Raw genomic sequence first — 49,096 nt, forward strand, 5'->3', positions numbered from 1 at the left:
GTGTATAAGGGCCAGGGGGGCGGGCGGCGGCGGGGAGCCGGCGGCGGATGCTGGCCAGCAGCGCCTGGCGTTCCGGCTCGGGCCAGCAGTCGCAGCGGTTGAGCACCAGCAGCAGCGGTTTGCCACTGGCCAGCAAGGGTTCAAGCGCCTCCAGCTCGACGCTGGTGAGATCACCATCCAGCACCAGCAGCACCAGATCAGCGCCGAGGGCCAGACGGGCCGCCAGCCGGGAACGCGCTTCGGCGGCGATCTCGTCGATCCCCGGCGTGTCGACCAGCTCAACGGCGCTCAGCCCCGCGATCGGCTGCTGCCAGGGCCGGCTCGCCTGGCGACGGGTGCAGCCATGGGCCACATCCGTGGCAAAGGCCTCCTCGCCAAGCAGGGCATTGAGCAGGCTCGATTTCCCGACCCCCACCCGGCCGAACACGGCCAGGCGCGGCTGCTTCTGCTCCAGACGCTGCAGTTGCCGGTCCAGCCCTGCCAGCTCCGGTCCAAGCAGGGTGGTTTCGCGGGGGCTGAGCTGCAGCTCTGCCCGCCAGCGGCGCAGCAGCAGCAGGCAGCGCTCAGCGGTGGGCGGGGGCGTCAGCCTCGGGCGATGGGCTGGTGGTGCGGAGCCCCGGCGGGACCCGTGGCTCAGCGAGGGGGAGGTCATGACGGCTGTTCCTGCTCCACGTTGAGGGCGAGGTTGTCCCCACCGGTCTGGGGGCGGCGCCACCAGCCGGCCAGCACCGCCAGCACCGCATCGGCGCCGATCACCCCCACGAAGCCACCGAATTCATCCACCACCACGCGGATGCCGCTGCTGTTCCGCCGGAAGCCGGTGAGCAGCCGATCGGCGCGAATCATCTCCGGCACGTATTCCACCGGCTCGCACAGCTCGGCGGCGGTCATCGCGCCTTCCTGCTGCAACAGGGCACTGAGCAGCCGTTCGCGGTTTGCCACCCCCAGCACCTCATCGACCTCCTCGCCCAGCACCACCCACCAGGAGGCCGGGTTGGACAGCAGGTTGGACCGCAGACTCTCGAGGCTGGCCTGGCCCTGCAGGGTGGGGGCCGCCACCCGCGGCACCATCAGATCCCTGGCGGTGAGGTCATTGAGCTGGAACACCTTGGCGATCATGGCGGCCTCGTCGGCCTCGATCTGCCCTTTCTGGGAGCCGAGCCTGGCCAGCAGTCGGATTTCCTCTTCGTCGGTGTTGAGCTCATTCTCATCGCTGATGCCAGGCAGCAGGCGTTCCAGCACCAGCACCAGGGGCAGCATCAGCTTCAGGAGCAGCGTCAGGCTCTGCGCGCTGGCCAGGGAGACCGGCAGCGCCAGCCGGCTGCCGAGGGCCTTGGGCAGGATCTCGCCCAGCAGGATGACCAGCAGGGTGAGCCCCACCGAGAACAGCGGCAGGGCGACGGGATCGATGTTGTGGCGGCTGAACACCCAGCTGGCGAAGCCGCCCACCATCAGGCTGCCGAAGATGTTGAAGGTGTTGTTGACGATCACCAGCACCGACAGGGTGCGGCCCAGGCGGTTGCGCAGCTGCTCAAGGCGGCGGGCGCTGCCGGATGGCCGAGGACGATGGGCCAGCTCATGCACCCGGATCGGGCTCACGGTGAGCAGGGCGGCCTCGACACCGGAGCACACCGCCGAGCCCAGCAGCATCACCACCACCAACACGCCGAGGACGAGGTAATCGTTCATCCGGCGATGGGCGCGTGGGGGGGGACGGAGGTGGTGGAGAGGTGAGCGATCGCAGGGGCGGCGTCAACAACCGGGAAGCGTGCTGGCCGTTCCGGGCCCAAGGCACGCAACTTGCGCGGTCTCTGTATTAAACCGGCTGTTCCAACTTCTGGCTGTCGAGCCGTTCCGCCGCCCATGGCCAGCCCGCCTCCGATTGACGCCGCGGCCTATGCGGAGCGGCGCGGACGCTTCCTGCACCGCCTCGGTGGCGTGGCGGCGGTGATCCCGGCCTCCTCCCTGGCGACGCACCACGCCGATGTGGAGCATGCCTTCCGCCAGAACAGTGATTTCTGGTATCTCACCGGCTTCGATGAGCCCGGGGCGGTGGCCCTGTTCCTGCCCCATTGCCCCGAGCATCCCTTCGTGCTCTTCGTGGAGCCGAAGGATCCCACCGCTGAAGTCTGGAACGGCTTCCGCTGGGGTTGTGAGGGGGCGGTGGAGCGCTTCGGTGCTGACCGGGCCCATCCGATCGCCGAGCTGCCCCAGCGGCTGGCCGACTACCTCAAGGGTGCCGAGGGCATCGCTTTCCGGGTGGGGCGGCATCCCACGGTGGAGCCGCTGGTGCTGCAGGCCTGGGCCCATCAGCTGGATCGGGCCCCCCGCACCGGCAGCGCCGCCCTGGGGCTGGTCGCCCCCTGTCCGATGCTGCATGAGTTGCGCCTGCGCAAGAGCCCCGAGGAACTGGAGCGGCTGCGGGAAGCGGCGCGGATCTCCGCCGAAGCCCACGAACTGGCTCGCCGGGTGACGCGGCCGGGCCTGCTGGAGCGGCAGGTTCAGGCGGTGATCGAGCAGCACTTCCTCGAACGGGGCGCGCGCGGAGCGGCCTACGGCTCGATCGTCGCCGGCGGCGACAACGCTTGCGTGTTGCACTACACCGCCAATGCCGCCGAGCTGCGGGATGGCGACCTGCTGCTGATCGATGCCGGCTGCAGCCTGGGCGACTACTACAACGGCGACATCACCCGTACCTTTCCGGTGGGCGGCCGCTTCAGCGCCGAGCAACGGGCCCTCTACGAGCTGGTGCTGGCGGCCCAGGAGGCGGCCGTGGCGGTGGTGCGGCCGGAGGCCACCGCCGAACAGGTCCACGACACGGCGGTGCGGGTGCTGGTGGAGGGCCTGCTGGAGCTGGGCCTGCTGCGGGGCTCGGCCGACAGCGTGATCGAGCAGGGCGCCTACCGCCATCTCTACATGCACCGCACCGGCCACTGGCTCGGTCTCGACGTGCACGATGTGGGCGCCTACCGGCTCGGCGAGCATCCAGTGGCGCTCGAGCCCGGCATGGTGCTCACCGTGGAGCCGGGGTTGTACGTGAGCGATCGGTTGCCGGTGCCGGAGGGCCAGCCGGCGATCGAGGAGCGTTGGAAGGGGATCGGCATCCGCATCGAGGATGACGTGGCGGTGACGGAGCAGGGCCACGAGGTCCTCACGGCTGCTGCTCTCAAGGCGCCGGCGGCGATGGAGCGCTGAGCCAGCGCAACAGGGCTTCGGGTTCGAGGGCCCTGGTGCAGGGCAGCACCACATCGGCTCCGGCTTCGATCAGCCGGGCCTCGTAGGCAGCTCGGAGGTCGATGGCTTCCGGGACCTGCAGGTGGGGTGGGGCGACGGCCAGGCTGAGGAAGCGGACAGCAGGGCAGTGCTGCCGAGCCCGCTGCACGGTGAGAACATCCGCCACGGTGTCGCCCAGGTAGGCGATCGGCGGACTCGCCTGATCCAGCGCTGCGCCCGTGAGCTGGCTGGCAAGCAGCAGCAGGCCCGTGGGGTCGGGCTTGTCGGGAGCCTGGCCCATGGCGATCAGCGGGGGCTCGCGCAGCCCCAGCCGTGTCTCCAGCACGTAGCGGCAGGACGGGGGCTCCGCACCGCTCACGAAGCCCCAGGCCACGTTGGCCCTGGTCAGCGCAGCAAAGAAATCAGATTCCACCAGCAGCGGTTCGCTGCCGATGAACCCCTGCCACAGACTGGAATCCCCCTCGGGGTCGCCACCGAAGTAGAAGCCGCCAAACACGTCCACCAGGGCTTCGAAGGCTGGGAGCGGGGTATGACCTGAGCGGCGCAGCAGCTCCAGCGAGGCTTCCCAGTCGTTGTTCCAGCAGCCTTCACTTTTGAGGGTGTCGATGGCACCGGGCTCAGGGCGCTGGCCGCTGAACTGGTGCACCGTTTCCACGATGGCGCGCCGATAACTGCCGCCGACATCCCGGATCACACCGTCGATGTCGAAGAGCAGAACGGCACGGGGGGACATCAGGCGGTGCCGATCAGGCGATCGCATCCTGCTCGAACTGGGCGACGGCGGCTTCGGTGGCTTCACTGGCGAACAGCCCTGCGGCGATGGCTGGGCCCATGGTGAAGGTGGTCATCCCTGCCTCCGCCAGGCGGGTCAGATCGCTGGCCTGGCGGAGGCTGGCCACCAGGAGCCTCACGCCAGAGCCCACGCCATCGAGGCAGCGCTGCATGGTGATCAGCTCGGCGTGACCATCGCGTCCCAGGTCACTGATGCGGCCGAGGTAGGGGGCGATGTAACGGGCTCCCAGGGCGGCGGCGATCAACACCTGGGCCGGCTCGTAACAGGCGGTGAACGTGACGGGGATGGCCTGGCTGATCAGCTGTTTCGCTGCCGCAGCACCGGTGGCGGTCACCGGTACTTTCACGACGATCTGGTCTGGTGCAATGGCATGCAGGGCAGTGCCACGGCGCACCAGGTCGGCGGTGCTGCTGCCCCAGGCCTGCAGATGCAGTTCCTGGGGCAGCAGCTCCAGGGCGCGGCGGCTGAGCTGGCGCAGATGGTCCAGATCGCAGGGCTGGCCGGCCTTTTTCAGCAGACTGGGATTGGTGGTGATCCCAAAGAACAGCCCGCTGGGCAGCCAAGCCTCCCAGTCGCTGGGGTCGGCGGAATCGAGGAACAGGCGCAGCGTCATGGGCGGGATCGAGCCGGTCGCGCCTTGGCGACTGGTAGGTTAATTGTTTGACCTTGTTCCTTGAGCGCCGAAACCATGACGGCCACTGAGACCGCCAGCGCCGAGAGCGCCAGCGCCGGTGCTGAAAGCTCCAGTGCCGCTGCCGTGACGGAGGCCCCCGCAGAAGTGGCCGCCGCTGCGGATGCCCCTGCCGCCGACACCGCCACCCAGGGCCGTCCGGTGATGCGCGGTGGCAGCGCCGCCCTGGCCACGGCCACCATCGATGAAGATGGCGTTCCTTCCGGCTATACCCCCAAGGCCGATGAGGGTCGCTTCCTGCTCAAGATCCTCTGGCTGTCGGACAACGTCGCCCTGGCGGTGGATCAGATCGTGGGTGGTGGCCCCAGCCCACTCACCGCCTATTTCTTCTGGCCCCGGGAAGATGCCTGGGAAACCCTGAAATCCGAGCTGGAAGCCAAGAGCTGGATCACGGATAACGAGCGGGTGGAGATCCTCAACAAGGCCACCGAAGTGATCAACTACTGGCAGGAGGAGGGCAAGGGCAAGAGCCTCGAGGAGGCCAAGCTCAAGTTCCCCGATGTCACCTTCTGCGGGACCGCCTGATCCTTCCGCTGGAGTTTCCTTGGGCATTGACGATGTCCCTCATCCCGCGATGGAAACCTGGCAGGGTTCCATCACGGGATTTTTTCGGGACCTTGCTACATCGGGCTGGCATCAGCTTTGGATACAGGGTTCTGAATTCAGAGATCTTGATTCAGAGCTTTGGAATCACCGGCGCGCCTGCAGCACCCGAACGAAGGCACTGTTCGTGATCAGGGCCGGCGAGGTGGCGATGTCCACCGTGAAGCTGCGTGTCTCGCTCTGGCTGGTGCCATCCGGGTAGACGAAGGTCACCACCCCATCGAGGGTGAGGCTGCTGCCATTGCTGCCGGTGGTCTGCAGATCCGACACGGTCACCTGTTGGAACTGCTCGAAGAAGGCGGCGTCGAACTGGTCGGCTGCCGCGCCGGCAAACCACTGACGGGCCTGCTCGAAATCTTTGCGGCTGAGGCTCTCGTAGAGGCTGCGGATGCTCTCCATGGCCTGCTCCGCCGTGGCGGCCTCAGGAGTGGGTTCAGGTTCGGGCAGCTCTGGCACCTGGGGGGGCTCAGGCTGGCTTACAGATGCGGGGGTAGGGGGTGCCACCGGTTGGCGCACCACCGGCGCGCTCGGTTGCAGGGCGCTCTGCTGCGCCGACTGGTGCATCCACAGCACCACGGCCACCAGTGCCACGCTGAGGCTGCCGGTGAGAAAGGCCAGGAAGGCCACGAGGCCCCGGCTGCCGCCTGATGCCCTCTGTGCCTCCACCGCATAGACATCCTCGGCGGCTGGTGCCGCACGCGGCATCTGTGGCACCACGGGCGGTTGAACGGCTGAGACCTCTACGGGCACCGCTGCTACCGCCACTGGCACAGCAGCGGTTTGCCGGGGCACGCCTGGATGGGGTGCCGCCTCTGAGCCTGAAGGGGTCATCGGCCCTGGCAGGGCCAGCAGGCCCAGGACCACCCCCTCCATGCGGGCACAGATCGTGACGGCGAACACCTCGCGCAGTTCCGCCATCAGCCGGGCCGCCAGGCGCGGATCCGCCAGGGGCCTGGCCTGGCTCGCACCGCTGTGGAAGGCGGCGGACAACACCAGATGGCGCAGTGCCGGCAGCAGGGCGGTCTGCTCACTGCCGCAGAGGTCACCCACCAGCCCCTGCAGACGACGGCCCTCGATCGGCAGGTTCTGGGAACGAAGCTGCAGCACCCGCTCCCGCAGGGCGGCCCCGAGCTGGTAGTCGTTCATGGCAGGCGGATCAGCGGGATGGGGATGGGGTGGGCATGGTCTGCTGCCATTGCTCCTGCAAGGCGGACTGCAACGCTGCACAGGCTCCCAGAGCCTGAAGGGCTGATCCGCGCACCATCGTGCGCTGCGCCGGATCGAAGCTGGCCGCGATCAGGGCTCCGAGGGGATCGCTGGTGCTGGTTGCGTTGAGCAGATCTGGAGCGATTGTGCCCCGCCCCAGCCCCTCGAACTGGGCGCGGCGGTTGCGCAGGGTGCCTCGGATCGATGCCGGTGAACCCTGGCAGAGTGTCTGGACCAACTGACGGACTGGCTCAGGTGGCAGGGACTCAGGGGAAGAAGGCTCCATTTTCAGGGGCGTGGCAGGCCTTGGTGGGGACCGCTGCCCCAGCAGCCCCAAGGAGCTCAACAGAGCCAGCGCTCCTGCCAGACCCAGACTGAGACCCAGCAGGAGGCGTGAAGTGGATGGTCGCCCCTTGCCGGCGACGGCAGAGGAACCAACATCAGGAGCATCGGCGGTTTCGTTGGCTGGCTGAGAAGCTTTTGGCTGAACCGTTGTTGGTTTCGCCGTTGCGGTTGCCGCGGGTGTTGGCTCAGCGGTTGCTTGCTCCGCCCTCCGTTGCACAGGCTTTGTTCGCTCAGGATTGACCGGTTCAGCCGCGAGCGACCCCTCAGGCTCGAACCAGGTCATGGCCACGCTCACATCGTCGCCGCTGCCCTCGCGGCTGATGCGATCCAGCAGGCTGGGAAGCTCAGTGGACTCCTGGCTTGCCTCTGGAGCGTCTGCCGGTGCGGCCGCTTGATCCAACGCATGGGCCGGAGCCGTCGATCCGGCTTGGACTGCGCTCACCAGGAACGCAGCAAGTGCCAGGAAGTCAGGATCCGTGGCGCAGGACTTGCGCAGTCCATCGGTGCTGAGCAGCAGGGCGAAGCGCGCCTGGGGGCTGTCGAGCCGGTGCAGCCCGGAGCGCGACGCAAACAGCGAGGCGGCGTCGGGCAGGCAGAGGCTGCCGGTGGCTTCCCCCGGTGCGGCTGGGTCGTTCGCTTCCTCATCCAGCAGCACGGCCACGCCCTCGGCCTCCACCCGCACCAGGTCCCAGTCGCCCAGTCCGGTGTGGCCCCACCAGTGCGGTGTCAGCACCACCAGCCCCAGGGTGGTGCCATAGGCCAGCCAGTCTTGCGCCGCTGCGCTTTCCAGTGCGGGGACGCCCTCCTGTCCCGCTGGGTTGTCTGGCTCCGGCCGCCTGGCCCGGTCGGCCTCCACCGCTTCTCGCCAGGTGGAGAGAATGGCCAGCGGCAACGCCTGTTGCAGCCACCGTCGCCACTGCTCCATCGGCTGGCCAGCGGCAGTGTCGGCCAGACGGCTGGTCTCCAGCGTGGCGGCCACGGCCGTCAGGGCGGCTGTGCAGGCGAGGCGGCTGCCGATGTCGCTGCGGTGGTACCGGGCGCCACCGTGGCCATCGGCCACGGCCATCACCTTCACGGGCAGGCCATCGAGGCTGCGCAGTTCGACGGCCGCGCTCCAGTCCTGGCAGACCTGGCCGCGGCGTTGGTGGGCTGCTCCGGGGCGGCTGCAGATCCTGGCCGGCTGCCAGGGGCTCACCACACCAGGGGACCGACATCGTCGGTGGGATCGAGCACGGTCGGAGGCAGATCCGGCAGGGGGATGGGGCCCGGGGCTGCGGTCTTTGCCGACGGCACCATGCGGCTGGCGGGCATGGAGGCGGCGTTCACCACGGCCGTGGAGGCCCACTGGATGTACTGGGCCAGGGAGGTGGCGTTGCCGGCCTGCAGCGGGCGTCGCGCTGATCGGCCGCTGCCGCCGGGATCCTGGCCGATGAACTGCTGCAGCACCTCCAGATCGGCGTCGTGGCCGAGGGCAATCGCCAGCCGCACCGCCTTCTGGGCCCAGGGCTGGCGGAACAACGCGCGCAGGCCGCGATCGAAATCATCGGTGGGTTGGCCGTCGGAAATCAGCACCAGCACCGGCGGCAGAGCCCGCTCCTCCATCGGCGGCGTCTGCAGGGCGGCCGCCACCAGTTCCAGGGCCTCGCCCATGGCGGTCACGCCGCCGGCCTCAAGGTCGATCCAGCTGAGCTGCTCCACCGGCGTGGGCTCGGCGATGTGCCAGTGGGCCTGGTCGGCGAAGCGCACCGCCCGCACCAGCAGCCGGGCTTCCGGGTTCTGCCGGGACACCTCGGCCATGCCCGGCAGCGACTGGCGGATCGCCTGGTTGAGCGCCTGCATCTTGCCCTGGGCTGCCATCGAACCGGAGCAGTCGCACAGGTAGAGGAAGTGGAGCGGTCGGTTGGCGAGGCGAACGTTGGGGAAGGGCATGGGGCACCACGGGCCAGGGGTCAGCGCAGCACCGTGATCGCCCCGGCCGGCGTGGTGAGCCGTCGCACGGGCGCGAGATTACAGGTTTTTTGGGGTTGCAACGGCACCACGGCGCCGTTGAGCAGCTCCACGCTCCAGGGTTCTGTCGAGAGGTTGCGCAGTCCCACGATTGAGGGATCGCCGGGGTGGGCCTCCACCCGTGCCAGGGGGGTGAGCAGGCTCTCGGGTACGAGGGCATCGAAGTGATGGGGATGCAGCTCGTTGTCCGGTGCGGCGATCACCTCCCCATGGGCCAGCTGCAGCCGCAGGACCGGCTGCAGCGGCGAGCCGCAGCTCCAGCAGGTTCTGGCACTCTGATCGTCGGGGAAGACCTCCTGGCCGCAGGCCCGGCACAGCTGCCGCTGGTCCAGGGTGATCGACAGGGCCCGGCGCCACTGGCCCGTCAGGGCCCGCTGGCTGGGCTGGCGCAGGCCGCGGCAGAAGGTCTGCTCGAACAGGTCCTTGAGCCGCTCCGGGTAGATCGGCCAGGTGATCAGGGCGGCGGTGTGCTCGATCGGATCGGGTCGGTTGGACGGATCGGCCGGATCAAAGATGAACAGGGGGTCTTCGCCGTAGAGGCGGCGGCGGGCGGGTTCATCGAGGCAGCGAATCGCGAGCTCCCGTTGTCCCCTCAGCGGATCGTGGCGGGTGAGCAGCCTGAAGATCAGCACCGCCAGCGAGAACAGATCGCTGTCGGCGCCGGGGCGGGCCTGGCCCAGCAGCACCTCGGGAGCCATGAACCCGGGCGTACCCAGCACGCTGCCAGGGTCACGCCCGTCCACATCGACGTTGTCGTTGTCGCAGATCAGGATGCGGCCGCTGCCGGGTTGGAGGAACAGGTTGCCCAGGGAGATGTCCTTGTAACAGAGGCCGCGCAGGTGCAGGGCATGGAAGGCGTCAGCCAGGAAGAAGCAGGCCCGCAGCACAGAGCGCAGGCTGATCTCGATGCGGCCCGCGACGTGCTCATGGGCGCCCACGTAGTCCGCCGGTCTCAGGTCCATCAGATACCCGAAACCGGTGTCGCGGCAGCGGATCTGAGCACGGCTGGCGGCGCTGGGGTGCAGCAGGGCGATCGGCCAGAGGAAATCCTGATTGGGGGCCGTGGCGCGAATGCTGTCGCTGAGGCGGCGGGCCAACTGGGGATCACGGGCCAGGCACGCCGGCAGATACCACTTCAGGGCCAGAGCTTCGCCATCCACCTCCACCGCGAACACCTGGCCCTGGGTGCCGCCCCCCAGGGCGCGCCGGATTTGGATCGGGCTGCTGAGTTCCTCCATCTGCAGGGTCTCGCCCAACGGCAGGATCCAGGTCATGGCTCCACCGTCTGGCCCAGGGCCCGGCGAATGCCATTGCGGTGTGAGAGGGCCGTGATCCGGTTGGAGAAGCTGCGCCGGTAGGCCAGCCCGTCGCGCAGCACCACCACCAGAACGTGCTGCTTGCGCGAGCCCAGCAGCACTGCGCCGGCCAGGGCTGCCACCTGCAGGGGCCAGAACACCAGGGGAAAGGGCAGCAGCAGCAGACCGCCGAGGCAGACGAGCACCCACCAGCTGAAGATGTGGGGGTGGAGGGCCAGGCTGCGCAGCTCGGCTGAGCGGATCCGATCGAGGCTGATCCGTTCCCCACCGATGTCGATCTCTGCAGGGGCGGATCCCGCAGCTTGCGCTGCCACGGCGGGCTGCGGCGCCGGCCTTGCTGCACGGGCCTTTCCGGAAGTGGATTTCGAAGCAGTGGTCTTCGAAGCAGTGGTCTTCGAAGCAGTGGTCGTCGCAGCAGTGGCCTGCGAACCCGTTGCGCTCGAAGCGCTGCTCTGCTGAGCAGTGGCGGACTCCCACTGAAACAAGAACACCGGTCCGTTGCGGCCCAGCTGGATCCGATCGCCGTCCTGCAGGGGGTGGGGGGCTGTGATCCGCTGGCGGCCCACGTAGGTGCCGTTGGCGCTGCCCAGATCCGCGATCACCCAGCCCGTGTTGTCGCTGGAGCTGCGGATCTCCGCATGCCGACGCGACAGCCCAGCCGCGTTCGGCAGGCAGAGCTGATTGGCCGGGTCACGGCCGATGCTCAGGGGCCGGCCGGAATCGAGTGGCACGCTGCTGCCCGGATCGTTCTGCTGCACCAGCCGAGCGTGGGGTGGTGCGGGGGCTGGGTTGGTCATGGGCCGCGGCGGCGCTGCCACCAGAGCTGCCAGTCTTCGCGCAGGTCTGCCCACCAGCCCCCGTCCCCCTCGCGGTAGGGCACGACGCGGCCCGGGAACAACAGGGCCTTGCTGGCCAGCGCCAGGGCCAGGAGCACCAGGGTCAGCAGCACCCAGCCGGGGATCGCCCCGAGCCAGGTCGCCGCAAAGCTGGCGCGCAGGGCATAGAGCCCGATCGTGAGGGCCAGCCACAGCCGGAAGGGCTCCCAGGGATCCCGCTGGCGCTCCACCCGTTTCCCGCCATCGCTGTCCGTAGCCTATGGGGCCGTCGCCGTGGACTGCCCTGCCCGTGCCGTCGTCCGACCCCGGCGCCCAAGTCGTTGGCCGCACCGCCGCAGCACACAGCCGCCGCCGTCGCTGGCGGGCCCTCTGGATTGCCTGCAGCCGCGGCCCATTGGCCCAGCGCCCCGGGGCCCTCGGCTCCGCCTGGCGACACCTGGTGGCCCGACAGGCCCGCGCCGAACTGTGGCAAGGCGATCGGTTGGTGCTGGCCCGTTCCCTCAAGCCAGGCCAGCGGCTGCGCATCGGTCGCGATCCGGCCTGCGAGCTGCCGGTCGCCGATCCCAGCCTCAGCCGGGTACACGCCATCCTCGAGCAGAAGCGGCTGGGCGATCGCGACTTCTGCCTCGAAGACTTCAACTCCGCCAACGGCCTGTTCCACCGCGACCGCCGCATCCGTGCCATCCGCCTGCGCCACGGTGATGTGGTGCAGCTGGGATCGCCGCTGAAGGGGGAAGCGCCGCGGCTGCTGTATCGCCATCCCCGCAGTGCCCTCGAGCAGGTGGTCCACCTGGCTGGCCTGGCGGCCTTGCTGGGCTCGGGGCTGCTGGTGGGCGGGCTGCTGGCTGCGGCCTCGGTGGGGGGCGGCTCCCGGATCCGCGCCATTGCCGGACCGGTGAAGATCTTTGCGGCCAGCGGTGAGCAGGTCGATGCCCGTGAGGGCTCGGCCACGGCCCTGCCCTCCCTGCAGGACTATCCCCTGCATCTGCGCCAGGCCCTTGTGGCCTCGGAGGAATCGCGGTTCGGCTGGAACAGTGGCCTCGACCTGTTCGGCACCCTGCGCTCCGTCCTGCTCGGCAGCGGTGGTGGCAGCGGCCTCACCCAGCAGGTGGCGCGTCTCTACTACCCCTCCGTGGGCACGGAGGTGAGCCTGGCCCGCAAGCTGCGGGAATTATGGGTGGCGCTGCAGCTGGAGGTGGGCTACAGCAAGAACCGGATCCTGAAGATGTATCTGGACCGGGCCCATCTCGGCCTGGGCACCGATGGGTTCGAGCAGGCTTCTCAGCTGTATTTCCGTCAGTCGGCCCGCGATCTGGATGTGGGCCAGGCCGCGTTTCTGGTGGGTCTGCTGCCTAGCCCCAATGGCTACAGCCCCTGCAACCGCGACGACCCCACCGCCGGTCGGGAGCGGCGCAACCTCGTGCTGAAACTGATGCACGAGCAGGGCTTTCTCTCCGATCAGGGGCTGATCGATGCCGAGCGCCGTCCACTCAACATTGATCCCTCCGCCTGCCGCGCGTCCACCTTCACCAGCTATCCATTCTTCAGCGATTACGTGCTAGGTGAGCTGGAGGGCACCCGCTTCGGTCTCAACCTCTCCGAACAGGAGAGTGGCGGCAACTACAGCGTGGTGAGCACGATTGATCCCAGGCTGCAGGCCCTGGCGCAGCAACAGTTGCAGCGCTTCCTGGAGGGTCCGGCGGCCCGGGCAGGCCTCACCCAGGGAGCACTGATTTCCCTGAATTTCGAGAGTGGTGACATCCTCGCCTACGTGGGCGGCGGCGATTACAGCCGCTCCAGCTTTGATCGGGTTCAGGCGTTGCGCCAGCCCGGCTCGGCCTTCAAGCTGTTCACCTTTCTGGCGGCCCTGGCCCGTGGGGTCAGCCCGGACGACCGCATCTCCTGCGCGCCGCTGTCCTATGTGGCCGGCTGCCGCCACGGGGCAGGCTCAGCCGATGGCACCACCAGCGTGGCCGATGGCTTCGCCGCTTCCGAGAATGTGGTGGCCCTGCGCCTGGCCCAGCGGGCCGGCCTGCGCCAGGTGGTGGACCAGGCCCGCCGGCTGGGGATCAGCACCCCCCTCGACCTCGACTTCAACACCATCCTGGGCGGACGTGAAACCCTGCTCTATGAGCTGGCCCGGGCCTATGCGGTGGTGGCGAATGGTGGCCAATCGGTGCCGATGCACGGCGTCAGCCGCATCTATGACCTGGGCATCTGCCAGTCGATCTACAGCCTTGCCACCTGCCCGGAGCGGGGGGTGACGGTGCCGGTGGGGGAGACATCCCGTCAGTTGATCCCGCCGGAGCATGCGCAACAGATGGATGCCCTGCTGGCCGCGGTGGTGCAGCGCGGCACCGGCAAGGCGGCCGCTCTGGTGGCCGATGCCCGCGGCAAGACCGGCACCACCAACAACGGCGTTGATGTGCTGTTTGTCGGCTATTCACCGTCGCTGAAAATTCTCACCGCCATCTGGATGGGCAACGACGACAACAAACCCGCCGAAGCCGCCAGTGGGGCCCTGGTGGCGGAGTTGTGGGGGCGCTACATGGCTGCTGCTGCTGACGTCAGCCGGCTGGGCGGGTCTGCTGCAGCACCTGCAGCCACTGGCCAAGCCGGCTGATCAGCGCCCAGGCGAGGCCGAGCTGCAGTCCCCACCACCACTGGCTGCTGAGCAGGCGGTCGATCGGACGGCTGCTGTCCTGGGGGCTGCGCCGGGGCAGCAGCCAGCTGAGTTGCAGGGTTCCGTACACCACCAGCAGCACCCAGGCGGGAATCGCCAGGGGGCCGAAGGGATAGCTCAGCGATCGCCAGTGCAACAGGCTGGCGCCACTGCCCAGGCCGATCAGAGCGCTGACGGCCCCCGAAGCTCCATCCCAGCGCCCTTCGCTGGTGCGGCGTTGCGCCAGCAGCAGGGCCAGGGCTGCGGTGGCCAGGCTGGTGAGGCAGTAGCGCAGCACCACCTCCGGCAGGGGCAAAGGGGATGGCCCCAGCAGGATCAGCAGCAGCACCAGGTTGAGCAGCGCCTCCCCATTGGCATGGTGAATCCAGGGGGCGCAGATCCAGCGCCACGCCTGGTGGGGATCGGTGGCATCGGCCTGTTCCAGGGGCCACTGACGCCGGACCACCTTGAGGGGACCGAGGGCCAGGGCCTGAAGCAGTGCCAGCAGCACCACCAGCACCACTCCGCCGCTCCAGCCCCAGGGTTCAAACACCCAGCGCTGTAACTCCCCGGCCGACCAGCGCCACACCAGGGCGGCGGTGGCCGCCAGGGCGACTCCAGGACCCAGGAGATGAAGCTGGTGAGCGAGACCTGCCGCTCCTGCTGCAATCTCCACAGCAGCAGGAGCGGGGCCGGAAGCATTGACAAGGCACGGTCCATCACTGGACGGTCCAGTGATCAAGGCCCGATCGGGGATGGACTCAGCGAGCGCTGACAGGCTGATGGATTGACCGGTGGCAGCCTGAAGGAGCGCCAGCAGCTCAACGAGAACCTTGGGGGCGTAGGTCGATTCGAGCTGATGGACCAGGCTCTGCAGGGCCGAGTGCCGGGTGCCCCCATCCCGTTGGCGAAGCACCTGGCGGAGCAGCGGCTGGGAGGCCAGATCGCGGATCGGCCCTTTGAGCCATTCCTCCGCGCCCAGTCCATCGATCAGGCGGTTGGCCAGAGCTGTGGGGTGCTCGAGGTCGAGCAGTCCAGCCTCATTCCATGCCCTCAGCTGCTGGCCCAGCTCTTCACCCTTCCCCATGCCCTCGAACCCTGCGGGGCGAGCTTAGGAGGGTGATGGGGAGGGCCAAACCAGCCTTGGGTTTTCAGCTGGCTTTGCTGGCCTGCAGCCGCGCCCTGGCCCGGGCCAGGCTCTGTTGAGCCTTCAGCTTTTCGGGGCTGGGCTGCTGGCCTTCGAACACCGCGGCAGCCTGCTGAGCGGCCTCGAAGGCCGTTTCGGCGGCGGCGGTGTTGATGCTGCTGCCGAGTTCGGCGGCGTTGACCAGCACCGTGACTTCATCGGCTTCCACCTCGGCGAAGCCACCCATCAGGGCGATGGTGCTCCAGCCATTGGCGTCACGCAGACGCATCACGCCGGTATCCAGGGCCGCCAGCATGGTGACATGCCCGGGAAGGATACCCACCTGACCGGTGGTGCTGGGCAGGATCACCTCGTCGGCGCTGCCGTCGAAAACGCTCTGGTCTGGTGCCAGAACGCGGAGAGTGAGACTCATGGATCGGGGACCTCAGGGAAACGAGCGGTGGATGGACGCGCTCAGCCCTTGGCTTCGGCGGAGATCTTGGCGGCCTTGGCTTTGACCTCGTCGATGTTGCCCACCAGATAGAAGGCGGCTTCGGGGAGATCGTCGAGTTCGCCAGCCAGGATCATGTTGAAGCCCTTGATGGTTTCTTCGAGCTTCACGTATTTGCCGGGCATGCCGGTGAACACTTCCGCCACGAAGAAGGGCTGGGAGAGGAACTTCTCGATCTTGCGGGCCCGGTCCACCGTGCGGCGATCGTCTTCCGAAAGTTCATCGAGACCCAGGATCGCGATGATGTCCTGCAGTTCCTTGTAGCGCTGCAGGGTGCTCTGCACGGCGCGGGCGGTGCGGTAGTGCTCGTCTCCCACCACGGCAGGCTGGAGCATGGTGCTGGTGGAATCGAGCGGATCCACGGCGGGGTAGATGCCCTTCGAGGCCAGGCCGCGGCTCAGCACGGTGGTGGCATCCAGGTGGGCAAAGGTGGTGGCAGGGGCGGGATCGGTGAGGTCATCCGCCGGCACGTAGACGGCCTGGATCGAGGTGATCGATCCTTCCAGCGTGGAGGTGATGCGCTCCTGCAGCTCACCCACGTCGGTGCCGAGGGTGGGCTGGTAACCCACAGCCGAAGGCATCCGGCCCAGCAGGGCGCTCACCTCGGAGCCGGCCTGCACGAAGCGGAAGATGTTGTCGACGAACAGCAGCACGTCCTGCTTGTTCACATCGCGGAAGTGCTCGGCCATGGTGAGAGCCGACAGGCCCACCCGCATACGGGCGCCCGGGGGCTCGTTCATCTGGCCGTAGCAGAGGGCCACCTTCGACTTGGAGAGGTCGTCGGCGTTGATCACGCCCGACTCCTTGAATTCCTCGTAGAGGTCGTTGCCTTCGCGGGTGCGCTCACCCACGCCGCCGAACACGGACACACCACCGTGCTCCTTGGCGATGTTGTTGATCAGCTCCTGGATCAGCACGGTCTTGCCCACGCCGGCGCCGCCGAACAGGCCCACCTTGCCGCCTTGGCGATAGGGCGCCAGGAGGTCAATCACCTTGATGCCGGTTTCGAACACCTTGGGCTTGGTCTCCAGCTCGGTGAGCTTGGGAGCTTCCCGGTGGATCGGCGCAGTCATGGTGGTGCTGACCGGGCCCTGCTCGTCGACGGGCTCACCCAGCACGTTGAAGATGCGGCCCAGGGTGGCTTCGCCCACGGGGACGGAGATCGGGGCACCGGTGTCGAGCGCTTCCATGCCGCGCACCAGGCCATCGGTGCTGCTCATGGCCACGGCACGCACGCGGTGGTCACCCAGCAGCTGCTGCACTTCGGCGGTGAGGGCGACCTGCTGACCAGCGGAGTTGGTTGCCTCAATGCGCAGAGCATTGAAGATCCTGGGCAGCTTGCCGGCCGGGAACTCCACATCAAGCACGGGACCGATCACCTGCCGGACAATGCCTTTGGTGCCGGAGGCGGCGGGAGCAGCAGCAGCCATAAGTAAGGAAAAATCGCGGTTTCGCGCAGCGGGGCATCAGCCCGTCTTGAGCGGCGCAACCTTACCACCGCAGCTCACCCGACCCTGGGAGTTCGGTCAACCGCACAGGCCTGGGGCTGGCTTGTTGCCCACTGGCTCGCATACGTTGGCAGTCAACGGGGCCGAGTGCCAACTCTCCCGTTGTTCAGTGGCGTCTCAGGCGCCATGCCGTTGCTATCGCATCAATTCATGGCTGCTGTTTCCCTCAGCGTCTCCACGGTCAAACCGCTCGGAGATCGCATCTTCATCAAGGTCTCCGAGTCGGAGGAAAAGACTGCCGGAGGCATCCTGCTTCCCGATACCGCCAAGGAAAAGCCCCAGGTGGGTGAGGTGGTCCAGGTCGGCCCCGGCAAGCGCAACGATGACGGCACCCGCCAGACTCCCGAGGTGAGCGTGGGTGACCAGGTCCTCTACAGCAAGTACGCCGGCACCGATATCAAGCTGGGCAGCGACGAGTTCGTGCTGCTCTCCGAGAAGGACATTCTGGCCATCGTCAACTGAACGGTACCAGTTCCCGCATTTTCCACACCCGCAAGGACAACGCCTTCCATGGCCAAGCGCATCATCTATAACGAGAACGCCCGCAGGGCCCTCGAAAAAGGCATCGATATCCTGGCTGAGGCCGTCGCCGTCACCCTGGGTCCCAAGGGCCGCAATGTGGTGCTCGAGAAGAAATTCGGCGCTCCTCAGATCATCAACGATGGCGTCACCATCGCCAAGGAGATCGAGCTCGAAGACCACATCGAGAACACCGGTGTCGCCCTGATCCGTCAGGCCGCCTCCAAGACCAACGACGCTGCCGGTGACGGCACCACCACCGCCACCGTCCTGGCCCACGCCATGGTCAAGGCGGGTCTGCGCAATGTGGCCGCCGGCGCCAACGCCATCACCCTGAAGAAGGGCATCGACAAGGCTTCTGACTTCCTCGTCAAGAAGATCGAGGAGCACGCCAAGCCGATCTCCGATTCCAACGCCATCGCCCAGGTGGGCACCATCTCCGCCGGCAACGACGAAGAGGTGGGCCAGATGATCGCTGACGCGATGGACAAGGTCGGCAAGGAAGGCGTGATCTCCCTCGAAGAAGGGAAATCGATGACCACCGAGCTGGAGGTCACCGAGGGCATGCGCTTCGACAAGGGCTACATCTCGCCCTACTTCGCCACCGACACCGAGCGGATGGAAGCGGTGCTCGAGGAGCCCTACATCCTGCTCACCGACAAGAAGATCGGCCTGGTGCAGGACCTGGTGCCCGTGCTCGAGCAGATCGCCCGCACCGGCAAGCCCCTGCTGATCATCGCCGAGGACATCGAGAAGGAAGCCCTCGCCACTCTGGTGGTGAACCGTCTCCGTGGCGTGCTGAACGTGGCCGCTGTGAAGGCTCCTGGCTTCGGTGATCGCCGTAAGGCCATGCTCGAGGACATCGCCGTCCTCACCAACGGTCAGCTGATCACCGAGGACGCCGGCCTCAAGCTGGAGAACACCAAGCTGGAGATGCTGGGCACCGCCCGCCGCATCACCATCAACAAGGACACCACCACCATCGTGGCCGAAGGCAACGAGGTGGCCGTGAAGGCCCGCTGCGAGCAGATCCGCAAGCAGATGGACGAAACCGACTCCTCCTACGACAAGGAGAAGCTGCAGGAGCGTCTGGCCAAGCTGAGCGGCGGTGTGGCCGTGGTCAAGGTGGGTGCCGCCACCGAGACCGAGATGAAGGACAAGAAGCTGCGCCTCGAAGACGCCATCAACGCCACCAAGGCGGCTGTTGAGGAAGGCATCGTTCCTGGTGGTGGCACCACCCTGGCCCACCTGGCCCCGGCCCTCGAGGAGTGGGCGGCCGCCAACCTCTCCGGCGAGGAGCTGATCGGGGCCACGATCGTGGCTTCCGCCCTCACCGCGCCTCTCAAGCGCATCGCTGAAAACGCCGGCGTCAACGGCGCTGTCGTGGCTGAGCATGTCAAGGGCATGCCCTTCAACGAGGGCTACAACGCAGCCAGTGGCGAATATGTCGACATGCTGGCTGCCGGCATCGTCGATCCCGCCAAGGTGACCCGCTCCGGTCTGCAGAATGCCGCTTCGATCGCCGGCATGGTGCTCACCACCGAGTGCATCGTGGCTGATCTGCCCGAGAAGAAGGAAGCAGCTCCCGCTGGTGGCGGTGGCATGGGCGGCGACTTCGATTATTGATCGCCTTCTGGTTTCCGGCCCGCCTGGTTGGCTGGCCGGTTTCTGCCCCCGCTTCGGCGGGGGCTTTTTTGTGGCAGGTCGCTGTCTGCTCTGTGGAGTGGTTGCTCTATTCAGAGGCTGTGTTCTCAGCGGGTGAGCAGATAGCGCAGCGCACTGAGACCAAGAATCAGGCCGATGCCGCTGTTCCAGATCAGCGACTGCCGTCGTCTGAGCCAGCCCAGCGGACGGGGCAGATTGCCGGGGTGGGATTCCAGCAGGAGCGTGGCGGTGACCAGCAGCACCACCGGCAACACCAGTGCGATCAGCAGTTCGATGGCCATCGATCACGCTTCAGCATGGGACCCCTCTCACGCTTCAGGGTTGCTCCCCTACTGCCGCATCGCTTCGGTGGTGGTGTCGGAACTGCCCTGATGACCACGGGGGTGCTTCTCACAGGCCATGGCGGAGCCGGCTCCCACCAGGGTGGCCAGCAGCGCAGCTGTGAACAGGCGGATCATGGGCCCAGGACGGTCAACCCGATCACGCTAGATCGATTCAGCGGTTCAGGCTGGCTGAAAGACCAAGGCGACGCCGTTATTGCAATACCGCTTGCCCGTGGGCCGGGGGCCATCATCAAACACATGACCCTGATGCCCACCGCAGCGCCTGCAGTGGTACTCGGTGCGGGGGATGATCAGCTTGAAATCGATCTTGGTGGCGATTCCGTTCGGCAGCGGTTCCCAGAAGCTGGGCCAACCTGTGCCACTGTCGTACTTGGTGGAGGAGCTGAACAGGGGTAGCCGGCAGCCGGCACAGAGGAACGTGCCCTTGCGCTTTTCATTGTTGAGTGGACTGCTGAAGGGGCGCTCGGTTCCTTCCCGCCGCAACACCTCGTAGGCCGCGGGACTGAGCCGCTTTTTCCATGCGGCTTCGCTCAGTTGCCAGGCAGGATCACCGGCTTTCGAGGCCGCCAAGGCTGGACGCGCCCCCACAAGGGCGGTGAGGCTGACGCCGAAGGAGGCCAGCAGCCCGCGGCGGCTCATCAGCCCAGCCATCCGGCGCTCAGGAGGACGGCCAGGCCGAGAAAAAGGGCGAGAAGAGTCCAGGTGATGCGGTTCAGCGTGGCTTCGGCGCTGCGGGCGCTGGTGAACATGGACCCGCCGCTGGAGGCCAGTCCGCCCATGCCATCGCCCTTGGGGCTGTGCAACAACACGCTGATGATCAGCAGCACACCACTGCCGATCCAGATCCAGGAAATCGTTGAAGTGATCATCAACCCAGATTAGGACCTGCTCAGACGCCGATCGCCTGGGGAATGCGCTGGGACGTGGCAGCAGTCTCAACGGGCATGATCAGGGATGTGCCCGTCATGCTGGCGGGTTTGGACAGCTCAAGAATGTCCAGCAGGGTGGGGGCGATGTCCGCCAGCCCACCGCCTTCACGCAGGTGGATATCAGTACCGTGGCCAGGCAGTTTGCGCTCTTCACCTTCCACGAGGATCACGGGCACGGGATTGGTGGTGTGGGCTGTCCAGGGACGACCATCCGGACCTTCCATCAGTTCAGCGTTGCCGTGATCGGCGGTGACCAGCAGGGTCCCACCCATGCGGTTGGTGGCTTCCATCAGGCGCCCCACGCAGGTGTCGACCATGGAGATGGCCTCGGTGGTGGCTTCCATTCGGCCTGTATGCCCGACCATGTCGGGGTTGGCGTAGTTGATCACGACAAAGGAATAGATGCCCTTGTTGATTGCCGCGATGCAGCTGTCAGTCAGTTGCTCTGCTGACATGGTGGGTGCTTGGTCGTAGGTGGGGACCCGTGGCGAAGGCACAAGGTGACGGTCTTCTCCCGGGAAGGCCTTCTCGATGCCACCATTCATGAAGTAGGTGACATGGGGATATTTTTCCGTTTCTGCGGTGCGGAACTGCCGTAGGCCAGCCTCTGAAATCACTTGACCCAGAAGGCCTTCGAGTGATTCAGGCGGAAAGGCCACGGCCACAGGAAGGCCCTGTTCGTATTGGGTGAAGGTGACCACATCCAGCGGTTCAATCCGCTGGCGCGGGAAGTTGTCGAATTCGGGCAGCACCAGGGCGCGGATCAGCTGGCGGGCGCGGTCGGGGCGGAAGTTGAAACAGACCAGACCGTCGCCGGCCTTGACCAGTCCTGAACTGATTCGGGTGGGTTCGATGAACTCGTCGGTGATGTCTTCGGCGTAGCAAGCCTCCACCACCTCTTCAGGCGTCAGTCCGCAAGAAGACTCTGTTTCGGTGAGCAGCCGGTAGGCCTTTTCGGTGCGCTCCCAGCGGTTGTCGCGATCCATGGCCCAGTAACGGCCGCAGATGGTGGCGATCCGGCCGACTCCGGCTTCGGCGATCTGAGCCTCAATGCGCTGCAGGAAGGTGATGGCGCTGGTCGGGGCCGTGTCGCGACCGTCGGTGATCACGTGCAGGCAGATGTCCTGGAGTCCGCGTTGCGACGCCCAGCGCAGCAGGCCGGCAATGTGGTCGACATGGCTATGGACTCCGCCGTCTGAACAGAGGCCGATCAGATGGAGGGTGCCGCCGCTGGCCAGGAGGCGGTCGCCCAGGGCATTGAGGGAGGCATTGGTGGCAATCGATCCGTCTCGCACGGCCTGGCCGATCCGCACCAGTTCCTGGCGGATGATCCGACCGCAACCAATGGTGAGGTGGCCCACCTCGGAATTCCCCATCTGCCCGTCGGGCAGACCGACGGCGCCGCCGCTGGCTTCAATCAACGTGTGGGGATAGGCATGCCAAAGGGCATCCATCACCGGGGTGGAGGCGGCTCGGATCGCGTTGTGATCGGTCTCGTGCCGATAGCCCCATCCATCCAGAATGGCTAAGACAACGGGAGCGATAGAACCTCGACCAGGCAGGGTGGCGATGGCGTCGTGTCCTCCGGAACGCTGAGAAGCGGGAGGTGAGGAGTTCTTAGGGGAATCAACTGTTTTCACCCGAACATCCGCAATCGTCGACACATCTCTGACCAACCCCAACCTACTCCGCTTCTGCGAGCACGCATCAACTGGCGATCGGCTTCGTCAGGCTTTGGCGACACCCCCTGCCTTAGCGTGAGCCATCAGACGTCTGAGCATGGAACCCCTGCCTGCAGAGGCCATTGCCGCGACCCAGGCTGATCAGGCCGGCGGCCGCCGGGAACTGCTCTCCTCCCAGGACCTGGGCCGCACGATCGATCGTCTCGCCTCCCAGGTGCTGGAGCGCACCGATGACAGCCGGGCCCTGCTTCTGCTCGGCATTCCCACCCGTGGCGTGGCCCTGGCCCGTGTCCTGGCGGAACGGCTTGAGCAGCGCTGCGGCCATCCGATCGATCAGGGCAGCCTCGATCCCACGTTTCACCGCGATGATCTCGATCGGGTCGGCACGCGACTGGTGGAAGCCACCCAGCTGCCCGCCGGTGGCCTGGAGGATCGAGATGTGGTGCTGGTGGACGATGTGATCTTCACCGGCCGCACCGTGCGCGCGGCCCTGGAAGCCCTGCAGGCCTGGGGCCGACCGCGGCGGGTGAGCCTGCTGGTCATGGTGGATCGGGGCCACCGGGAACTGCCGATTCAACCGGATTTCTGCGGCCGGCTGGTGCCGACCCGCCGATTGGAAAGCATCCAGCTCTGCCTCCGTGCGATCGATGGTCACGAGGGGGTTTACCTGCTGGCGCCTGACGCCTGAAGGCAGAGACCTCAGGCCGGCGAGAGTTCGTCGCTGCGGAAGTGGGCGCGGAACTTGCCGAAGGCCACGATCACCGGCAGGGTCGGGCTGATCGGCCGGCCTTTCCAGTCGTTCAGCACGCTGACCACTTCCCCCTGCTGTCCCTTCAGATCGAAGGCTTGCCCCCGGTGCTGGGGATGGTGGAACACCACCACGCTGCTGCTGACGCTGACCGGATCGCCTGGCTGCATGGGCTCTGGACCTTACGGCCCATCGGGAGAACAACTTCGGCCGCCCATCCTGTCATGCAGCCCTGGTGGGATTCCCTGCAGATGCGGCAGTGATTCAGCGCTGACAGGCGGATTCCGGACCCGCTTCGACAATCTGGCCCCCCAGTTCCTGGCAGGCCTGCTCGAAGGCATTCCACTCATCCACCCCGGCGGCGATCCGCTTCTGCACCAGGGCATCGAGCTTGTCGGTGGGCACCGTGTGGGGGAGATCTCCGTGGCTGTCGTGCTCCTTGTCGGCACCAGCCAGGTTTTTCACACCCGCGTCGACCTCCTCGCGAACGGCTTTGCTTTCCTGCTTCCACCAGGGATGGTCGATGCGGTTGAGGGCATCGAGGGCCTCCCACCAGCGCTGCCGTTCGGCCAGCTGGCGTGCCCGTTCCAGCTGCAGACGGTTGCGGTTCCATTGCTCGCGCAGGCTGTCCCCCAGGGCGGTGCCGTTCTCGCGACGTTCTTCGCCCATGGCGGCCAGTACCGTCAGGGCTCCTTCCAGATCGCCATCCCGGAACAGGGTGAGGGCGCGGCGGCGGAGCTCCTCCTGCCAGGTCTGCAGCTCCTTGCGATCGGCGGGGCCGCCAGCGGCGGAGTTGACGAGCTGCAGCTGCAGGGCCAGGGCCTCGGACCAGTTGTCCTGCTCCCAGAGCTGGCGAGCCTTGAGCCGACGGCACTGGCCCTGCTCCAGGGGGGCCCGGCCGGCCATCCACTGCAGGGCTGAGAGCTGCTCGCTGTACCGCAGGCAGGCATCGAGGTCGCCGCGCTGAGAGGCATCTGCCAGCCGTTTTGGCAGCTCGCCTTCCCACCAACGGGCCACCCCCACGGCGGTGGCCACCAGCCCGAGGGTGATCGCCAGCCAGACACGCGGCAGCCGGTGGCGGCGGATGGCCAAGTACAGACCAAGAACTGGAACCTTTCTATGGACCTGAGGGCCGCCTCAACGCCTGGAGGGGGCAGCCCCGATGTCGTCCACCTGGGTTGGGCCTCCCTCAGCGCACGATTCCGAGGCTGCGCGGCTCCACTGGCGCCTGGCTGCGAAGATCCGTTCCTTCGAGCTGCAGTTGACCCGCCGCATCGATCCACAGGCGCAGCCGCAGACGGTCTTCGCCCCGCTCGCCGGGGGGATCAAGCGACAGGGGGCTGGGTTGCTGGGGCCAGGGGCGAACGGTCGCGGCCCCGGCCTGCCGGGGCCGCAGCACCGGCAGGCCGTCTCGGAAGACCACCTCGGAACGTTGCTGCGGCTGGGGTTCCCCCAGCACCAGCTCCAGGCAGGACTGCCCGTCACGGCTGCAGGCCAGCACCAGCTCCAGGGGCTCGCTGGTGGGCCAGGCCTGGCCCGGCACGAACAGTGGATGCCAGTGATGTCGATTGCTGCGCCGGTCCCAGCAGCGCAGGCTCACACCCTGGGCGAGAACATCGCGGATCTGCACCCCCGGCGTGAGGGCGAGGGCCCCCAGCACCACCGCTTCCACGGGGCGTTCATCGCGCAGGGGAATGGCGCCGCAATGCTCGTGCAGCCAGCGGCGTATTCGGGGTATGCGGCTGCTGCCGCCCACCGGCAGCACGGCGGCAATGCCGTTCCCAAGGCCCCCCTGGAGGCTGTCGCCGCCGCCGCCCTCCCGCCGGGCCGCCGCCAGCACCTGCTCGAGCAGGTCGTCCAGTTGCAGCAGCAGGCCCCGCTCCTCGAGCAGCTGATCAAGCTGTTGCCGGCTCAGGCGCAGGGGCTGGGGGGGGGCCTGCGGAGGACACCAGATCTCGAGGGCCTCCTCGGCTTCGCTGAGCCGGCATTTGAGGCGCTCGGCCACTGCCAGCAGGCTGCTGTCGCTGGCGCCGCCGGGATGGAGCAGATCGGCGATCCAGCGATCGATGTCCCGGCCCCCCAGGGCCAGTCCCGCCTTGCCGATCACCCGGGCGCAGCGCAGGGCCTGACGCCCATCCTCGAGGCTGCGGCCCGCAAAGCGCAGCAGCTGGGCGATCGGTGCGGCTCGCCCTTCCCCCCCCTCCAGCGCCACCAGCGAGAGATCGATGGTGCCGCCGCCGAGGTCCACCACCAGCACGCGGCTGCCGGGGCTCAGGCCACAGCCGATCGCCGCAGCCGTGGGCTCGTCCACCAGGGCCACCTCCTCCACCGCCAGGTTGGTGCTGATCTCCTGCAGCCAGCGCCGGTAGCCGCGGTAGCTCTCGATCGGGGCGGTGAGCACCAGCCGGCGTGGCTCGATCCCGGCCGGCAGGGCTGCCCAGAGGGCCTGCAGCAGGCGCTCACCCGCCTGCTCCGGGCTGAGCAGCATTGCTGCGTTCTCCTGGGATGGCACAGTGTCGCCGGAGCCGATCAGGCGCTTGAAGTCGTGGCAGAGGCTGGGGCTGGAATCGGCGGCCAGGCCCGCCTCCAGCACCTGGCGGCCGATCAGGGGACGGGGACTGTCGGCGGCCGCGAGCCAGAGCAGGCTCGGCACCACGACGGGATCACCGCAGGCGTAGGGAGCGAGCTCGAGAAGCGTTGGCGGGCCGTGATCGGGCTGCCAGGCCACCACGGTGGTGCTGCTGCCCAGGTCGATCGCAAGGGTGCCGGTCATGCGGCCAGGATGGCGCGGCGAGACGCTCGCTTAGATTCGGCTGATCAGGAGTGGAATTGACATGCAGCTCGGTGTGGAACTCAACGCCAAGGAACTGGCCCAGAGGGGGGAAAGTCTGATCCGCCACTCCAGTAACCGCTACCTCACCACCGTCCGAATCGCCTTCCGGGCCAAGCAGCGTCGCTTCGACGATTTTGACGGCCTCCTCGATGAGTCGATGGTGAAGCCCGTGCAACGCGCCATCATTGAGCTGAGCGACGAACAGGACCAGCCCGATCTGTTGCCTGGCTGATTGCGGCCATGCGGGTCGAGGATGCGCAGGGGTGGCGGCTGGTCCTGGATCCAGCCCGCCACCCCTTTGTGCTGCTGGTGGGTTCCACCGATTGGGCTGCCGAGCTGAGGGCTCCAGAGGCCCTGGCCCTGCTGCAGGGCATCGCCACCCTCACGGCCCAGCACGGCGCCCTCACGGATCAGTTGCTGGATGAGGAGGCGATTGAGCTGGAGTGGGAGCGCGGCCCGCTGTGGATGGCCCTGGAGGGAGACCGGACCGCGTGGAGTCTGCGCTTCGTGCTGAGCCCTGACGATGGCCAGCGTGGTCTGGAAGGAGCCTGGTCCGCTGCCGCCGCCGCCGCTTTCGCCGCTGCCCTGGTTCCGCTGGAGGCCCCCCTGCAGGGGCTGGTCTGAAGGGCGCGGCTGCCGTCATCGCCTCCCCCAGCAGCGCGGCTCAGCACTTAAGACCGGTGGCGGTTTCCCTGCTGATCAGCACTGCTGATGCGTCCGGTTCAGCCGGTTGATTCCGCAGACTGACCACCCCTTTCCCGGGGTTTTCCACAAGCCTGGATCCCGAAGCGATGCTGGCCGCCCCGCCCTGGGGAAAAAACCCGCCCGCCTCCGTTTGTCCCTTGACGCTTTGGCCGGCGGGGCTCGGTCCAGCGGTGCTTCCGCGCAACGGATGCGACATCCCTTGCCCCGCAACCTGTCTCAGGTTGGGATTCCTGCCTGGCCATCCCGCTGCAGCCATTTGACGGGGACCCTGGGATGTGGGGAACTGGTGTCCGTGTCAGGGGGAGCAATCGCATGCGGTATGCCGTGGAGTCAGGGGCAGGGGTGGGGCTGCAGATGGAGCAGGAGGCCAGTGGCACGGTGAGCCTGCGGGCCGAGGTGCCCGAGGCCCTGCTCTCGGCCATGCGTGGCTTCATTGAGTGCCATCCCAACTGGGACCAGTACCGGCTGTTTCAGGCCGCCCTGGCCGGTTTTCTGGTGCAGAACGGCGTGCAGAGCCGGGAAGTGACCCGCTGCTACCTGGCCAACCTGTTTCCGGGGCAGAACAGCTTCAGCAAGCCCCTGCTGGCGAACGAGCCGGTGCGCCGCGCAGCTCCGATTCGACGCCTCTGAATTCGCTGCCTCTGATCACTGACTGCCTGCAGCGTCGTTGCTCACTGCAAGCAGTCAGCGCCGGTCAGGCTCCAGCCCTCAGCCTTCCAGCAGCGCCAGCAGGCGAGTGGCTGAGGCCTCCGGCACCGGCAGGATCGAGAGCCGGTTGCCTCGCTTCACCACCCCCAGCTCTTCCGCGCTGAACTCGTCGCGCAACGCCTCCAGGCTCAGCAGGCGGGGATAGGTGCAGAGGTACCCGAGCCGGACGCAGTCCCAGCGAGGAGCCTCGCGCCTGCTGTTCGGATCGAAGTATTTGGAGGCTGGATCAAACTGACTCGGATCGGTGAGGCCGGTTTCGATCACCTCCATCAGGCCCACGATGCCCGGCGGTCTGGCATTGGAGTGATAGAAGAAGGCTCGATCGCCCACCTCCATGCTGCGCATGAAGTTGCGGGCCTGGTAGTTGCGGATCCCGTCCCAGAGGGTGCTCCCCTCCCGTGCCAGATGGTCGATCCCGTAAACGTCGGGTTCGCTCTTCATCAACCAGTGGGCCATGGCGGGCGGCTGCCGCGATTCAGGGCGCGGACGGAGATGGCGAAGGGATCATGGCGTGCAGACCGCCCATGGCGTGCAGCGGGCCTGACGGTGCTGAGCCGGTAGTGTCAGAGCGCTTCGACGCAGCGGCGGAAGTGATCACCGCGGGCTTCGAAATCGCTGTACTGATCGAAGCTGGCGCAGGCCGGCGACAGCAGAACGGCCCGGCAGCCTCCGCGTCGGGCCAGCTCCGCCGCCAGGGGCACGGCCTGCTCCAGGCCCTCCTGCTCGTGCAGTTCACCGCCGTATCCGGCCGCTTCCAGGAGTTGCCGGAACTCAGGCCGCGCTGCTCCGTAGAGCACCACCGCGAAGGCCTGACGCCGTAGTTCCGCGATCCAGCCGCTGGCCTCGCCGATCTTGGACTGGCCTCCGGCGAGCACCACCAGCGGCCCCTCCAGGGCCCGCAGGCCGACTTCGGCGGCGTCGTAGTTGGTCGCCTTGCTGTCGTTGTAGTAGGCCACCCCGGCCCGCTCCCGCACCCGCTCCAGCCGGTGTGGCACCCCGGGGAAACAGCGGAAGGCGGCCTCCATCACGGCCCCGCTCAGCCCGACCTCCAGGCCCACGGCGGTGGCCAGCACCAAATTCTGGCGGTTGTGGGCACCGGGCATGGCCAGGCTGTCGGCCGCCAGCAGGGGCCCGCTGGCATTGCAGACCATTCCGCCTTCAATCCAGAGGCTGGCCGCGAGGTCGGCGGGCAGCTCGTGGCGGGGGCCCGCCGTGACCCAGTGGCCCCGATCCCAGCTCGGAGCGTGAGCCCGCAGATCCGGGTCGTCGGCGTTGAGGATGGGAAGCTGGCTGCGCTCCAGCAGGCTGCGCTTGATGGCGCGGTAGTTGTCCAGCGTGCCGTGGCGCTCGAGGTGATCGGGCGTCAGGGTGGTCCAGAGGCCGATGCGGGGGGCCAGCTGCGGTGCCGCTTCGATCTGGTAGCTGCTCAGTTCCACCACCAGCCAGTCCGGCGGTGTCGAGGCGCCGCCGGCGCAGCGCTCCAGGGCCACTTCCGCTGCGGAGAACCCCACGTTGCCGCACTGGGGGGCATCCAGGCCCGCCTGGGTGAGCAGATGGTGCACCAGCTGGGTGACGGTGGTCTTGCCGTTGGTGCCCGTGATGCCGATCCAGGGCACTGCGGCCGTGGCCATCCAGGCCGGAACCATCTCGCCCTGAATGCTCACCCCGTCCTGGCGCAGTTGTTGAAGGACGGGATGGTCCCATCGGATGCCCGGGCTCACGATCACCTTGCCCAGAGGTGCCTGAATGTCGTCGAAGGTGGCGCTGGTGAGCGGGCACCCCAGCCGCACGGCGATGCCTTCGGCCCTCAACAGGCTGGCGTGCTCCTCAAGGTCAGGGCTCTGGCCGCTGTCCAGAACCAGTACGGGCTCGCCGAGGCGATGCAGCAGCATGGCTGCGCCCCTGCCGGATCGACCCAGACCGACCACCACGGTGAGGGGACAAGCCGCGGCAGTCATTGGAAGGGTAAAGGAAAGAAATGGGCGATACTGGAATCGAACCAGTGACTCCTACCGTGTCAAGGTAGTGCTCTACCTCTGAGCTAATCGCCCCTTGGTGTTGGAAGATGCAGCCGCCCGGAAGGTGAGGTCCCGGGGGAGCGGTTTGTCTCCAGCGGCAGCAACTTAGCAGCCGGCAGTACTGGGCCCTGACGCGCAACACCCTTGATGCGCATCGCCCGTGCAGCTGTCTTCACGCAGAGCTGCTCTTCACCTGGAACGATCGCCGTGGTGAGCCACCAATGGGCTCAGCGGCGCAGCAGCCCGATCCGGATCCGACCCCTCTGGGTGGGGCTGGCCGCCTGGATCTCCAGCTCACCGCGGCTGTGCCACTGCACCCGATCCCCTGGCGCCAGCTCCTTGCTGGGGCTGCTCACCGGTTGCCAGTTGAGCCGCACCAGTCCCTGGCGGATCGCGTCGGCCATGCGGTTGCGGGAGACCCCGAACCCGGCCGAACCCACGGCATCAAGCCGCATCGACGCCTCCACCACGCTGATCTGGCGCGGCTGGCGTCGGGTCGGCAATTGCAGGGTGTTGAGGGGCCGGGCCTCGAAACGCACCGCCACCGTGCGCACCAGCCCCTGCTGCTCATGCAGCCGTTCGGCTGCGGCCGCAGTGACCACCGCTTGCCCCCCCCGGTCGCCGCGCAACCAGAGATCGCCGCGCTCCTGGTCCTCCAGGCCGGCGGCCTGCAGGCCGGCCTGGAGGTCGTCGATCGAGGCGGGATCGAACAGAAAGTTGCCGCTGATCTCCAGGCCGGCCAGGCCCGCCGGCAGATTGTCGATCGGCTGCACCGCCTCGCGGCGCTGCAGCAGCAACCGCCGCCGCTCTGCCCCCGCGAAGCCGCCCCAGCTCTGGAGATCCAGGTCGGCCAGTTCGCCGAGGCGCTGCTCGGCCTCTTCCCGGACCGGTGCGGCCACGATGGCGCTCCAGACCGGCTCCCAGGTGCGCAGGGCCTGCTCGGCGGCATCGATCAGGGGGTTCAGCGCCTCGGGATAACGGCTGCCCTCGAGCAGGGCCTTGCGGGGCAACACCATGGCGGTTCGATGGATCAGTTGTGAGAGCGCGCTGTCGAGGGGTTCAGGAGTTGTCCTCCAGCTGAATCACGGCCATCGGCTTGGCCTGTTGCACCACGCTCCAGGGGAGTTCCTGGGCTCCGCGGGTTTCGGCCAGCAGCAGCCAGTGGCCCTCGCCCACCCGGTTGCGCAGGGTGCGGATCCGGTCGTCGTCGTCGGAGGCCACGCTGGCAGCGGCGGCGAAGCTGCCCATCCAGCCCGAAATCAGACCCAGCAGGCCGCCGATCAGGTGATTGCCCCAGCTACCGGCGAAGGCGAAGGTGTCGAGATCCGCCACGAAGGTGAAGGTGAAGCCCGCGAAGAAGCCGAACGGCAGCAGCCAGCGGACCATCGACCGCTGACGCCGCCGCCGGGTGGTTGCCGGATCCAGCCGTTCCACCCCCGCCAGATCCGCTTCCCCCTCACCGATCGCCAGCAGCAGCACCGGAGGCGCTGACAGGGCCGCCAGCCGATCCCGCAGCTGATGCAGCCGCTTGCGGTCGTTGAGCACCACCACACATGTCGCCATGCCGTCTCTCCCCGCCACTGGCGGCGACGCGTTACCGGTCTGATTCTCCCTGCTCACTACACTGCACCGCCGGCCACGGCATCGCGCTTCTCGCCACCGCGGGCCTCCCTTTCGCACGCCGGGTGATGACAAAGGTTCTGGTTTCCGATCCCATCGATCAGGCGGGGATCGACATCCTCTCCCAGGTGGCTCAGGTGGATGTGCGCACGGGCCTGTCGCCGGAGGAGCTGCAGCAGGTCATCGGCGACTACGACGCCCTGATGATCCGTTCGGGCACCACGGTCACCGCGGAGGTGATCGCGGCAGCCGACAAGCTGCGGATCATCGGTCGGGCCGGCGTGGGCGTCGACAACGTCGATGTGCCGGCCGCCACCAAGCGCGGCGTGCTGGTGGTGAACTCACCGGAGGGGAACACGATCGCGGCGGCCGAACAGGCCCTGGCCCTGCTGCTGTCGCTCTCGCGTCATGTGCCCCATGCCCACGCCAGCACCATGGCCGGCGGCTGGGACCGCAAGAAGTACGTGGGCAACGAGCTCTACAAGAAGACGCTCGGCGTGGTGGGACTCGGCAAGATCGGTTCCCATGTGGCCCGGGTGGCGCGGGCGATGGGCATGGAGGTGGTGGCCTACGACCCATTTGTGTCGGCCGAACGGGCCCAGCAGATGCAGGTGAAGCTGCTGCCCCTGCCCCAGCTGTTTGCGGAGGCCGACTACATCACCCTCCACCTGCCCCGCACGCCGGATACCGAAAACCTGGTGAATGCGGAGCTGCTGCGCACGATGAAACCCACGGCCCGACTGGTCAACTGCGCCCGCGGCGGCATCGTCGATGAGGCCGCCCTGGCGGAGGCGGTGGAGCAGGGGGTGATCGCCGGCGCCGCTCTGGATGTGTACGCCAAGGAGCCCCTCGTGGCCGATTCCCCGTTGCGGGGGGTGAAGGAACGGCTGATCCTCACGCCCCACCTGGGGGCGTCCACCGAGGAGGCGCAGGAAAACGTGGCCATCGACGTGGCCGAGCAGATCCGTGATGTGTTGCTGGGCCTGCCGGCCCGCAGCGCCGTCAACATCCCGGGCCTCAATGCTGAGGTGATGGAGCAGCTCAAGCCCCACCTGCAGCTGGCCGAAACCCTGGGTCAGCTGATCAGCCAGCTGGCCGGCGGCCAGATCAGCGAGCTGGAAGTGCGGCTGCAGGGCGACTTTGCGGCCCATCCGGCCCAGCCCCTGGTGGTGGCGGCGCTCAAGGGGGTGCTGTCCACCGCCCTGGGCGACAGCATCAACTACGTCAATGCCAGCCTCGAGGCCAAGGCCCGTGGCATCCACGTGCTGGAGGTGAAGGACGATGGCAGCCGCGACTTCGCCGGGGGGTCCCTGCAGCTGGTGTCGCGCAGTTCCAGTGGCAATCACTGTGTGACCGGTGCCGTGTTCGCCGATGGCGAACTGCGGGTGGTCACCATCGACGAATTCCCGGTGAACGTGGCTCCCAGCCACCACATGCTGTTCACCCGCCACCGGGACATGCCGGGCATCATTGGCCAGCTGGGATCGCTGCTGGGAGAGCACAACGTCAACATCGCCTCGATGCAGGTGGGCCGCCGCATCGTGCGTGGCGATGCCGTGATGGTGCTCAGCCTCGACGATCCGATCCCTCCCAGCCTGCTGGCGACGATTCACACGATCAACGGCGTCCAGGAGGCCTATCCGGTCACCCTCTGAGGGCCTGGGGGCGCCGCTGAAGGAGGCTGGCGGGTGCAAGGCGGTTCCGTGACCCGATGACTCTCACCTGGTGGCGCCTGGAGATGGATGCTCCAGCCGAACTGGAGGAATCGCTCCTCTGGAAGCTCCAGACCCTCGGGGTGGGACGGGTGGCGATCCAGTCCCATCCCGACACGCCTGAGCAGCATCGGCTTGTGGCCTGGTTGCCAGAGATCGACTGGCCGGCGCCGCAGCGCGCTGAGCTGGAGCGGGCCCTGGCCGCCCTGGGTGAACCGTTTGATCTGGCCCTTCCTCCGCTCGATTGGCACCGCCAGGATGAGGAGGACTGGAGCCTGAGCTGGAAGCAGCACTGGCAGGCCGATCCGATCGGGGAGCGGCTGCTGATCCTGCCGGCCTGGCTGGAGGTGCCGCCGGAGTTTGGGCAGCGTCTGGTGATCAGGATTGATCCGGGCAGTGCCTTCGGCACCGGCAGTCACCCCACCACCCGCCTCTGCCTTGAGGCGATGGAACGCCTGGCGATGCAGGATCCAGGGGCTGGATCTCTGGCGGGCTGGCGGGTCGCCGACCTCGGCTGCGGCAGCGGCATCCTCGGTTTCGGTGCCCTGCGGCTCGGAGCTGCCGCTCTGGCTGCCAGCGACACCGATCCGCTGGCGGTGCGGGCCACAGCGGAGAACGCGGCGCTCAACGGCCTCCCCCTGGCTCCAGGCGGCGTGGTGCGGGTGGCGGAGGGCTCCGTGGAAGCCCTTGAGGCGTTGCTGGAGGGTGTGCCGGCCAATCTGCTGCTCTGCAACATCCTGGCGCCGGTGATCGAGGCGCTCTGTCCTGCGTTCGATCGCCTGCTGGCGGCCGATGGGGTGGGCCTGCTCAGCGGCCTGCTGGTGGAGCAGGTGCCGGCTCTGGAGGACGCTCTGGCCGGGGCCGGCTGGCAGGCCGAGCTCACGGCCAGCCAGAGCCAGTGGGGGCTGCTCACCATCCGCCGGCGACCGGATGTTGCATAAGGCACGCTGATCTGTGACCTGCCTTTGATTGGCCTTCCCACGCCGCCCAATCCAAATCACCGGGAATCAGCGGCGGCGGATGTATGAATGGGCTGTCCTACAGGCCGGGTCGTTCCGTTGCGGATGACCATGTCTCCTGTCAGCTCCAACCCCATTCATGGCTTCCTACAAGGTCACCCTCATCAACGAGAGCGAGGGCCTCAACAAGACCATCGAGGTTCCTGACGACCAGTACATCCTCGATGCAGCCGAAGAGCAGGGTGTTGATCTCCCCTACTCCTGCCGCGCCGGCGCCTGCTCCACCTGCGCAGGCAAGCTGACCTCCGGCACCGTGGACCAGTCTGATCAGAGCTTCCTCGACGACGACCAGATCGAAGCTGGCTTCGTGCTGACCTGTGTGGCTTACCCCACCAGCGACTGCACCATCAAGACCCACTCCGAAGAAGAGCTCTACTGAGCTTTCTCTGCGGGGCCTCCGTCAGGTTCCCGCTCCATGTCGGACAAGCAGCCCTCCAACGGCACTGCTGCCGCCAAAGGGCTGTTCACATCTAGCTAGTGGCTCGAGATCAGTTGTGATCTGTCTGGTTTCCAGGCCTCTTGCTTCTGAGTTCTCGGGTTCCCGTTCCGTTCTCTCCTGCCACCTTTCGGGGTGGCTTTTTGATGTCCCAGCAGGTTCATGTCCTTCTGGATCCCGGCACTGAGCACGGCAGTCCAGGCGGACAGTACAGCTTCCGGGTCCTCGGCCCCTGCTGCCGTCTGTTCGATCGCGAAGAGCTGCCATGGCCCTGCTGCCGCCTGGCCTGGCGTAGCAAGGAGCCCAGTTGGCGGCGGATCGGCCGCCGTTTCGTGGCCGATCTGGCGGCGAGGCGCTGCCCGTCCTATGTGGTGGAATTGCTGCAGCCGGGATCCCGTCCCACCCGCACCGTGATCACGCTGTTTCCCCAGCGGCTGGCCCCTGCCCTCCAGGAGTGGTGGTACAGCAAACTTTCAACCTCCTGGGATGCGGCCAATCATCAACCGCCAGTCCCACCGCCAACGCCTCCTCCACTGCAACAGCAACAGCAACAACCAGCGGGGGCATAGTTGCTCCTCCTGGGGAATGGTTCGGGCGATGGCATGGTTCAAAAAAATTGCCCCGATCGCAGTTGCGGTCGGGGCAGATGATGATGTTGCTCTGAAGTCCGGAGACTCTTCTCGCAATCTTCAGAAGTAGATCTTGCCGCCGCCCCACTGAATGCCCTGAACTTTCGGGGCCACCAGGATGTAACCGGCGATCAGGCGAAGGTCTTCATCATCCAGGTCACGCATCTTCACGAAAACGTCACTGCTGCGCAGGCTGGGGTGCACGTCGGAAATGCTGTATTCGCCGTCATAGGAGGTGGGATCCTTCATGTAGTCGACCAGTGCATCGACCGAGTCGCGGGGAGGTGTGGCCAAGGCCAGCGTTTCGGGATCCAGGCCCACATTCTGGTTGGTCTTGGTGATGCCGCCGGCATGGCAGGTGCCGCAGGAATCGTTGAACAGTTTGCGGCCGGTCTTGATGTCCCGTTCGCTGAAGGTCACGGTGCTGCCATCTGCCGATACCGGTACGGTGAGCGTGTCGGCATCCCACTGGGCGGCAAGCGCGGGGCCACCGAAGCAGACCAGCAGCGCCAGGGGCAGGACCAGCGCGGTCCGGACAAGGGCGCGTAGGGCTGAGGAGAGGAGAGGGGCCATGGAGAAAGCCGGCGAAATGGCGGGTGTCACCGCACCTGAGACCTTGTATCACGGGGGAAGGGTTCCCCGGCAGGGAATCAAGAACTGTTGCAGGTTTTACCCCTGCAGCGGTGCTGTTGAACGGCTGCTTTTGTGGGTTTTGGCCTGCTTCGCGGCCCCTGTCTGCTGGGGTTGGTCGTTGCTGTCTGCGGCAGGTTCGGGTGCGGCGACGTCGAGGGTGAGGAAGTCTCTGGCGATCACCGTCTCCGGGAAGATCGCCCGTGCTTCGGCCAGCAGGTCATCGGGCGTCATCGGGTTGCCGGGCATGTAGCGCGGGCTCAGGTGGGTGAGCGCCAGACGCTTCACGCCGGCTGCCAGGGCCGTCTGGGCCGCCATGGTGCTGGTGGAATGCTGCCTGGCGAAGGCGAGATCGGCCTCCCCGTGCGAAAAGGTGGACTCATGAATCAGCAGGTCGGCGCCCTTGGCCAGCTCCACGGCCGCTTCGCTGAACACGGTGTCGGTGCAATAGACCACGCTGCAGCCCGGCCGCTCCGGTCCACACAGGCTGGCGCCGTCGATATGTTCACCGTTCTCGAGCCGGATGCTCCGGCCGGCCTTCAGTTCGGCATAGATCGGACCCGGTGGGATGCCGAGGGCCCGGGCCTTCTCCACGTCGAAGCGCCCCGGCCGCGGCTTCTGATCGACGCGATAGGCGTAGGCCGGTACCCGGTGGGTCAGGGGCGTGCAGCGCACGCAGAGGTCGTCGTCGTCCAGCAGCACAGCGCCGCTCTGGGCCGCTTCGCGCACCCGGTGGGTGCGGAGCGGGTAGCCGATCCGGGTGGAGGAGGTGCGCAGCACCCCTTCGAGGTAGTCGCGCAGGGGATCGGGACCGTAGAGGTCCACCCCGCTGCAGCTGCCGGCCAGACCCAGGCTGGCCAGCAGGCCCGGCAATCCGAAGACGTGGTCGCCGTGCATGTGGGTGATGAAGATCCGGCTCAGCTGCGACACCCGCAGCTCACTGCGCAGGAACTGATGCTGCGTCGCTTCGCCGCAGTCGAACAGCCACAGCTCGCTGCGCTGCGGCAGCCGCAGGGCCACGGCCGACACATTGCGCGCGCGCGTGGGCACACCGGAACTGGTTCCCAGAAACGTGACCTGCACGGCACCCAGCCTTTGATCTGGATGCTGCCACGTCGCCGCTGGGTCGGCCGGTTCCACAGCCGCCGCCTGGCCCCTTCCCTGCGGACTCCGCACAATGGGCCCGTCTTCCTAGCGCTGCCCACGCCGATGTGGTCGAAACCGCCCCTGAGGATCCTGGCGCCGCTGTCCCTGTTGACCGCCGCCTGTCCTGTGGTTGCTCTCCCCCTGGTGGCACTGGTGCCCCCGGTGGCTGTTCAGGCCCGAACGGCTGAGCCGCAGCTGCGGATCCTGTTGAAGGAGGGATCCAGTCTTGAGATCGCTGCCTCTGTCGCTCCTTTGCGTATCGCCGATGTCCGTGGCCGCGAGCTGCTGCAACTGAAGCCCGGCACTGGCCTGCGTCTCAGCGCCACCGCCACGGCGCTGCGGACGGAATCCCTCACAGCGAGCTCTCCCCAGCCCCCCCGCACGCTGCCTCTGTCTGAGCTCTGGATTGAGCCGCTCCCCACGGCCGGCGGGGCAGGCGGTCCGTCCGGATCGGACGTTGATGGCGCATTCCTGCTGCAGAGCAAGCCCTACCGGGGTCGTCTGCGCCTGCTCAGTCGCGGCTCGCGGCTGCAGGCGATCAATGTGATTGGCATCGAGAGTTATCTGCCCAGCGTGGTGGGGAGTGAGATGCCGGCCAGCTGGCCGTTGGAGGCCCTGCGTGCCCAGGCGGTGGCGGCTCGCACCTATGCCTTGCAGCAACGCCGCCCCAAGGACCCCTTCGACCTCAAGGCCACCGTCGCCAGTCAGGTGTACAAGGGCGTGGAGGCGGAAACCTCGTCCACCCGCGAGGCTGTGGCCAGCACCCGGTCTCAGGTTCTGCTGCATGGCAATAACCTGATCACCGCCGTGTTCCACAGCAGCAGCGGCGGAGCCACCGAGAACAGCGGTGATCTCTGGCGCCAGCAGCTCCCCTACCTGGTGAGCGTGCCGGACTTCGACGACAGCAGCCCGGTGAGCCACTGGCAGCTCCGTCTCGAACCGGAGCAGTTGCGCAAGGCCTTTCCCGAGACCCGTGGCGTCAACCGCATTGAAGTGGTCTCCACCACCAGCTCCGGCCGGGTCCGCCAGGCGCGGATCACGGGGCCGAGTGGCAGCTTGCTCGTGAGCGGTGCCGATCTGCGCAGCCGGCTCGGATTGCGCAGCACCATGGTGCGGTTTGAGCTGCTGCAGCCGGAGATCGCGGCCCTGCCGGTGGCCCCACCACCCTCTCCGGTGGCCTTCTCCTCCCCACAGGGGTCCGATGGAAACGGTTCTCCGGTGGACTCAGCCAGTGGCAATCCAGCTGGTCCGCGCATGATTCCGGTGATGCCGGCCCTGCCGTTGCAGGTTCCCCAGCCCGCCATCCTGGCGATCGGACGTGGCTTCGGCCACGGTGTGGGGATGAGTCAGTGGGGGGCCTTGGGCATGGCCCGTCAGGGCAGCAGTTATGACCAGATCCTGCGGCATTACTACCGGGGTGCTGAGCTTCGGCCCTTCCCCCAGTGAGCGGGTGACGACGTTCCAGCTTGTGGCCCAGCGCGATGCCGCAGCGGTGGCTGATTGGGTGAGCAAGGCCGTTCTGGACGATCGTCTTCAGTCGCAAGTCGGCGGGTCAAGGCCCCTCGGTCTGGCCACCGGTCGCACGATGGAGCCGATCTATGCCCGCCTGGTCGAGCGCGTGGCTGGCCAGCCACCAGTCGATCAGGCGCGGCTTCGCAGGGGCTGGCTCAGCTTCAACCTCGATGAGTATGTGGGCCTGGCCGCGGCCGATCCCCGTTCCTTCATGGCGGAGATGGCCCGCCATCTGGTCGGCCCTCTCGGTCTGGAGGTCGGTGCGGTGCGGCTTCCTGATGGCACGGCGCCCGATCCCCAGGCGGAAGCCCAGCGCTATGCCGCCGCGGTTGCAGCTGCCGGGGGGATCGGTCTGCAGCTTCTGGGGCTGGGCCTCAATGGCCATGTGGGCTTCAACGAACCTCCCTGCAGCCCGGAGTCCCGCTGCCGATGTCTGCACCTGAGCGCGGCGACACGCCTTCAGAATGCCGCCGCGTTCGGTGGTGATGCGACCGCGGTGCCGACCCGGGCGATCACCCTCGGGCTGGTGGAGATCCTGGCCGCCCGTCGCCTCGTGCTGGTGGTCACCGGCGCGGCCAAAGCCGCCGTGCTCCGTCGGCTGCTCCAGGAGCCCGCCTCGGCCCAGCTGCCGGCCAGTTGGTTGCGTCGTCATCCCGATTGCACCCTGGTGGTCGACCAGGCGGCCCTCGATGGTTGAACTCAGGCTGCGATGGCCTCCAGGAGGTCGGCGTCGGCCTCAAGGTTCGCGGTGACACTGCGCACGTCGTCGAGCTCCTCAAGCGCGTCGAGCATGCGCAGACAGGCGCGCAGCTGTTCCGGGTCGTCGAGGTGGCAGCTGGTCTGGGGAATCCAGCGGTGTTCCCAGCTGAGCACCGGCAGGCCGAGCTGCCCCAGACCGTCCTGCAGGGCCTCGAGATCCGCAAAGTCTCCGAACACCTCGGCAGCACCAGCCTCGATCTCGTAGCCGCTCACTGCCGGTCCGCCGCTCTCTTCCAGCATCAGCAACCGATCGAGCAGGCTCTCCTCATCCAGGCTGGCGGGGCTGCTGGCCGCTTGGCCCGCCCCCGCGGTGGCCGCTCGCTTCGACTCCCGGCTGCTGCTGCTCACGGTCGACTCGAGGCGCACGACAGCCCGCTGCTCGAACAGGTAGCCCACACAGCCTGTCTCCCCCAGGTTGCCACCATGTTTGCCGAAGGCCAGCCGCACGTCGGCGGCGGTGCGGTTGCGGTTGTCGGTGAAGGCCTCGATCAGAACGGCAACGCCGCCGGGGCCGTAGCCCTCGTAGCGCACCGTTTCGAACTGGTCGCCCTCGCCACTCAGCTGACCGGAGCCCTTGAGGATGGCCCGATCGATGTTGTTGTTAGGCACTCCCGCCGCCTTGGCCTTCTCGATGGCGGTGCGCAGCTGGAAATTTCCGGCCGGATCGGCGCCGCCCCGGGCCGCCACCATGATCTCGCGGCCCAGGCGGGTGAACACCGCCCCGCGCTTGGCATCCACCACAGCCTTGCTGCGCTTGATCTGGGCCCATTTGCTGTGGCCGGCCATCGATCAGAAGGGGAAACGGAAGGGGGAAACGGCCAAGACTGGGCGGGGCTCAACCAGCGGCATCGAACACCAGCTTCGGTTGCAGCAGACCCTGCCCATCGGCCCTGGCCATGCCGGCCAGATTGCCATCCGGGCTGAGCACCGCCACGGCCCGCCCGCCTGGATGGTCTTCGGCGGCGGCAAAGGCCCGGCCGCAGCGCCAGCCTGGCCAGGCTGCCGGATCGAGCCGCTGCTGCGGCAGGTGCGTCAGGGCCGCCAGCGGATCGAGCAGTTTGGGCAATGCCTCTGCTTCCAGCTGCTCCAGGTTCACCGCCTGCCGGAGGTCGAACCCAAGAGCAGCGGTGCGGCGTAACTGGGCCAGGCAGCCCCCACAGCCCAGGGCCTCGCCCAGATCGCGGGCCAGGGCGCGGATGTAGGTGCCGGCGCCACAGGTCACCGCCAGCTCCAGACGGCTGCTGCCGGGGTCCCAGCCGAGCAGGTCCAGCTGCTCGATCCGCACCTGTCGGGCCGCCAGATCAAGCGTCTCGCCGCCGCGCACCCGCGCATAGGCCCGCTGTCCCTCCACGTGCACCGCCGAGACCTGGGGAGGCCGCTGCTGAATCGCTCCCCGGAAGGGCGCCAGGGCCGCCTCCAGATCGGCTGTTTCGAGGGGCGGAACCGACGCTTGGCTGATCACCGCGCCGTCCAGGTCATCGCTGCTGGTGCGCAGGCCCAGCTGCACAATGCCGCGGTAGGTCTTGTCGCCCTCCAGATAGGGGAGCAGCCGGGTGGCCGCCCCCAGGGCGAGCGGCAGCACCCCTGTCACGGCCGGATCCAGGGTGCCGCCATGGCCCACCCGCCGCAGGCCGTAGGCGCGCCGCACCCTGGCGACGCAGCCGTGGGAGGTGAGCCCGGCGGGCTTGTCAAGCACCAGGAAGCCGCAGGGGTCGCAGGGCGGGGCAGCTGACATGGGCGGACGACGGGAGCATGGGTGCCGCCAGGGACTGTGACAGTCCCGTTGTCAGCGCCGGCGCGGCGGCTGGTCCTCCCTTCAACCTGGGACGGTTGTCGCCTCGCCCTCCGTGACCCTGCAGCAGCGCCGCGATCTCGTGTTTCTGGTGCTGGCGGGCCTCTTCCTGGGCACCATGGGGATGCTCAACATCCTGGGGCTGACCCGCTTCCTCACCCTGGGATCGATCGGCTCCTGGCCGATCGTGGTGGCGGTGGGGGCCCTGCCCTACCCGGTCACCTTTCTCTGCACCGATCTGATCAGCGAGATCTGGGGGGAGCAGAAGGCCAGCCAGCTGGTCTGGGTGGGGTTGCTGCTGAACGGCTGGATCGTGCTGATCCTCTGGCTGGGGGGCGTGCTGCCTGGGCTCGATGGCTGGGGTGGTGCCGCCGGCGTGCCCGGTGCCGGCAGCGGTCTTGCGGTCGGGGCTGGCAGCACGGAGCTGCCGGTGTTCTATGAGATGCGCCGGCTCGCCTTCGGGGCGGTGGGGGCCTCGATGGTGGCCTACCTGGCCGCCCAGTTCACCGACGTGCGCCTGTTCCATTTCTGGAAGCGCTTCAGCGGTGGCCGTGCCCTGTGGCTGCGCAACAACGGCTCCACCCTGGTGAGCCAGCTGGTGGACACCACGGCGGTGGTGCTGATCAGCCACTACGCCAACCATGTGCTGCCGGTGCAGGAGGCGGAGCCAGTGCTGCCGCAGCTGGCCAGTTTCATCGCCAGCGGTTACCTGTTCAAAGTGGTGGCTGCCCTGGCCGACACCCTGCCCTTCTACGGGCTGGTGGCCGTGCTGCGCCGTTGGCTGGAGGTGCCCGGTCCCGGGGCTGAGTTGGGGCAGGAGCAGTTTCCGGCCTGAGCCCTGCGGCTTCCCTCACCCCTAAGTTGGCGGCCGCTGTCCGTTCCCCTGCCGATGCCTGCCGCCGATCCGGTCGCTGATCCTGCCCTCCGAAGCGCGACGGAACCGCTCCTGTCGGGTCTGGGGCTGGAGGTGTTCCTGGCCAGCGGTTTCGATCTGCGCAGCCAGCTGGCTGCCTTCCTGGCGATCCAGCCTGAGGAGCTGGAGGCGCGGATGCCGCGCAGCACCGATGCGCTGGCGGCACTGCATCCGGGTGGGTTCAGCCCGGAGCGGGCCAGTGCCTTCTACGAAGACACGGTGGGAGATGGGCATCTCCTGGAGCTGGCCGCCTGGCACCTGGGCAGCGCCGATTACATCGCCGACACCCTGCGCCTGCAGCAGCGTTTTGCCCGCGGCCAGGTGCTGGATTTCGGCGGCGGCATCGGCACGCACGCTCTGGCGGCGGCGGCCCTGCCGGCGGTGGATCGGGTGTGTGTCGTGGACCTCAATCCCCGCAACCGGGCTTTCGTGCAGTGGCGGGCCGAGCGCATGGGGCTGGCGGATCGCCTGCTCTGCTGCCGCGATCTGGAGGATTCACGCCTGCCGCCACAGTTCGACACCATCGTCTGTCTGGACGTGCTGGAGCACCTGCCTGACCCGGCGGGCCAGCTGGACTGCTTTGCCGCCAGGATGAGTCCTGAGGCGATTGCCCTGCTGAACTGGTATTTCTTCCGCGGCTTTGACGGCGAATATCCCTTCCATTTCGATGACCCCGCCCTGGTGGAGGCCTTCTTCCGGCGTCTGCAGGGCCGCTTCCTCGAGGTGTTCCACCCCTACCTGATCACGACCCGCGCCTATCGATTGCTGCCGGCAGCATGAGGTGCTGGTGCCGCTCGTCCGGCGCCACCCACCAAAAAAGCCGGCGACATCGCGCCGGCCATGAGAAAGCCCGGCCATGGACGCCGGTCTTGGTCTGGGTTGACCAGGTCTTCAGGCGACAGCCACGTTGATGCGTTTGCGGTTGCGCAGTCCACGCTTGATGCTGTCGAAGCTCACCACTCCATCCACCAGGGAGAAGAGGGTGTCGTCGGAGCCGCGACCGACATTGACGCCAGGCAGGACCGAGGTGCCCCGCTGGCGGATCAGGATCGAACCGGCACTCACGGCTTCACCGCCGTAGGCCTTGACGCCAAGGCGCTTGGAATTGGAATCGCGGCCGTTCCGTGTGGAACCTGTGCCTTTCTTGTGGGCCATGGGGGGTCAGGGAATAAGGAGGGATAGATGGTGGAACGCGGATCGCCACTTCACGGAGCCTCGCGATCGGCGTGCGGCATCAGGAGATCGGCTTGCCGGCCAGGTTGATGGACTGGACCATCACACGGGTGAGCTCCTGCCGGTGACCGTTCTTGCGGCGGGTCTTTTTCTTGGGACGCATCTTGTACACGATCAGTTTCGGACCGCGGCGATGTTCCATCACCTTCAGTTCGACAGTGGCACCGGTCACATAGGGCTGACCCAGGGTGGTGGCGTTGCCGTCATGAACCAGAAGCACAGTCTCGAGGGTCACGCTGCTGTCCACTTCGGCCGCCAGGCGGTCCAGGTCCACGTAGCGGTTGGGTTGCAGCCAGAATTGCTGACCACTGGCTTCGACGATCGCGTAGGGGGCCGCCGCCGCAGGGTTGTCGGTCTTGGTCATGGGCTCAGGGACGTGGCCAGGCTGGCGTTAAGCCATTGGGAGCCTGAGCGCACGGGATTTGGATAACAAAGAGTGATCCTCACAGTTCGGCCCACCCGCCGTCAAGATATGGCCGTGCAACCATGCGGTTGCCCGCACCTGACCCTCACGGTGGTCCACCGGAGGCTGCCTGTTCCGCGCCCGATGCCCAAGCCGGCCCTCACGGTTGCTTCCCTGGTTCGCGACGAGCAGCTCGCCCAGGCCTCTGCCCAGATGCTGCGGGATGGTCGTTACGAGCTTGTGCCGATCCCACCGGAGGCGGATGTGATCGCCAAACTCGATCGCCACCTTGAAGACTTCGATGTGGTCCTGGTGGACCAGACGGAGACCACTTCTGAGCTGCTCCAAAGCTTGGCCAGGCAGGGATTGTTGCTGCCTGCCGTGGTGATCGGACGGGGTGGAGGCCAGTGTCAATACCATGAAGCGGAGGTGCACCTCCAGCCCGATCAGCTTGAGCAGCTCAAGTACAGCATTGATGCAGCTGTGTCGCGCTTTCTCAGGCAAGGCCTGCTTCACGGCTCCAGTCAGTCCGTTGACAGTGAGGCTCCGACTCCTGAGGCATGGAAACTGGCTAATCGCCTCAAGGATCGGCTTGGCTATCTTGGCGTTTTCTACAAGCGGGATGCAGCCCGCTTCCTGCGCAATCTGCCCAAGCAGGAAGCTCAGAAGTTGTTGCAATCATTGCAGCGCACCTATCGCGACCTTCTGCTCAGTTATTTCCGGGACCCAGCCGCCGCCAATCAGGCTCTGGAGAACTTCGTGAATACAGCCTTCTTCAGTGATCTTTCCATCACCAAAGTTGTTGAAATTCATACAAGTCTCATTGATGGGCTCTGGAAGAAGGTACGGTTGGAGGGCCGTGATGATGATTTCCTGCAGGACTACCGCATTGCCCTTTTAGATGTGATGGCGCATCTATGCGAAATGTACCGCCGCTCCCTTCCTCCCGACACCGCCCTCGGTCAGGGGTCCAAACCCCTTGTCGAGTCCAGTGAGATCCACGCCAGTCAGTCCTTGACGATCGAGAGTTCTGAATGACGCTTCCCCGCAAGACCTACATCCTGAAGCTCTATGTGGCCGGGAACACCCCCAGCTCCATACGGGCCTTGAGGACGCTCCGCGACATTCTTGAAACGGAGTTCAAGGGCGTCTATGCCCTCAAAGTCATTGACGTACTCAAGAGTCCTCAATTGGCCGAGGAGGATAAAATTCTGGCCACTCCCACCCTTTCGAAGATTCTGCCACCGCCGGTGCGCCGCATCATCGGGGATCTGTCCGATCGAGAGCGAGTGCTGATCGGCCTTGATCTGCTCTATGAGGAGCTCTCCGAAGAAGGGCTTTCGGATCTCGACCCCAGACTCTTTGGGGAGTGGCAGGTTGAGAACGACAGCTCGGGACAGGGCATGATTGTTGAGGGTGAGTCCCTTTGAGCCTTCCTGAGGAGCAGGCTCTGCGTTGATCGTTTCTGGACGGATCGGCGTCAACCCTGTCAACCCCACATCTCTTTACGTCCCAAGGGCCCACAAGCTCCTTCGCGGCCTAGCCTCTCCACAAGGTCTTCCCGTCAATGCAGGATTTGAATCGACCCAGCCACAGTCAGATGCAGGTTCAGAAGCTCCCGACTGCGATTGAGGGACTGGATGACATCTGCCATGGGGGTCTGCCGATCGGTCGTTCCACGCTGATCAGTGGCACCTCTGGAACGGGGAAGACTGTGCTGTCGCTGAGTTTTCTCTACAACGGCATCCATCAGTTCAACGAGCCTGGCATCTTCGTGACCTTCGAAGAATCGCCACTCGATATCCTGCGAAATGCCTCGAGTTTTGGCTGGAATATGCAGGAATTAGTTGAACAAGATAAGCTTTTTATATTGGACGCTTCTCCTGACCCGGATGGTCAAGATGTAGCTGGCTCTTTTGATCTTTCTGGATTGATCGAGCGAATTAACTATGCGATTCGCAAGTATAAGGCGCGGCGAGTGGCGATCGATTCGATCACGTCGGTTTTTCAGCAGTATGATGCCTTGTCCGTGGTGCGTCGTGAGATTTTTCGCCTGATTGCTCGCCTGAAAGAAATCGGCGTCACGACTGTGATGACATCCGAGCGGATCGATGAATATGGTCCGATCGCTCGCTATGGCGTCGAAGAGTTCGTTTCGGATAATGTCATCATTCTCCGAAATGTGCTCGAAGGGGAACGCCGCCGCCGCACCTTGGAGGTGCTCAAATTACGCGGCACCACCCATATGAAGGGTGAATTTCCTTTCACGATGGGTAGAAATGGCATGAGTATCTTCCCCTTGGGTGCGATGCGATTGACCCAGCGTTCCTCCAATGTGCGTGTTAGTTCCGGCGTGCCCCGGCTGGACGAGATGTGCGGTGGTGGATTCTTCAAGGATTCGATCATTCTCGCTACCGGTGCTACCGGCACGGGCAAGACTCTTCTGGTGAGCAAGTTCGTTGAAGATGGCTGCCGCAGCAAGGAGCGCGCCATCTTGTTTGCCTATGAGGAGTCAAGGGCTCAGCTGCTGCGCAACGCGACCAGCTGGGGAATTGACTTTGAGCAGATGGAGCAGGACGGACTGCTCAAGATCATCTGTGCCTATCCCGAGTCCACCGGTCTGGAGGATCATCTCCAGATCATCAAGACAGAAATCAGTCAGTTCAAGCCTTCACGCATGGCGATTGATTCGCTTTCAGCCTTGGCCAGGGGAGTGAGTCATAACGCGTTTCGTCAGTTTGTGATCGGCATCACCGGTTTTGCCAAGCAAGAGGAGATCACCGGCTTCTTCACGAATACCTCAGAGGAATTCATGGGTAGCCACTCGATCACCGACTCGCATATCTCCACAATCACGGATACGATTCTGCTTCTGCAGTATGTCGAGATTCGTGGCGAAATGGCCCGCGCTCTCAACGTGTTCAAGATGCGTGGCTCGTGGCACGACAAGGGCATCCGTGAGTTTGTGATCACGGGCCAGGGCCCTGAGATCAAGGATTCCTTCTCGAACTTTGAGCGGATCATTTCCGGTGTGCCGCATCGCATCACCAACGATGAACGCAGTGAGCTGGCCCGTATCGTGCGCGGTGTGACTACTGACGATCTCTGAAGACCGTCATGATCGCAGTTGCCAGACTGCACAGGCCAGATCAATGTGAATGGGCTGTTTTAGCTGTTCGATGTGAGAACAGCCTGGCCGGCGAGACTGTCATTCAGAAGCGAGCGGCGTTCACCGGCCACCCTGAGTTCGTCGTCGTCAGAGTGCTCTAGAGGCAGATCAAACCAGAAAGTGGTGCCGGTCCCCATCTCGCTCGCCATGTGAATACGGCTGCCGTGCTTGTCGATGATGCCGCGGACGATCGAGAGCCCCAGGCCGGTGCCGGCTTCGGTGTGGACCGCGTTTTCCACCCGAAAGAACCGGTCGAAGATTCGGTCCTGATCCGCTTCTGAGATTCCGCAGCCCGTATCAGCGATCTCGATCCGCAACCGCGGCAATGGGGAGGTGAGCGTGCAACGGGGATGCTCCTCTTCGCCAGGTTCGCCGGGTTCGATCTGGCAGAGATCGGGCCAGGGGTAGGCTCGGATCATCAGGCCGCCTCCCTTGGGCGTGAACTTGAGGGCATTGCCCACCAGATTGTCGAGCACCTGCAGCAGCAGGTCCCAGTTCCCCAGCACCCTTGGCAGGGTTGGATCACTCTCGAAGGCCAGATTAACCCCCTTATCTTCGGCGTTCAGGCGGTAGGTGCGCAGGGTCTGCTCGATCGCCGGCGGCAGTTCCAGCGGCTCCAGGGTCCAGACCCGCTCGGATTCGAGCCGGGAGAGATCAAGCACATCGTTCACCAATCGGGTCAGCCGATCGGTCTCGTCGTTGGCGATGCCCAGGAATTCGCGCTTCTCGGCTTCACTCAACTGATCGCCGAGATCGTGGAGGGTTTCCACGTAGCTCTTGATGTTGAACAGGGGCGTGCGCAGTTCGTGCGAGACGTTGCTGATGAAGCGGCTCTGGGCCGCGTTGAGTTCCACCTCGCGGGTGAGATCCTGAATCGTTACGGCGATGCCCTTGAGGCTCTCACCGCTGGCATCCCGCACCGATTGCAACACGATCCGCAGGGTGCGCGGTGGCTCGCCGAAGCTGCAGCGAACATCGGTGCTGTCGCGCTGGTTGCCGATCAGGCTTTCGAGCGGGGCGTGCAGTTCAACCGCCAACCGCTCCGGCAGCTCCCGCTCCAGGTCGTTGCCCTCCAGGCTGCGCCCTTCCCAGCGGAACAGACGCCGGGCCGTGGGGTTGGCCAGCACGATCCGGCCTTCGGCATCGAGAAGCACCGCCCCATCGGCCATGGTGGCGATCAGCGACTGCTGCTTCACCTGGGCCGCGGTGAGCTCTTCGATGTTGGCGGCTTTGTAGGCCTCCAGCTGGGACGCCATGGTGTTGAAGCCATTCAGCAATTCACCCAGTTCGCCACCCACCGGCAGCGCAATACGGGCCTCAAAGGTGCCACTGGCAATCAGACGCACGCCTCGGAGCAGTTCCTTCACCGGCTGGGTGATCGTGAGGGCGTTGAACACGGCACCGAGGATCACCAGCACCCAGATCGAGATGAACACCGCCACGGTCACCTCCCGGGTCAGGGCGGCGCTGGCCAGCAGGGTTTCGTTGGGGTTGATGCCCAGAGCCAGCACTCCTAGATACCGGCCGTCGTTCACCATCGGCACGAACACGTCGGTGACCCGACCGTCGGGGGTGAGGTGCTGGCGGACCAGGGGATTGTCCGGACGGCGCTGGATATCGGCGGGCAGCTCCAGGCGGCGGGTCAGCAGTTGGTCGCCGTTGCCGCTGCCGTTGCCGATCGGAATGCCGAGGTAGATCACTCCTTCGGGATCGGCGAAGAGGATGTAGCGCAGGCTGCGGCTGGAGCGCCAGAAGCGCTCCGACACCTGCGCCAGTTCCCGGTCGTTGCCCTCGGCTACCAGGGGTGTCACATTGGCTGAGAGCAGCAGGCCCAGGTCACGGGCATAGCGGGTGTCGCTCATGCGGGCATCACGCTGGATGCCGTTGAGGGCGAGGAAGGTGATGCCTGTCATCAGCAGGCTCACCACCAGGGTGGCCACCGCCAGCAGCTTGGTCTGCAGACTGAACTCGGCCCACCAGCGGGCCAGGCGTTGCTGCCAGGAGTGAGGACTGGTGTTCGGCAAGGAGCTGGGCATCGATTCCGCCATCAGCGCTGCCGGACCTGATGACCGATGTCGCGGCGGAAGGTCATGCCCTCAAAGTGCACCTGGGCGAGTCCGTCATAGGCCAGCTCGAAGGCGGTGTCGAAGTCGTCGGCCTGGGCCACCATGGCCAGCACCCGGCCGCCACTGGTACGGCAGAGGCCGTCCGCATCGCGGCGGCTGCCGGCATGGAACAGCTGCCGGTGCGGATCCGCGGCGGGCCGACCCTCAATCGGATCGCCCTGGCGCACCGTGCCCGGATAGCCCCCGGCGGCAGCAATCACGCAGGCACTGCAGTGCGGCGCGATCGTGAGGCTGGGGGCTGCCTCCAGGCAGCCTTCGGCGCAGGCCAGAAGCACCGCCGCCAGTTCCGGACCCAGCAGGGGCATCAGGGTTTCGCACTCCGGGTCGCCGAAGCGGCAGTTGTATTCGATCACGCTCGGCCCCTCCGCTGTCAGCATCAGCCCGGCGTAGATGACGCCCCGGTAGTCGATGCCACGCTGGCGCAGGGCCGCCAGGGTGGGCTCCAGCACCTGGCGGCGAACCGCCTCCAGAGCGGCGGCATCGAGCAGGGGGGCCGGCGCATAGGCGCCCATGCCGCCGGTGTTGGGCCCGGTGTCCCCGTCACCGATGCGTTTGTGGTCCTGGGCAGGGGGGAGCAACACCATCCTCTCGCCGTCACAGAGGGCAAAGACCGAAACCTCCGGGCCGCTCATCCGCTCCTCCAGCACCAGGCAGGTGCCCGCCTCGCCGAAGCGTCCGGCAAAGGCCTCCTCGATCGCGGCGCGGGTCTCGGCCACGCTTTCGGCCACCGTTACCCCCTTCCCCGCGGCCAGGCCATCGGCCTTGACCACCAGGGGACGGTTCTGCTGCTCCAGAACCAACAGGGCCTCAGCGGCACTGGTGGCGCTCCAGTGGCCAGCGGTGGGGATGCCGGCCTCCTGCATCAGGGTCTTGGCCCAGCGCTTGCTGGCCTCCAGCAGGGCGCCATCGGCGCCGGGGCCGAACACCGCCAGCCCGGCGCCGCGCAGCCGATCCGCCAGCCCCGCAGCCAGGGGAGCCTCAGGCCCCACGACCACCAGCTCGACCGCG

Annotated in this window: 52 protein-coding genes, 1 tRNA gene and 1 pseudogene; 20 read left to right on the top strand and 34 right to left on the bottom strand. The window is 66.6% G+C overall.

Features of this window, described 5'->3' with window-relative positions; all coding sequences use genetic code 11:
* Together VB716_RS14570 and VB716_RS14575 are read right to left on the bottom strand one after the other, a co-directional pair.
* On the bottom strand, positions 1–586 hold a 586-nt coding region (locus VB716_RS14570), incomplete at its 3' end, for an Era-like GTP-binding protein (RefSeq protein WP_323270874.1).
* 62 nt (positions 587–648) lie between these two features.
* Complete coding sequence (locus VB716_RS14575; protein WP_197170591.1) at positions 649–1,689, bottom strand: CNNM domain-containing protein; 1,041 nt, start codon at positions 1,687–1,689, stop codon at positions 649–651.
* Positions 1,690–1,863: 174 nt separating this feature from the next.
* On the opposite strand from VB716_RS14575, the gene VB716_RS14580 reads away from it, so the two are divergent.
* Positions 1,864–3,195: an aminopeptidase P N-terminal domain-containing protein gene (locus VB716_RS14580; protein ID WP_322758424.1), complete on the top strand. Its 1,332-nt coding sequence runs from the start codon at positions 1,864–1,866 to the stop codon at positions 3,193–3,195.
* Here the strand turns inward: VB716_RS14580 and VB716_RS14585 are convergent.
* Both VB716_RS14585 and VB716_RS14590 read right to left on the bottom strand, forming a co-directional pair.
* A complete protein-coding gene (locus VB716_RS14585) occupies positions 3,167–3,967 on the bottom strand; it encodes a TIGR01548 family HAD-type hydrolase (protein ID WP_197156811.1) in 801 nt (266 codons plus the stop codon). The genes VB716_RS14580 and VB716_RS14585 overlap by 29 nt on opposite strands.
* Before the next feature lie 13 nt (positions 3,968–3,980).
* Positions 3,981–4,640: a transaldolase family protein gene (locus VB716_RS14590; RefSeq protein WP_197156809.1), complete on the bottom strand. Its 660-nt coding sequence runs from the start codon at positions 4,638–4,640 to the stop codon at positions 3,981–3,983.
* Positions 4,641–4,700: 60 nt separating this feature from the next.
* Here VB716_RS14590 and VB716_RS14595 point away from each other — a divergent pair, with 60 nt between their 5' ends.
* Positions 4,701–5,243 carry a 30S ribosomal protein PSRP-3 gene (locus VB716_RS14595; protein WP_370594661.1) on the top strand — a complete coding sequence of 181 codons (543 nt, stop codon included), beginning with the start codon at positions 4,701–4,703 and terminating at the stop codon, positions 5,241–5,243.
* Between the two features lie 165 nt (positions 5,244–5,408).
* Here the strand turns inward: VB716_RS14595 and VB716_RS14600 are convergent, their stop codons facing one another.
* Genes VB716_RS14600 through VB716_RS14625 form a run of 6 tightly spaced genes read right to left on the bottom strand, consistent with a single transcriptional unit; the run spans position 5,409 to position 11,261 of the window.
* Positions 5,409–6,467 carry a hypothetical protein gene (locus VB716_RS14600; protein ID WP_323270863.1) on the bottom strand — a complete coding sequence of 353 codons (1,059 nt, stop codon included), beginning with the start codon at positions 6,465–6,467 and terminating at the stop codon, positions 5,409–5,411.
* 10 nt (positions 6,468–6,477) lie between these two features.
* Positions 6,478–8,067, bottom strand: coding sequence for a protein phosphatase 2C domain-containing protein (locus VB716_RS14605; protein ID WP_323270865.1), 1,590 nt, complete (start codon positions 8,065–8,067; stop codon positions 6,478–6,480).
* Positions 8,064–8,801, bottom strand: coding sequence for a vWA domain-containing protein (locus VB716_RS14610; protein ID WP_323270866.1), 738 nt, complete (start codon positions 8,799–8,801; stop codon positions 8,064–8,066). Before VB716_RS14610 ends, VB716_RS14605 begins: the two co-directional genes overlap by 4 nt.
* Before the next feature lie 20 nt (positions 8,802–8,821).
* A complete protein-coding gene (locus VB716_RS14615; protein ID WP_323270867.1) occupies positions 8,822–10,153 on the bottom strand; it encodes a protein kinase domain-containing protein in 1,332 nt (443 codons plus the stop codon).
* Entirely contained in the window at positions 10,150–10,992 is an 843-nt protein-coding gene (locus VB716_RS14620; RefSeq protein ID WP_322758428.1) for an FHA domain-containing protein, read from the bottom strand. Before VB716_RS14620 ends, VB716_RS14615 begins: the two co-directional genes overlap by 4 nt.
* Complete coding sequence (locus VB716_RS14625) at positions 10,989–11,261, bottom strand: hypothetical protein (protein ID WP_197156796.1); 273 nt, start codon at positions 11,259–11,261, stop codon at positions 10,989–10,991. Before VB716_RS14625 ends, VB716_RS14620 begins: the two co-directional genes overlap by 4 nt.
* A gap of 59 nt (positions 11,262–11,320) precedes the next feature.
* Here VB716_RS14625 and VB716_RS14630 point away from each other — a divergent pair, with 59 nt between their 5' ends.
* Positions 11,321–13,654 (top strand): transglycosylase domain-containing protein, encoded by a 2,334-nt coding sequence (locus VB716_RS14630; RefSeq protein ID WP_231598004.1) that lies wholly within the window; start codon positions 11,321–11,323, stop codon positions 13,652–13,654.
* On the opposite strand, the gene VB716_RS14635 is transcribed toward VB716_RS14630, so the two are convergent.
* The 3 genes from VB716_RS14635 to atpD form a co-directional block, all read right to left on the bottom strand.
* Entirely contained in the window at positions 13,599–14,780 is a 1,182-nt protein-coding gene (locus tag VB716_RS14635) for a rhomboid family intramembrane serine protease (RefSeq protein WP_197156794.1), read from the bottom strand. The genes VB716_RS14630 and VB716_RS14635 overlap by 56 nt on opposite strands.
* Before the next feature lie 64 nt (positions 14,781–14,844).
* A complete protein-coding gene (atpC, locus tag VB716_RS14640; protein ID WP_197156793.1) occupies positions 14,845–15,252 on the bottom strand; it encodes an ATP synthase F1 subunit epsilon in 408 nt (135 codons plus the stop codon).
* Between the two features lie 41 nt (positions 15,253–15,293).
* Positions 15,294–16,760 (bottom strand): F0F1 ATP synthase subunit beta, encoded by a 1,467-nt coding sequence (gene atpD / locus VB716_RS14645; protein WP_197156792.1) that lies wholly within the window; start codon positions 16,758–16,760, stop codon positions 15,294–15,296.
* 228 nt (positions 16,761–16,988) lie between these two features.
* On the opposite strand from atpD, the gene groES reads away from it, so the two are divergent.
* Both groES and groL read left to right on the top strand, forming a co-directional pair.
* Positions 16,989–17,300 (top strand): co-chaperone GroES, encoded by a 312-nt coding sequence (groES, locus tag VB716_RS14650; protein ID WP_197156791.1) that lies wholly within the window; start codon positions 16,989–16,991, stop codon positions 17,298–17,300.
* A 48-nt stretch (positions 17,301–17,348) separates the two neighbouring features.
* Entirely contained in the window at positions 17,349–18,983 is a 1,635-nt protein-coding gene (gene groL / locus VB716_RS14655; protein WP_197156790.1) for a chaperonin GroEL, read from the top strand.
* A 125-nt stretch (positions 18,984–19,108) separates the two neighbouring features.
* On the opposite strand, the gene VB716_RS14660 is transcribed toward groL, so the two are convergent.
* The 5 genes from VB716_RS14660 to gpmI are packed head-to-tail and all read right to left on the bottom strand — an operon-like array spanning position 19,109 to position 21,839.
* Entirely contained in the window at positions 19,109–19,303 is a 195-nt protein-coding gene (locus tag VB716_RS14660) for a hypothetical protein (RefSeq protein ID WP_197156789.1), read from the bottom strand.
* Positions 19,304–19,351: 48 nt separating this feature from the next.
* Positions 19,352–19,480, bottom strand: coding sequence for a hypothetical protein (locus tag VB716_RS14665; RefSeq protein ID WP_255518219.1), 129 nt, complete (start codon positions 19,478–19,480; stop codon positions 19,352–19,354).
* Between the two features lie 45 nt (positions 19,481–19,525).
* Positions 19,526–20,005, bottom strand: coding sequence for a peptide-methionine (R)-S-oxide reductase MsrB (gene msrB, locus VB716_RS14670; RefSeq protein ID WP_197156788.1), 480 nt, complete (start codon positions 20,003–20,005; stop codon positions 19,526–19,528).
* The gene (gene secG / locus VB716_RS14675) at positions 20,005–20,235 is read right to left on the bottom strand and encodes a preprotein translocase subunit SecG (RefSeq protein WP_197156786.1); all 231 of its coding nucleotides are present in this window, start codon (positions 20,233–20,235) and stop codon (positions 20,005–20,007) included. The genes msrB and secG overlap by 1 nt, the downstream gene beginning before the upstream one ends.
* Positions 20,236–20,255: 20 nt before the next feature.
* Positions 20,256–21,839 carry a 2,3-bisphosphoglycerate-independent phosphoglycerate mutase gene (gene gpmI, locus VB716_RS14680; RefSeq protein ID WP_323270876.1) on the bottom strand — a complete coding sequence of 528 codons (1,584 nt, stop codon included), beginning with the start codon at positions 21,837–21,839 and terminating at the stop codon, positions 20,256–20,258.
* A gap of 235 nt (positions 21,840–22,074) precedes the next feature.
* Between gpmI and pyrR the strand changes: the two genes are divergently transcribed.
* Complete coding sequence (pyrR, locus tag VB716_RS14685; RefSeq protein ID WP_197156784.1) at positions 22,075–22,665, top strand: bifunctional pyr operon transcriptional regulator/uracil phosphoribosyltransferase PyrR; 591 nt, start codon at positions 22,075–22,077, stop codon at positions 22,663–22,665.
* A gap of 11 nt (positions 22,666–22,676) precedes the next feature.
* On the opposite strand, the gene VB716_RS14690 is transcribed toward pyrR, so the two are convergent.
* The 3 genes from VB716_RS14690 to VB716_RS14700 form a co-directional block, all read right to left on the bottom strand.
* Entirely contained in the window at positions 22,677–22,895 is a 219-nt protein-coding gene (locus VB716_RS14690) for a ferredoxin-thioredoxin reductase variable chain (protein ID WP_197156782.1), read from the bottom strand.
* Between the two features lie 94 nt (positions 22,896–22,989).
* Positions 22,990–23,817, bottom strand: a complete 828-nt coding sequence (locus tag VB716_RS14695) for a hypothetical protein (RefSeq protein WP_322758429.1) — start codon at positions 23,815–23,817, stop codon at positions 22,990–22,992.
* A 97-nt stretch (positions 23,818–23,914) separates the two neighbouring features.
* Positions 23,915–25,498 (bottom strand): Hsp70 family protein, encoded by a 1,584-nt coding sequence (locus VB716_RS14700; RefSeq protein WP_323270868.1) that lies wholly within the window; start codon positions 25,496–25,498, stop codon positions 23,915–23,917.
* Positions 25,499–25,559: 61 nt separating this feature from the next.
* Between VB716_RS14700 and VB716_RS14705 the strand changes: the two genes are divergently transcribed.
* The 3 genes from VB716_RS14705 (at position 25,560) to VB716_RS14715 (ending at position 26,893) form a co-directional block, all read left to right on the top strand.
* Positions 25,560–25,790: a DNA-directed RNA polymerase subunit omega gene (locus VB716_RS14705; RefSeq protein WP_197156776.1), complete on the top strand. Its 231-nt coding sequence runs from the start codon at positions 25,560–25,562 to the stop codon at positions 25,788–25,790.
* Between the two features lie 8 nt (positions 25,791–25,798).
* Entirely contained in the window at positions 25,799–26,182 is a 384-nt protein-coding gene (locus VB716_RS14710; RefSeq protein WP_197156774.1) for a DUF1818 family protein, read from the top strand.
* Positions 26,183–26,587: 405 nt separating this feature from the next.
* Positions 26,588–26,893, top strand: coding sequence for a DUF2811 domain-containing protein (locus tag VB716_RS14715; protein WP_416238123.1), 306 nt, complete (start codon positions 26,588–26,590; stop codon positions 26,891–26,893).
* Positions 26,894–26,971: 78 nt separating this feature from the next.
* Here the strand turns inward: VB716_RS14715 and VB716_RS14720 are convergent, their stop codons facing one another.
* The 5 genes from VB716_RS14720 to VB716_RS14740 form a co-directional block, all read right to left on the bottom strand.
* Complete coding sequence (locus tag VB716_RS14720; protein WP_197156772.1) at positions 26,972–27,427, bottom strand: EVE domain-containing protein; 456 nt, start codon at positions 27,425–27,427, stop codon at positions 26,972–26,974.
* A 107-nt stretch (positions 27,428–27,534) separates the two neighbouring features.
* Positions 27,535–28,929, bottom strand: a complete 1,395-nt coding sequence (gene murD, locus VB716_RS14725) for a UDP-N-acetylmuramoyl-L-alanine--D-glutamate ligase (protein ID WP_323270870.1) — start codon at positions 28,927–28,929, stop codon at positions 27,535–27,537.
* Between the two features lie 21 nt (positions 28,930–28,950).
* Positions 28,951–29,022, bottom strand: a tRNA-Val gene (locus tag VB716_RS14730).
* Between the two features lie 194 nt (positions 29,023–29,216).
* Positions 29,217–30,005 carry a photosystem II S4 domain protein gene (locus tag VB716_RS14735; protein WP_323270871.1) on the bottom strand — a complete coding sequence of 263 codons (789 nt, stop codon included), beginning with the start codon at positions 30,003–30,005 and terminating at the stop codon, positions 29,217–29,219.
* A 43-nt stretch (positions 30,006–30,048) separates the two neighbouring features.
* Positions 30,049–30,552 (bottom strand): hypothetical protein, encoded by a 504-nt coding sequence (locus VB716_RS14740; protein WP_197156770.1) that lies wholly within the window; start codon positions 30,550–30,552, stop codon positions 30,049–30,051.
* A 125-nt stretch (positions 30,553–30,677) separates the two neighbouring features.
* Here VB716_RS14740 and serA point away from each other — a divergent pair, with 125 nt between their 5' ends.
* The 4 genes from serA (at position 30,678) to VB716_RS14760 (ending at position 34,345) form a co-directional block, all read left to right on the top strand.
* Positions 30,678–32,264, top strand: coding sequence for a phosphoglycerate dehydrogenase (gene serA / locus VB716_RS14745; protein ID WP_197156769.1), 1,587 nt, complete (start codon positions 30,678–30,680; stop codon positions 32,262–32,264).
* A 56-nt stretch (positions 32,265–32,320) separates the two neighbouring features.
* Complete coding sequence (gene prmA / locus VB716_RS14750) at positions 32,321–33,262, top strand: 50S ribosomal protein L11 methyltransferase (RefSeq protein ID WP_197156768.1); 942 nt, start codon at positions 32,321–32,323, stop codon at positions 33,260–33,262.
* Between the two features lie 157 nt (positions 33,263–33,419).
* Positions 33,420–33,719, top strand: a complete 300-nt coding sequence (locus VB716_RS14755; RefSeq protein ID WP_197156767.1) for a ferredoxin — start codon at positions 33,420–33,422, stop codon at positions 33,717–33,719.
* A gap of 203 nt (positions 33,720–33,922) precedes the next feature.
* A complete protein-coding gene (locus tag VB716_RS14760) occupies positions 33,923–34,345 on the top strand; it encodes a hypothetical protein (RefSeq protein WP_197156766.1) in 423 nt (140 codons plus the stop codon).
* 120 nt (positions 34,346–34,465) lie between these two features.
* On the opposite strand, the gene psbV is transcribed toward VB716_RS14760, so the two are convergent.
* Together psbV and rnz are read right to left on the bottom strand one after the other, a co-directional pair.
* The gene (psbV, locus tag VB716_RS14765; protein WP_197158883.1) at positions 34,466–34,978 is read right to left on the bottom strand and encodes a photosystem II cytochrome c-550; all 513 of its coding nucleotides are present in this window, start codon (positions 34,976–34,978) and stop codon (positions 34,466–34,468) included.
* A gap of 207 nt (positions 34,979–35,185) precedes the next feature.
* Positions 35,186–36,118 (bottom strand): annotated as a pseudogene (gene rnz, locus VB716_RS14770) (ribonuclease Z); the annotation flags it as partial.
* Between the two features lie 126 nt (positions 36,119–36,244).
* Between rnz and VB716_RS14775 the strand changes: the two are divergent.
* Positions 36,245–37,627 carry a SpoIID/LytB domain-containing protein gene (locus VB716_RS14775; protein ID WP_323270872.1) on the top strand — a complete coding sequence of 461 codons (1,383 nt, stop codon included), beginning with the start codon at positions 36,245–36,247 and terminating at the stop codon, positions 37,625–37,627.
* 4 nt (positions 37,628–37,631) lie between these two features.
* The gene (locus tag VB716_RS14780; RefSeq protein ID WP_370594658.1) at positions 37,632–38,390 is read left to right on the top strand and encodes a glucosamine-6-phosphate deaminase; all 759 of its coding nucleotides are present in this window, start codon (positions 37,632–37,634) and stop codon (positions 38,388–38,390) included.
* Positions 38,391–38,392: 2 nt separating this feature from the next.
* On the opposite strand, the gene VB716_RS14785 is transcribed toward VB716_RS14780, so the two are convergent.
* Together VB716_RS14785 and truB are read right to left on the bottom strand one after the other, a co-directional pair.
* Positions 38,393–39,238 (bottom strand): YebC/PmpR family DNA-binding transcriptional regulator, encoded by an 846-nt coding sequence (locus VB716_RS14785; RefSeq protein WP_197156762.1) that lies wholly within the window; start codon positions 39,236–39,238, stop codon positions 38,393–38,395.
* A 49-nt stretch (positions 39,239–39,287) separates the two neighbouring features.
* A complete protein-coding gene (gene truB, locus VB716_RS14790) occupies positions 39,288–40,187 on the bottom strand; it encodes a tRNA pseudouridine(55) synthase TruB (RefSeq protein ID WP_197156761.1) in 900 nt (299 codons plus the stop codon).
* A 112-nt stretch (positions 40,188–40,299) separates the two neighbouring features.
* Between truB and VB716_RS14795 the strand changes: the two genes are divergently transcribed.
* Together VB716_RS14795 and VB716_RS14800 are read left to right on the top strand one after the other, a co-directional pair.
* A complete protein-coding gene (locus VB716_RS14795) occupies positions 40,300–41,079 on the top strand; it encodes a queuosine precursor transporter (RefSeq protein WP_197156760.1) in 780 nt (259 codons plus the stop codon).
* 54 nt (positions 41,080–41,133) lie between these two features.
* Positions 41,134–41,937, top strand: coding sequence for a class I SAM-dependent methyltransferase (locus tag VB716_RS14800; protein ID WP_197156759.1), 804 nt, complete (start codon positions 41,134–41,136; stop codon positions 41,935–41,937).
* Between the two features lie 111 nt (positions 41,938–42,048).
* Here the strand turns inward: VB716_RS14800 and rpmA are convergent, their stop codons facing one another.
* Complete coding sequence (gene rpmA, locus VB716_RS14805; RefSeq protein ID WP_197156758.1) at positions 42,049–42,312, bottom strand: 50S ribosomal protein L27; 264 nt, start codon at positions 42,310–42,312, stop codon at positions 42,049–42,051.
* A gap of 79 nt (positions 42,313–42,391) precedes the next feature.
* Positions 42,392–42,754 (bottom strand): 50S ribosomal protein L21, encoded by a 363-nt coding sequence (rplU, locus tag VB716_RS14810; protein WP_197156757.1) that lies wholly within the window; start codon positions 42,752–42,754, stop codon positions 42,392–42,394.
* 183 nt (positions 42,755–42,937) lie between these two features.
* Between rplU and VB716_RS14815 the strand changes: the two genes are divergently transcribed.
* The 3 genes from VB716_RS14815 (at position 42,938) to kaiC (ending at position 45,902) form a co-directional block, all read left to right on the top strand.
* Positions 42,938–43,831, top strand: a complete 894-nt coding sequence (locus tag VB716_RS14815; RefSeq protein WP_197156755.1) for a circadian clock protein KaiA — start codon at positions 42,938–42,940, stop codon at positions 43,829–43,831.
* Positions 43,828–44,223, top strand: a complete 396-nt coding sequence (gene kaiB / locus VB716_RS14820; protein ID WP_231605384.1) for a circadian clock protein KaiB — start codon at positions 43,828–43,830, stop codon at positions 44,221–44,223. The genes VB716_RS14815 and kaiB overlap by 4 nt, the downstream gene beginning before the upstream one ends.
* 170 nt (positions 44,224–44,393) lie before the next feature.
* Positions 44,394–45,902, top strand: a complete 1,509-nt coding sequence (gene kaiC / locus VB716_RS14825; protein WP_231598001.1) for a circadian clock protein KaiC — start codon at positions 44,394–44,396, stop codon at positions 45,900–45,902.
* A 59-nt stretch (positions 45,903–45,961) separates the two neighbouring features.
* On the opposite strand, the gene nblS is transcribed toward kaiC, so the two are convergent.
* Positions 45,962–47,998 carry a two-component system sensor histidine kinase NblS gene (nblS, locus tag VB716_RS14830; RefSeq protein WP_231598000.1) on the bottom strand — a complete coding sequence of 679 codons (2,037 nt, stop codon included), beginning with the start codon at positions 47,996–47,998 and terminating at the stop codon, positions 45,962–45,964.
* Positions 47,999–48,009: 11 nt separating this feature from the next.
* Positions 48,010–49,096: phosphoribosylamine--glycine ligase (purD, locus tag VB716_RS14835; protein ID WP_323270873.1), on the bottom strand; the 1,087-nt coding region annotated here is incomplete at its 5' end.

This window comes from Synechococcus sp. CCY9201 (assembly GCF_034931105.1).
Lineage (GTDB): Bacteria > Cyanobacteriota > Cyanobacteriia > PCC-6307 > Cyanobiaceae > CBW1002.

What these genes read in the sequence shown, in the direction of transcription:
- VB716_RS14775 (WP_323270872.1), top strand. Translation starts at nt 36,245, where the DNA reads ATGTGGTCGAAACCGCCCCTGAGGATCCTGGCGCCGCTGTCCCTGTTG.
- msrB (WP_197156788.1), bottom strand. Translation starts at nt 20,005, where the DNA reads ATGAGCCGCCGCGGGCTGCTGGCCTCCTTCGGCGTCAGCCTCACCGCC.
- VB716_RS14665 (WP_255518219.1), bottom strand. Translation starts at nt 19,480, where the DNA reads ATGATCCGCCTGTTCACAGCTGCGCTGCTGGCCACCCTGGTGGGAGCC.
- VB716_RS14815 (WP_197156755.1), top strand. Translation starts at nt 42,938, where the DNA reads ATGCCCAAGCCGGCCCTCACGGTTGCTTCCCTGGTTCGCGACGAGCAG.
- VB716_RS14580 (WP_322758424.1), top strand. Translation starts at nt 1,864, where the DNA reads ATGGCCAGCCCGCCTCCGATTGACGCCGCGGCCTATGCGGAGCGGCGC.
- VB716_RS14700 (WP_323270868.1), bottom strand. Translation starts at nt 25,498, where the DNA reads ATGACCGGCACCCTTGCGATCGACCTGGGCAGCAGCACCACCGTGGTG.
- rplU (WP_197156757.1), bottom strand. Translation starts at nt 42,754, where the DNA reads ATGACCAAGACCGACAACCCTGCGGCGGCGGCCCCCTACGCGATCGTC.
- truB (WP_197156761.1), bottom strand. Translation starts at nt 40,187, where the DNA reads ATGTCAGCTGCCCCGCCCTGCGACCCCTGCGGCTTCCTGGTGCTTGAC.
- VB716_RS14600 (WP_323270863.1), bottom strand. Translation starts at nt 6,467, where the DNA reads ATGAACGACTACCAGCTCGGGGCCGCCCTGCGGGAGCGGGTGCTGCAG.
- VB716_RS14740 (WP_197156770.1), bottom strand. Translation starts at nt 30,552, where the DNA reads ATGGCGACATGTGTGGTGGTGCTCAACGACCGCAAGCGGCTGCATCAG.
- groL (WP_197156790.1), top strand. Translation starts at nt 17,349, where the DNA reads ATGGCCAAGCGCATCATCTATAACGAGAACGCCCGCAGGGCCCTCGAA.
- prmA (WP_197156768.1), top strand. Translation starts at nt 32,321, where the DNA reads ATGACTCTCACCTGGTGGCGCCTGGAGATGGATGCTCCAGCCGAACTG.
- VB716_RS14635 (WP_197156794.1), bottom strand. Translation starts at nt 14,780, where the DNA reads ATGGGGAAGGGTGAAGAGCTGGGCCAGCAGCTGAGGGCATGGAATGAG.
- VB716_RS14585 (WP_197156811.1), bottom strand. Translation starts at nt 3,967, where the DNA reads ATGTCCCCCCGTGCCGTTCTGCTCTTCGACATCGACGGTGTGATCCGG.
- kaiB (WP_231605384.1), top strand. Translation starts at nt 43,828, where the DNA reads ATGACGCTTCCCCGCAAGACCTACATCCTGAAGCTCTATGTGGCCGGG.
- VB716_RS14620 (WP_322758428.1), bottom strand. Translation starts at nt 10,992, where the DNA reads ATGACCAACCCAGCCCCCGCACCACCCCACGCTCGGCTGGTGCAGCAG.
- VB716_RS14610 (WP_323270866.1), bottom strand. Translation starts at nt 8,801, where the DNA reads ATGCCCTTCCCCAACGTTCGCCTCGCCAACCGACCGCTCCACTTCCTC.
- VB716_RS14785 (WP_197156762.1), bottom strand. Translation starts at nt 39,238, where the DNA reads ATGGCCGGCCACAGCAAATGGGCCCAGATCAAGCGCAGCAAGGCTGTG.
- VB716_RS14755 (WP_197156767.1), top strand. Translation starts at nt 33,420, where the DNA reads ATGGCTTCCTACAAGGTCACCCTCATCAACGAGAGCGAGGGCCTCAAC.
- murD (WP_323270870.1), bottom strand. Translation starts at nt 28,929, where the DNA reads ATGACTGCCGCGGCTTGTCCCCTCACCGTGGTGGTCGGTCTGGGTCGA.
- rpmA (WP_197156758.1), bottom strand. Translation starts at nt 42,312, where the DNA reads ATGGCCCACAAGAAAGGCACAGGTTCCACACGGAACGGCCGCGATTCC.
- VB716_RS14705 (WP_197156776.1), top strand. Translation starts at nt 25,560, where the DNA reads ATGCAGCTCGGTGTGGAACTCAACGCCAAGGAACTGGCCCAGAGGGGG.
- VB716_RS14615 (WP_323270867.1), bottom strand. Translation starts at nt 10,153, where the DNA reads ATGACCTGGATCCTGCCGTTGGGCGAGACCCTGCAGATGGAGGAACTC.
- atpD (WP_197156792.1), bottom strand. Translation starts at nt 16,760, where the DNA reads ATGGCTGCTGCTGCTCCCGCCGCCTCCGGCACCAAAGGCATTGTCCGG.
- atpC (WP_197156793.1), bottom strand. Translation starts at nt 15,252, where the DNA reads ATGAGTCTCACTCTCCGCGTTCTGGCACCAGACCAGAGCGTTTTCGAC.
- VB716_RS14710 (WP_197156774.1), top strand. Translation starts at nt 25,799, where the DNA reads ATGCGGGTCGAGGATGCGCAGGGGTGGCGGCTGGTCCTGGATCCAGCC.
- VB716_RS14690 (WP_197156782.1), bottom strand. Translation starts at nt 22,895, where the DNA reads ATGCAGCCAGGCGATCCGGTCAGCGTCAGCAGCAGCGTGGTGGTGTTC.
- psbV (WP_197158883.1), bottom strand. Translation starts at nt 34,978, where the DNA reads ATGGCCCCTCTCCTCTCCTCAGCCCTACGCGCCCTTGTCCGGACCGCG.
- serA (WP_197156769.1), top strand. Translation starts at nt 30,678, where the DNA reads ATGACAAAGGTTCTGGTTTCCGATCCCATCGATCAGGCGGGGATCGAC.
- groES (WP_197156791.1), top strand. Translation starts at nt 16,989, where the DNA reads ATGGCTGCTGTTTCCCTCAGCGTCTCCACGGTCAAACCGCTCGGAGAT.
- VB716_RS14735 (WP_323270871.1), bottom strand. Translation starts at nt 30,005, where the DNA reads ATGGTGTTGCCCCGCAAGGCCCTGCTCGAGGGCAGCCGTTATCCCGAG.
- pyrR (WP_197156784.1), top strand. Translation starts at nt 22,075, where the DNA reads ATGGAACCCCTGCCTGCAGAGGCCATTGCCGCGACCCAGGCTGATCAG.
- nblS (WP_231598000.1), bottom strand. Translation starts at nt 47,998, where the DNA reads ATGCCCAGCTCCTTGCCGAACACCAGTCCTCACTCCTGGCAGCAACGC.
- VB716_RS14660 (WP_197156789.1), bottom strand. Translation starts at nt 19,303, where the DNA reads ATGGCCATCGAACTGCTGATCGCACTGGTGTTGCCGGTGGTGCTGCTG.
- VB716_RS14720 (WP_197156772.1), bottom strand. Translation starts at nt 27,427, where the DNA reads ATGGCCCACTGGTTGATGAAGAGCGAACCCGACGTTTACGGGATCGAC.
- VB716_RS14800 (WP_197156759.1), top strand. Translation starts at nt 41,134, where the DNA reads ATGCCTGCCGCCGATCCGGTCGCTGATCCTGCCCTCCGAAGCGCGACG.
- VB716_RS14760 (WP_197156766.1), top strand. Translation starts at nt 33,923, where the DNA reads ATGTCCCAGCAGGTTCATGTCCTTCTGGATCCCGGCACTGAGCACGGC.
- kaiC (WP_231598001.1), top strand. Translation starts at nt 44,394, where the DNA reads ATGCAGGTTCAGAAGCTCCCGACTGCGATTGAGGGACTGGATGACATC.
- VB716_RS14590 (WP_197156809.1), bottom strand. Translation starts at nt 4,640, where the DNA reads ATGACGCTGCGCCTGTTCCTCGATTCCGCCGACCCCAGCGACTGGGAG.
- VB716_RS14575 (WP_197170591.1), bottom strand. Translation starts at nt 1,689, where the DNA reads ATGAACGATTACCTCGTCCTCGGCGTGTTGGTGGTGGTGATGCTGCTG.
- secG (WP_197156786.1), bottom strand. Translation starts at nt 20,235, where the DNA reads ATGATCACTTCAACGATTTCCTGGATCTGGATCGGCAGTGGTGTGCTG.